46 protein-coding genes, 2 tRNA genes and 17 pseudogenes (2 of these 65 cut by a window edge) are annotated in these 57,671 nt (G+C 30.0%); 52 read left to right on the forward strand and 13 right to left on the reverse strand.

All coding sequences use genetic code 11. The features are described from left to right. From ACZ1HD_RS03605 to ACZ1HD_RS03645, 9 genes and pseudogenes are all read right to left on the reverse strand, one after another. Window positions 1–1,221 (reverse strand): annotated as a pseudogene (locus ACZ1HD_RS03605) (glutamate synthase subunit beta) (it extends 244 nt beyond the left edge of the window). A gap of 4 nt (window positions 1,222–1,225) precedes the next feature. After that, a complete protein-coding gene (locus ACZ1HD_RS03610; RefSeq protein ID WP_472688658.1) occupies window positions 1,226–2,389 on the reverse strand; it encodes a GltB/FmdC/FwdC-like GXGXG domain-containing protein in 1,164 nt (387 codons plus the stop codon). Further along, the gene (locus tag ACZ1HD_RS03615; RefSeq protein WP_472689269.1) at window positions 2,361–4,511 is read right to left on the reverse strand and encodes a glutamate synthase-related protein; all 2,151 of its coding nucleotides are present in this window, start codon (window positions 4,509–4,511) and stop codon (window positions 2,361–2,363) included. The genes ACZ1HD_RS03610 and ACZ1HD_RS03615 overlap by 29 nt, the downstream gene beginning before the upstream one ends. Next, window positions 4,497–5,737, reverse strand: a pseudogene (locus ACZ1HD_RS03620) (glutamate synthase subunit alpha); the annotation flags it as partial. The pseudogene ACZ1HD_RS03620 and the gene ACZ1HD_RS03615, both read right to left, overlap by 15 nt. Before the next feature lie 215 nt (window positions 5,738–5,952). Further along, window positions 5,953–7,192 (reverse strand): annotated as a pseudogene (locus ACZ1HD_RS03625) (ammonium transporter). 20 nt (window positions 7,193–7,212) lie between these two features. Beyond that, the gene (locus tag ACZ1HD_RS03630) at window positions 7,213–7,551 is read right to left on the reverse strand and encodes a P-II family nitrogen regulator (RefSeq protein WP_340934945.1); all 339 of its coding nucleotides are present in this window, start codon (window positions 7,549–7,551) and stop codon (window positions 7,213–7,215) included. A gap of 112 nt (window positions 7,552–7,663) precedes the next feature. Continuing rightward, a pseudogene (locus tag ACZ1HD_RS03635) lies at window positions 7,664–8,957 on the reverse strand (ammonium transporter). A gap of 111 nt (window positions 8,958–9,068) precedes the next feature. Continuing rightward, window positions 9,069–9,509 (reverse strand): outer membrane beta-barrel protein, encoded by a 441-nt coding sequence (locus ACZ1HD_RS03640; RefSeq protein WP_472689270.1) that lies wholly within the window; start codon window positions 9,507–9,509, stop codon window positions 9,069–9,071. Then, entirely contained in the window at window positions 9,410–9,979 is a 570-nt protein-coding gene (locus tag ACZ1HD_RS03645) for an outer membrane beta-barrel protein (RefSeq protein ID WP_472688659.1), read from the reverse strand. The genes ACZ1HD_RS03640 and ACZ1HD_RS03645 overlap by 100 nt, the downstream gene beginning before the upstream one ends. 367 nt (window positions 9,980–10,346) lie before the next feature. Between ACZ1HD_RS03645 and ACZ1HD_RS03650 the strand changes: the two genes are divergently transcribed. Next, window positions 10,347–11,054 (forward strand): tRNA pseudouridine synthase A, encoded by a 708-nt coding sequence (locus ACZ1HD_RS03650; RefSeq protein WP_472688660.1) that lies wholly within the window; start codon window positions 10,347–10,349, stop codon window positions 11,052–11,054. A gap of 136 nt (window positions 11,055–11,190) precedes the next feature. Here the strand turns inward: ACZ1HD_RS03650 and ACZ1HD_RS03655 are convergent. Next, window positions 11,191–12,332 (reverse strand): annotated as a pseudogene (locus tag ACZ1HD_RS03655) (acyl-CoA dehydrogenase). Window positions 12,333–12,421: 89 nt separating this feature from the next. Here ACZ1HD_RS03655 and ACZ1HD_RS03660 point away from each other — a divergent pair. From ACZ1HD_RS03660 to ACZ1HD_RS03905, 50 genes and pseudogenes are all read left to right on the forward strand, one after another. Then, on the forward strand, window positions 12,422–13,519 hold the full coding sequence (locus ACZ1HD_RS03660; protein WP_472688661.1) for an anhydro-N-acetylmuramic acid kinase: 1,098 nt from the start codon (window positions 12,422–12,424) through the stop codon (window positions 13,517–13,519). Between the two features lie 145 nt (window positions 13,520–13,664). After that, window positions 13,665–14,896 (forward strand): annotated as a pseudogene (locus ACZ1HD_RS03665) (Glu/Leu/Phe/Val dehydrogenase dimerization domain-containing protein). Window positions 14,897–14,911: 15 nt separating this feature from the next. Continuing rightward, window positions 14,912–16,314 (forward strand): annotated as a pseudogene (gene nhaD / locus ACZ1HD_RS03670) (sodium:proton antiporter NhaD). Between the two features lie 139 nt (window positions 16,315–16,453). Then, on the forward strand, window positions 16,454–17,143 hold the full coding sequence (locus ACZ1HD_RS03675; protein ID WP_079738232.1) for a MotA/TolQ/ExbB proton channel family protein: 690 nt from the start codon (window positions 16,454–16,456) through the stop codon (window positions 17,141–17,143). Between the two features lies 1 nt (window position 17,144). Continuing rightward, window positions 17,145–17,536, forward strand: a pseudogene (locus ACZ1HD_RS03680) (ExbD/TolR family protein). Continuing rightward, window positions 17,537–18,361, forward strand: coding sequence for an energy transducer TonB (locus ACZ1HD_RS03685; protein ID WP_472688662.1), 825 nt, complete (start codon window positions 17,537–17,539; stop codon window positions 18,359–18,361). Window positions 18,362–18,417: 56 nt separating this feature from the next. Continuing rightward, a pseudogene (locus ACZ1HD_RS03690) lies at window positions 18,418–19,623 on the forward strand (bifunctional folylpolyglutamate synthase/dihydrofolate synthase). Window positions 19,624–19,681: 58 nt separating this feature from the next. Further along, a tRNA-Val gene (locus tag ACZ1HD_RS03695) sits at window positions 19,682–19,759 on the forward strand. Between the two features lie 120 nt (window positions 19,760–19,879). Then, window positions 19,880–19,957, forward strand: a tRNA-Val gene (locus ACZ1HD_RS03700). A 178-nt stretch (window positions 19,958–20,135) separates the two neighbouring features. After that, entirely contained in the window at window positions 20,136–21,050 is a 915-nt protein-coding gene (locus ACZ1HD_RS03705) for an NAD-dependent epimerase/dehydratase family protein (protein ID WP_472688663.1), read from the forward strand. Further along, window positions 21,051–22,334: a nucleotide sugar dehydrogenase gene (locus ACZ1HD_RS03710; RefSeq protein ID WP_472688664.1), complete on the forward strand. Its 1,284-nt coding sequence runs from the start codon at window positions 21,051–21,053 to the stop codon at window positions 22,332–22,334. Window positions 22,335–22,336: 2 nt separating this feature from the next. Further along, a complete protein-coding gene (locus tag ACZ1HD_RS03715) occupies window positions 22,337–23,272 on the forward strand; it encodes a Gfo/Idh/MocA family protein (RefSeq protein WP_472688665.1) in 936 nt (311 codons plus the stop codon). Window positions 23,273–23,305: 33 nt separating this feature from the next. Further along, the gene (locus ACZ1HD_RS03720) at window positions 23,306–23,731 is read left to right on the forward strand and encodes an adenylyltransferase/cytidyltransferase family protein (protein WP_472688666.1); all 426 of its coding nucleotides are present in this window, start codon (window positions 23,306–23,308) and stop codon (window positions 23,729–23,731) included. Between the two features lie 4 nt (window positions 23,732–23,735). After that, window positions 23,736–24,167, forward strand: a complete 432-nt coding sequence (locus ACZ1HD_RS03725; protein WP_079738240.1) for an adenylyltransferase/cytidyltransferase family protein — start codon at window positions 23,736–23,738, stop codon at window positions 24,165–24,167. Window positions 24,168–24,170: 3 nt separating this feature from the next. Further along, window positions 24,171–25,491 (forward strand): annotated as a pseudogene (locus tag ACZ1HD_RS03730) (UDP-glucose dehydrogenase family protein). 6 nt (window positions 25,492–25,497) lie between these two features. After that, a pseudogene (locus tag ACZ1HD_RS03735) lies at window positions 25,498–26,457 on the forward strand (GDP-L-fucose synthase family protein). 4 nt (window positions 26,458–26,461) lie between these two features. Continuing rightward, a pseudogene (gene gmd / locus ACZ1HD_RS03740) lies at window positions 26,462–27,590 on the forward strand (GDP-mannose 4,6-dehydratase). Between the two features lie 55 nt (window positions 27,591–27,645). Then, window positions 27,646–28,693 (forward strand): annotated as a pseudogene (gene rfbB, locus ACZ1HD_RS03745) (dTDP-glucose 4,6-dehydratase). Then, window positions 28,690–29,559, forward strand: coding sequence for a glucose-1-phosphate thymidylyltransferase RfbA (gene rfbA / locus ACZ1HD_RS03750; RefSeq protein ID WP_472688667.1), 870 nt, complete (start codon window positions 28,690–28,692; stop codon window positions 29,557–29,559). The pseudogene rfbB and the gene rfbA overlap by 4 nt, the downstream one beginning before the upstream one ends. Before the next feature lie 134 nt (window positions 29,560–29,693). Then, window positions 29,694–30,439 (forward strand): annotated as a pseudogene (locus ACZ1HD_RS03755) (lipopolysaccharide biosynthesis protein). 247 nt (window positions 30,440–30,686) lie between these two features. Beyond that, window positions 30,687–30,995 (forward strand): hypothetical protein, encoded by a 309-nt coding sequence (locus ACZ1HD_RS03760; protein ID WP_472688668.1) that lies wholly within the window; start codon window positions 30,687–30,689, stop codon window positions 30,993–30,995. Continuing rightward, a pseudogene (locus ACZ1HD_RS03765) lies at window positions 30,992–32,073 on the forward strand (DegT/DnrJ/EryC1/StrS family aminotransferase). The gene ACZ1HD_RS03760 and the pseudogene ACZ1HD_RS03765 overlap by 4 nt, the downstream one beginning before the upstream one ends. Before the next feature lie 15 nt (window positions 32,074–32,088). Continuing rightward, a complete protein-coding gene (locus tag ACZ1HD_RS03770) occupies window positions 32,089–32,610 on the forward strand; it encodes a hypothetical protein (protein WP_472688669.1) in 522 nt (173 codons plus the stop codon). After that, on the forward strand, window positions 32,589–33,392 hold the full coding sequence (locus ACZ1HD_RS03775) for a polysaccharide pyruvyl transferase family protein (protein WP_472688670.1): 804 nt from the start codon (window positions 32,589–32,591) through the stop codon (window positions 33,390–33,392). The genes ACZ1HD_RS03770 and ACZ1HD_RS03775 overlap by 22 nt, the downstream gene beginning before the upstream one ends. A gap of 18 nt (window positions 33,393–33,410) precedes the next feature. Continuing rightward, a complete protein-coding gene (locus ACZ1HD_RS03780; RefSeq protein ID WP_472688671.1) occupies window positions 33,411–33,875 on the forward strand; it encodes a GNAT family N-acetyltransferase in 465 nt (154 codons plus the stop codon). A 36-nt stretch (window positions 33,876–33,911) separates the two neighbouring features. After that, window positions 33,912–34,646 carry an ATP-grasp domain-containing protein gene (locus ACZ1HD_RS03785; RefSeq protein ID WP_472688672.1) on the forward strand — a complete coding sequence of 245 codons (735 nt, stop codon included), beginning with the start codon at window positions 33,912–33,914 and terminating at the stop codon, window positions 34,644–34,646. Window positions 34,647–34,669: 23 nt separating this feature from the next. Further along, on the forward strand, window positions 34,670–35,113 hold the full coding sequence (locus ACZ1HD_RS03790) for a hypothetical protein (RefSeq protein WP_472688673.1): 444 nt from the start codon (window positions 34,670–34,672) through the stop codon (window positions 35,111–35,113). 38 nt (window positions 35,114–35,151) lie between these two features. Then, a complete protein-coding gene (locus tag ACZ1HD_RS03795) occupies window positions 35,152–36,252 on the forward strand; it encodes a glycosyltransferase (RefSeq protein ID WP_472688674.1) in 1,101 nt (366 codons plus the stop codon). Window positions 36,253–36,373: 121 nt separating this feature from the next. Then, complete coding sequence (locus ACZ1HD_RS03800) at window positions 36,374–36,931, forward strand: hypothetical protein (RefSeq protein ID WP_472688675.1); 558 nt, start codon at window positions 36,374–36,376, stop codon at window positions 36,929–36,931. Next, window positions 36,904–37,449, forward strand: a complete 546-nt coding sequence (locus tag ACZ1HD_RS03805; RefSeq protein ID WP_472689271.1) for an oligosaccharide repeat unit polymerase — start codon at window positions 36,904–36,906, stop codon at window positions 37,447–37,449. The genes ACZ1HD_RS03800 and ACZ1HD_RS03805 overlap by 28 nt, the downstream gene beginning before the upstream one ends. Before the next feature lie 126 nt (window positions 37,450–37,575). Continuing rightward, window positions 37,576–38,478, forward strand: a complete 903-nt coding sequence (locus ACZ1HD_RS03810; protein ID WP_472688676.1) for a glycosyltransferase family 2 protein — start codon at window positions 37,576–37,578, stop codon at window positions 38,476–38,478. Window positions 38,479–38,643: 165 nt separating this feature from the next. Further along, the gene (locus tag ACZ1HD_RS03815; protein WP_472688677.1) at window positions 38,644–39,855 is read left to right on the forward strand and encodes a glycoside hydrolase family 88 protein; all 1,212 of its coding nucleotides are present in this window, start codon (window positions 38,644–38,646) and stop codon (window positions 39,853–39,855) included. After that, window positions 39,852–40,751 carry an NAD(P)-dependent oxidoreductase gene (locus ACZ1HD_RS03820; protein WP_472688678.1) on the forward strand — a complete coding sequence of 300 codons (900 nt, stop codon included), beginning with the start codon at window positions 39,852–39,854 and terminating at the stop codon, window positions 40,749–40,751. The genes ACZ1HD_RS03815 and ACZ1HD_RS03820 overlap by 4 nt, the downstream gene beginning before the upstream one ends. Before the next feature lie 10 nt (window positions 40,752–40,761). Continuing rightward, window positions 40,762–40,905, forward strand: a complete 144-nt coding sequence (locus ACZ1HD_RS03825; protein ID WP_472688679.1) for a hypothetical protein — start codon at window positions 40,762–40,764, stop codon at window positions 40,903–40,905. 46 nt (window positions 40,906–40,951) lie between these two features. Then, window positions 40,952–41,425 (forward strand): Gfo/Idh/MocA family protein, encoded by a 474-nt coding sequence (locus tag ACZ1HD_RS03830; protein WP_472689272.1) that lies wholly within the window; start codon window positions 40,952–40,954, stop codon window positions 41,423–41,425. An 11-nt stretch (window positions 41,426–41,436) separates the two neighbouring features. Next, the gene (locus ACZ1HD_RS03835; protein WP_472688680.1) at window positions 41,437–41,913 is read left to right on the forward strand and encodes a hypothetical protein; all 477 of its coding nucleotides are present in this window, start codon (window positions 41,437–41,439) and stop codon (window positions 41,911–41,913) included. A gap of 20 nt (window positions 41,914–41,933) precedes the next feature. Next, on the forward strand, window positions 41,934–42,953 hold the full coding sequence (locus tag ACZ1HD_RS03840) for a hypothetical protein (protein ID WP_472688681.1): 1,020 nt from the start codon (window positions 41,934–41,936) through the stop codon (window positions 42,951–42,953). Window positions 42,954–42,985: 32 nt separating this feature from the next. Continuing rightward, complete coding sequence (locus ACZ1HD_RS03845; protein ID WP_472688682.1) at window positions 42,986–43,444, forward strand: hypothetical protein; 459 nt, start codon at window positions 42,986–42,988, stop codon at window positions 43,442–43,444. Window positions 43,445–43,729: 285 nt separating this feature from the next. Then, on the forward strand, window positions 43,730–44,083 hold the full coding sequence (locus ACZ1HD_RS03850) for a serine O-acetyltransferase (RefSeq protein ID WP_472688683.1): 354 nt from the start codon (window positions 43,730–43,732) through the stop codon (window positions 44,081–44,083). A gap of 705 nt (window positions 44,084–44,788) precedes the next feature. Continuing rightward, window positions 44,789–45,049, forward strand: a complete 261-nt coding sequence (locus tag ACZ1HD_RS03855; RefSeq protein ID WP_472689273.1) for a glycosyltransferase — start codon at window positions 44,789–44,791, stop codon at window positions 45,047–45,049. 128 nt (window positions 45,050–45,177) lie between these two features. Beyond that, window positions 45,178–45,924, forward strand: coding sequence for a glycosyltransferase family 2 protein (locus ACZ1HD_RS03860; RefSeq protein ID WP_472688684.1), 747 nt, complete (start codon window positions 45,178–45,180; stop codon window positions 45,922–45,924). Between the two features lie 133 nt (window positions 45,925–46,057). Then, window positions 46,058–46,633: an MraY family glycosyltransferase gene (locus ACZ1HD_RS03865; RefSeq protein WP_472688685.1), complete on the forward strand. Its 576-nt coding sequence runs from the start codon at window positions 46,058–46,060 to the stop codon at window positions 46,631–46,633. A 23-nt stretch (window positions 46,634–46,656) separates the two neighbouring features. Continuing rightward, entirely contained in the window at window positions 46,657–46,953 is a 297-nt protein-coding gene (locus ACZ1HD_RS03870; RefSeq protein WP_472688686.1) for a hypothetical protein, read from the forward strand. A gap of 66 nt (window positions 46,954–47,019) precedes the next feature. Next, complete coding sequence (locus ACZ1HD_RS03875) at window positions 47,020–47,157, forward strand: hypothetical protein (RefSeq protein ID WP_472688687.1); 138 nt, start codon at window positions 47,020–47,022, stop codon at window positions 47,155–47,157. Window positions 47,158–47,186: 29 nt separating this feature from the next. Next, window positions 47,187–47,843, forward strand: a pseudogene (locus ACZ1HD_RS03880) (DegT/DnrJ/EryC1/StrS family aminotransferase); the annotation flags it as partial. A gap of 101 nt (window positions 47,844–47,944) precedes the next feature. After that, window positions 47,945–48,124, forward strand: a complete 180-nt coding sequence (locus ACZ1HD_RS03885; protein ID WP_472689274.1) for a DegT/DnrJ/EryC1/StrS family aminotransferase — start codon at window positions 47,945–47,947, stop codon at window positions 48,122–48,124. Window positions 48,125–48,244: 120 nt separating this feature from the next. Then, a complete protein-coding gene (locus ACZ1HD_RS03890; RefSeq protein WP_472688688.1) occupies window positions 48,245–49,030 on the forward strand; it encodes a nucleoside-diphosphate sugar epimerase/dehydratase in 786 nt (261 codons plus the stop codon). Window positions 49,031–49,068: 38 nt separating this feature from the next. After that, complete coding sequence (locus ACZ1HD_RS03895; RefSeq protein WP_472689275.1) at window positions 49,069–50,043, forward strand: UDP-N-acetylglucosamine 4,6-dehydratase family protein; 975 nt, start codon at window positions 49,069–49,071, stop codon at window positions 50,041–50,043. Between the two features lie 37 nt (window positions 50,044–50,080). Next, window positions 50,081–50,848 (forward strand): polysaccharide biosynthesis/export family protein, encoded by a 768-nt coding sequence (locus ACZ1HD_RS03900; RefSeq protein ID WP_472688689.1) that lies wholly within the window; start codon window positions 50,081–50,083, stop codon window positions 50,846–50,848. A 230-nt stretch (window positions 50,849–51,078) separates the two neighbouring features. After that, the gene (locus tag ACZ1HD_RS03905; RefSeq protein ID WP_472688690.1) at window positions 51,079–53,256 is read left to right on the forward strand and encodes a GumC family protein; all 2,178 of its coding nucleotides are present in this window, start codon (window positions 51,079–51,081) and stop codon (window positions 53,254–53,256) included. Window positions 53,257–53,344: 88 nt separating this feature from the next. Here the strand turns inward: ACZ1HD_RS03905 and ACZ1HD_RS03910 are convergent, their stop codons facing one another. Then, entirely contained in the window at window positions 53,345–54,046 is a 702-nt protein-coding gene (locus ACZ1HD_RS03910) for a tyrosine-protein phosphatase (protein WP_472688691.1), read from the reverse strand. A 122-nt stretch (window positions 54,047–54,168) separates the two neighbouring features. Here ACZ1HD_RS03910 and ACZ1HD_RS03915 point away from each other — a divergent pair, with 122 nt between their 5' ends. Continuing rightward, window positions 54,169–55,023, forward strand: coding sequence for an N-acetylglucosamine kinase (locus ACZ1HD_RS03915; protein ID WP_472688692.1), 855 nt, complete (start codon window positions 54,169–54,171; stop codon window positions 55,021–55,023). Here the strand turns inward: ACZ1HD_RS03915 and ACZ1HD_RS03920 are convergent. Beyond that, window positions 55,013–56,269, reverse strand: coding sequence for a UDP-N-acetylmuramoyl-tripeptide--D-alanyl-D-alanine ligase (locus ACZ1HD_RS03920; RefSeq protein WP_472688693.1), 1,257 nt, complete (start codon window positions 56,267–56,269; stop codon window positions 55,013–55,015). The genes ACZ1HD_RS03915 and ACZ1HD_RS03920 overlap by 11 nt on opposite strands. A 68-nt stretch (window positions 56,270–56,337) precedes the next feature. Beyond that, window positions 56,338–57,671, reverse strand: a pseudogene (gldJ, locus tag ACZ1HD_RS03925) (gliding motility lipoprotein GldJ) (it continues 345 nt past the right edge of the window).

The raw sequence follows: 57,671 nt of genomic DNA on the forward strand, positions 1-57,671 counted from the left end.
TCTGGACCTGTAAAACCAAGTGCTAATAAAGCCAATTCACATGGCCAAGTTTTTTCTGTTCCCGATACTTCTATAAGTTGCGGTCTTTGTCCTGGAATCATTTTCCATTCAACATTTACGGTTTTTAAAGCTATTAACTTGCCATTTTCATCTTTTACAAATTCTTTTGTATTTATCAACCAATTACGTTCTACACCTTCTTGATGAGACGAAGAAGTTTTTAATTGTAAAGGCCAAAATGGCCAAGGTGTTTTTGGAGATCTATGACCTGGAGGTTTAGGCATTATTTCAAAATTAACAACAGATTTTGCTCCTTGACGATTTGATGTCCCAATACAATCTGAACCTGTATCTCCACCACCAATAACAATAACATTTTTATCTGTTGCTAAAACTTGATTTTTTACTTCTTTACCAAATACAACTTTTGTTTGTTGAGTTAAAAAATCCATTGCTTGTACTACACCATCAGCATCTATACCTGGAGTTGGTAAACTTCTTCTTTCTGTTGCACCACCACATAAAACAATGCTATCAAAACTTTTTAATTCTGATATTTCATAATTAACACCAACATTTACATTTGTTTTAAATATGATTCCTTCCGCTTCTAAAATTTTAATTCTTCTATCAATAATTCCTTTTTCCATCTTGAAATTAGGAATACCATATCTTAATAAACCTCCAACTTCGTCATCTCTCTCAAAAACAGTTACAGAATGACCAGCTCTATTTAATTGTTGTGCAGCGGCTAAACCTGCAGGACCGAGAACCTATAACTGCTACACTTTTCCCAGTACGCTTTTTTGGTGGTTGTGGCTTTATCCATCCTTCTTTAAAAGCTCTTTCAACAATATTTTTTTCTATATTTTCAATTGAAATTGGATCTTCTATAATTCCTAATACACAAGCTTTTTCACATGGTGCTGGACATAATCGACCAGTAAATTCAGGGAAATTGTTTGTTGAATGCAAAATCCAAGATGCTTTTTTCCATTCGCCTTGGTGTACCATATGGTTAAAGTCTCGAATTAAATTACCTAACGGGCAACCACTATGACAGAAAGGTATACCACAATCCATACATCGAGAACCTTGTTTAGTAATTTCTTCTTCAGATAAAGGAACTGTAAATTCTTTATAGTTTTTTATACGATCTTTAACAGATGTATATTTTTCATCTTGTCTTTCAAATTCTTTAAATCCTGTTACTTTTCCCATGACATTATGCTATTGTTAATTCTTCAAACATTGGTTCTTCTGTTTCTAAACGTTCTAAGGCACGCTTATATTCAGTAGGCATTACTTTTACAAAGTTTTGTAAGCTATTATTCCAATCGGCTAATAAATCTGAACCTTTTTTACTGTTCGTATACAGAACATGTTTTTCTAAAAGTGATTTTAATCCTGAGACATCATCATTAGAAAGTGTTTCAAATTCTATTGTTTCTGTATTACAAAGTCCGTTTATAAATTTTTTCTGTGGATCATATACATAAGCAATACCACCGCTCATTCCTGCAGCAAAATTTCGACCTGTTTTACCAAGTACAACAACTTTACCACCGGTCATGTATTCACAACAATGATCTCCTACACCTTCTACAACTGCTGTAGCACTGCAATTTCGTACGGCAAACCTTTCACCTGCAATTCCATTTATGTATGCTTGTCCTGCAACAGCACCAAACATACAAACGTTACCTACTATGATATTGTTTTCTGCTAAAAAGTCTGCTTTTTCTGGTTTTTTAATTATTAATTTTGCTCCTGATAATCCTTTACCTAGATAATCATTTGTATTACCATCTAAGGTAAACGTTAAACCATGAGCACCAAATGCCCCAAAACTTTGTCCTGCTGAACCTGTAAAGTTTATATTAAGTGTATCTTCTGGCAAACCTAAATGACCGTAAATTTTAGATATTTCGTTACTAACAATTGCCCCTACTGTTCTATTTGTATTTTTTATAGGATAAAATAGATTCATTTTTTCTTTTCTATAAAGTGCTCTATGAGAATCTTTAAGAATTGTAAAATCTAAAACATTGTCTAAATTATGATCTTGTTTTTCAGTATTTTTTACAACCATACTTTTATAAGCAGAAGGTCTATGTAAAATGCTTGATAAATCTAACCCTTTAGCTTTGTAATGCTTAATAGCTTTATTTGCGTTAATTTTGTGTGTTTTTCCAACCATTTCAGCTAGCGTTCTAAAACCTAACTGAGCCATGATTCCTCTTAATTCTTCTGCGATATAATAAAAGAAGTTAATAACATGCTCTGGTGTTCCTTTAAAGTTTTTTCTTAGTTCTTTGTCTTGCGTAGCAATACCAACAGGGCATGTGTTAAGATGACATTTACGCATCATTATACAACCGAGATGCAACTAAAGGTGCTGTAGCAAACCCAAATTCTTCTGCACCTAGTAATGCCGCAATGGCAACATCTCTACCAGTTTTTAATTGTCCGTCGCATTCAACAACAATTCTACTTCTTAAATCATTTAAAACAAGTGTTTGTTGTGCTTCTGCTAAACCTAGTTCCCATGGTAAACCTGCATGTTTAAGTGATGTAAGTGGTGATGCACCTGTACCACCATCGTAACCGGAAATCAAAACGACATCTGCTTTTGCTTTTGCAACACCCGCAGCAATAGTACCTACACCTACTTCTGAAACTAATTTTACATTAATTCTTGCTTCACGATTTGCATTTTTTAAATCGAATATTAACTGTGCTAAATCTTCAATTGAATAAATATCGTGATGTGGTGGTGGAGAAATCAATCCAACAAAAGGAGTTGAATTTCTTGCTGATGCAATCCATGGTAAAACTTTTTCACCTGGTAATTGACCACCTTCACCTGGTTTAGCACCTTGTGCCATTTTAATTTGTATCTCTTTAGCATTGGTTAAATAATGAGATGTTACCCCAAATCTACCGAGATGCAACTTGTTTGATAGCAGAATTTCTACTATCACCATTAATATCTTTTTGAAAACGCTTTCTGTCTTCACCACCTTCACCGAATTAGACTTACCACCAATTCTATTCATGGCAATAGCTAAATTTTCATGAGCTTCTCTAGAAATTGATCCGTAGGACATTGCACCTGTTTTAAAACGTTTTACAATTTCTGTCCAAGGTTCGACTTCTTCTAAAGGAATTGGGTCTAAGTTGTCAAATTCAAACAAACCTCTAATTGTCATTAAACTTTCAGACTGCTCATTTATCGCGTTTGAATAAACATTATAACTAGCTTGATCACTTAATCTAACTGCTTGCTGAAGTTTAGAAACTGTTGTTGGATTAAATAAATGTCTCTCTCCGTTTCTTCTCCATCGATAATCACCTCCAACATTTAAACCTAAATTTTTATCAATTTGATTATCTGGATATGCTTGTTTGTATCGTTGATCTATTTCTTTTTCGATTTCATATAACCCAATTCCTTCAATTCTAGAAGCTGTATATGGAAAATATTTTTCTACGAATTGAGAATTAAAACCAACAATTTCAAAAATTTGTGAACCTCTATAAGAATGTAATGTAGAAATTCCAATTTTGTTCATCACTTTTAAAATCCCTTTTCCGATGGCTTTATTAAAGTTGTCTACAGCTTTTTGCTCATCCATACCGGTTATAAAACCTTCTTTAACTTGCATTCTAATAATTTCGTTAACCATATATGGGTTCACTGCACTTGCTCCATAACCAAATAATGTAGCAAAATGATGTGGTTCTCTAGGTTCTGCAGATTCAATAATTATATCGAAATAAGATCTTTTTCTTAAACGATTTAATTGATGATTTACATAAGAACAAGCTAATAAAGCTGGTATTGGGGCAAATTCTTGATTTACACCTCTATCTGATAAAATTATAATATTACTTTTATTATCTAAAGCTTTTTCTACTTGCTTAACAATATTATCTAAAGCGTCTTCTAAACCATTTAAACCTTGGGCTTTTGAATATAAAATTTGAATTGTTTCAGCTTTAAAACTTTCAATTTCTATTGATCTAATTTTTTCTAAATCGGCATTAGAAATCACAGGATTTTGTATTCTTAATTTTCTACATTGTCTTTCTGTGATGCTAAAAATATTTCTATCTTTTCCTAAATTTAGACTAATATCTGTTACAATATTTTCTCTAATTCCGTCTAAAGGCGGATTTGTAACTTGTGCAAATAATTGCTTAAAATAATTTGATATTAATTGAGGTCTGTCTGATAAAACAGCTAAAGGAGTATCTATTCCCATAGAACCTAAAGCTTCTTTACCAACAATTGCCATTGGTGTAATTACTTCTTGAATATCTTCGAAAGTGTAATTAAATAAACGTTGACGTGTTTTTATATCAATTGTTTCAATTGGGCAAGTTTCGTTTGTATAAGGAACATCCTTTAAATGTAAACGAGTTTTATCTAACCATTCTTGGTACGGTCTTTCAGAAACAATTTTACTTTTTATTTCTTTATCTTGAATTATTCTACCTTCGTTCATGTCTACTAAAAACATTTTACCAGGTTCTAATCTACCGTGTTCTTTTATATCTTCTGGTGCAACATCTACAACACCAATTTCTGATGACATTATTAATTTACCGCTCTTAGTAACTGTATATCTAGATGGTCTTAAACCATTTCTGTCTAATAAAGCACCAATATAATCACCGTCTGTAAATGGTACAGAAGCTGGTCCATCCCAAGGTTCCATAATACAACCATTATATTCGTAAAAAGCTTTTCGCTCTTTAGACATTGTGGCATGTTTTTCCCATGCTTCCGTATCATCATCATCATAATTTCCGGTAATGATCTACCTGTATGCGTTAATAATTCTACCACCATATCCATAGATGCAGAATCTGATTTACCTGGTAAAATTATTGGAAAAAGTTTATCTATTTGCGGGCCGAAAACATCACTTTTCATGATTTCTTCACGTACACGCATTCTACTTACATTTCCTCTTAAAGTATTTATCTCTCCGTTTTGACACATGTGTCTAAATGGCTGAGCAAGTTCCCAAGTTGGCATTGTATTTGTAGAAAAACGTTGGTGTACTAAGGCTAATCTGGTAACTAAATCTATTTCTTGTAAGTCTTTATAATAAGGCCCAATATCTTCGGGCATAATTATACCTTTATATATTATAGTCGTTATAGATAAACTTGGTACATAAAAATAATTACTTTCAGAAATTTTAGATTTTCGAATTGTATGTTCTGCAATTTTTCTTGCAGCGTATAATTTCGCTTTAAATGTAGCTTCGTCAACATCTTCTGTTTTACCAATAAATAGTTGTTCTATGTTTGGTTCTGATGCCAATGCAATTTCACCTAATTGAGATGAATCTACAGGAACTTCTCGCCAACCTAAAACAGAAAGACCTTGATTAAAAATTTCGGTTTCAAAAGTTTTTTTACAATAATTATATTGATTTGATACTTTTGGAAGAAACACCATACCAACAGCATATTCTCTTTGGTTAGGTAACGGAAAATTACAAACTCTGTTAAAGTAATCGTGCGGAATATCTATTAATAAACCTGCTCCGTCACCTGTTTTTCCATCGGAACTAACACCACCTCTATGTTCTAGTTTTACTAGGATTTCTAGTGCGTCGTGTATGATTTGATTTGTTCTTTGACCATTTAAATTACAGATAAAACCAGCACCGCAATTTTCATGTTCAAACTCTGGTAAGTATAACCCTTGTTTCTCCATATCGTATTCAATTATATTGGCTAATTTATATTTTTTATTAAGAAAAAATTAACTTTTTAGCGGTTTTAATATAATTTTTATGATGAAAACAAAAAAACGATATAAATAATTTAATAATAATAATTAAAGCTTTTTATATTGTGAAATCGTTAAAAAACGAAAAAACCCGCAATTTTTTTAAAATTGCAGGTAAAAAATTGTGTATTTTTTAAAGGTTAATGTTCGTTTAATCTAAAATCTGGATATGCATCCATACCGTGTTCATGAGCATCTAAACCTTCTAATTCTTCTTTTTCATCAACTCTTATTCCCATTGTTTTCTTTAAAGTGAAAATAATTATAAAAGAAGTTATTAAGCAAAAAACAGCATAAGATCCTATTCCTATTAATTGACTAACAAATTGAGATCCGCTAGCTAAATCTCCAAAGATTCCAACAGCAAGAGTTCCCCAAATTCCGCAAATTAAATGAACAGCTATTGCACCCACCGGATCATCTAATTTTAATTTGTCAATTAAACTAACAGCAAATACAATAAATACACCTGCTATTGCACCAATATAAATTGCATCCATAGGAGACATTACATCTGCACCAGCAGTGATTGCAACTAAACCTCCTAAAATTCCGTTAAGAAACATCGTTAAATCTAAATTTTTAAAAAGAATTGTAGAAGTGATTGCAGAAATAACACCACCAGCCGTTGCAGCTAAACATGTAGTTACAAGTGTTAAAGAAGTTAAACCTGGATCTGCAGATAAAACCGAGCCACCATTAAAACCAAACCAACCTAACCAAAGTATTAAAACACCAGCTGTAGCAATAGGAATGTTATGACCTGGTATTGCTTGAATTTTTCCATTTTTGAATTTTCCTATTCTCGGCTCCTAAAAGACAAACTGCTACTAAAGCAGCCCAACCACCAACAGAGTGAACTAAAGTAGAACCTGCAAAATCATAAAAAGGAGTGTCTAGTTGGTCTAAAAAACCGCCTCCCCATTTCCAAGAACCTGCAATTGGGTAAACAAAGCCAACATACAATATTGTAAATATCATAAAAGGTAAAATTTTCATTCTTTCTGCTACAGCACCGTAAACTATTGTAGTTGCAGTTGCTGCGAACATTCCTTGAAACAAAAAGTCTGTCCAATATGTATAACCTTCGTTATATGTTAAATCTAAAACACCATCTTTTAGAGGTGCAGAAATACCAAATATAAAATCGCCTAAATATCCGGATGAATTTGCAGCCCATGTTGGGTACATTAAATTGAAGCCTACTAAAGCATACAGTAATAGACCTACTGTAATGATAAATATATTTTTAAATAAGATGTTTATAGTATTCTTTTGTCTTGTTAATCCAATTTCTAGAAATGCAAAACCTAAGTGCATAAAGAAAACTAGTGCTGTACAGATCATCATCCATACATTATTTATTGTTAATAATTCCATGATATAAAAAATGTTCTTTTTTAGTTTAGTGTTTTTCCTCCTTTTTCTCCTGTTCTTATTCTGTAGGCTTCATTTATGTCGCTTACAAAAACTTTTCCATCACCAACATCACCTGTAGATGCAGCTTCAATTATAGTTTTAATTGTTATTTCTTCAAATTCATTATTTACTACTATAGATAAATATCTTCTTTGAATATCGCTTGTGCTATAACTTACACCTCTGTAAACATGTCCTTCTTTTTCGTTACCTAAACCGGTAACATCCCAATAAGAGAAAAAATTAACACCAACATCATGCAATGCTTCTTTTACTGCGCTAAATTTTGATTTTCTAATAATTGCTTCTATTTTTTTCATTTTAAATATTTAGTTAATTGTTCTTAAAAATGTTTTTTCGTAGAAAAATCACACAACCCTAAAGTTGTGTGATTTTATATATAATTGATTTAAAATTTTATGTAGATAACTGCTATTTATCTTCGTCAAAATCTCTAACTCTTTTACCTGGGTAAGCAATAGAACCATGTTCTGAAATATCTAAACCTTCAATTTCTACTTCTTTAGATACTCTTAATCCCATTGTAGCTTTTAATATTGCTAAAACAATAAAAGATAAGACGGTTGCCCAAGCTGCATAAGCTAAAACTCCGACAGCTTGTACTCCTAATTGCGAAGCACCGCCACCATTAAATAATCCAATTGCAGTATCGCCGTCTACACCCCAAAGACCTATAACTAAAGTTCCCCAAGCACCAGCAACACCGTGTACAGAAGCTGCACCAATTGCATCATCAATTTTTAATTTCTTTTCTATAAATTCAATTGAAAATACTACAATGATACCTCCAATAAGTCCTGCTAATACAGCACCACCTGCAGTCATGTTTCCACATCCGGCAGTAATACTAACTAAACCAGCTAAAGAACCATTAAGAGTTTGTGCTAAATTTGGTTTTCCATACCAGATCCAAGTTGTAACTAAAGCACCAAGACCACCTGCTGCTGCTGATAAATTTGTGATTAATACAACGTTAGAAGCACCAACTGCATCTGCGCCACCCCAAGCTAATTGAGATCCACCGTTAAAACCAAACCAACCAAACCAAAGGATAAATACACCTAAAGTTGCTAAAACTTGATTGTGACCAGGAATAGGTAAAACCTTTCCGTTAACATATTTTCCTATTCTAGGACCTACCATAAATGCAGCTACTAAAGCAGCCCAACCACCTACAGAGTGTACAATTGACGAACCAGCAAAGTCTATAAAGCCCATTTCTGTTAACCAACCGCTACCTTGCCATTGCCATCCACCGAGATATTGGATAGATAACTGCTGTCATTATAAGAGAGAAAATGATATATGTAGAATATTTTGTTCTACCTGCTATTGCACCGTAAACGATTGTAGCTGTAGTTGCAGCAAACATTGTTTGAAAGAATAAATCTGCTCCTTCACCTTGAAATAAGCCACTCTGCAAAAACCATCCGTTAGATGTATCTCCGTACATTAAAGAGTAACCTACTAACCTGAAAGTTAAAGAACCCACACAAATGTCTAATAGATTTTTCATTGCGATATTTACCGCATTTTTAGATCTTGTCATTCCAGATTCTACTAATGTAAAACCAGCTTGCATTAAGAATACTAAAATACCAGCAATTAGCATCCAAAGCATTCCCATATCTCCATTAATCTGTTCAACAGCTTGCGCCACTTCTGATACAGGAGTATCTTGTAATAATGTTAAAAATAAACTCATTTTTATATAATTTTTGGTTAATTAATTCTTAGAAAGAGTAAACTGCTGCTAGTGTAGCTCCTGTTACACTTTTCCCAAAAGGAACAACACCATCATCAGAAGTGTCATATCTTACTTCGGAATTATTGTTAAGCTACCTGTTAAAGAATAGTTACCAGATAAAGTAAAAGCAGATACGCTACTGTCTACATCTGCTGTAGTAGTTGTAAAAAATTCTGGTCTAAATCCTAAAGAGAACTTATCTGAAAAAGTGTTTTGTAAGTAAAAAGCAACACCTTTATAGCTATAATCTGCATCATCAGAATTTGAGTATGCTGCATTTATTCCTAAAAAGAAAGATTCTGAAACATCAAACCCACCTGTATAGTCTAAGTATAAAACATCTGTAGTTCCAAAACCATCAGCACCATAAGCTAAGTTAAAATACTGTCCTTTATATCCTGTTTGAAAACCTAATTGATAATCGTTACCAATGTTTGCACCGAAGTAATACCATGAGGATTTGTTACAGCAAACATAAAAGATAAGTCTTCTGATGCTGCATAGTCTAATTTAAAACCAGTATGAGAAAAAGGACCTGCGTTAAATAAATAAGATACAGAGTAGTTAAAGTTTCCTGCTGGAGAGATAACTTCATAACCATAGAAAGTATTAAACTGACCTAAAGTTAAAGTTACTTTATCTGAAGCATTGTAATATGCATATAGTTGGTTGATAGCACCTTCATATGCATTTGCTGCTTTTGCTCTTGGCCCGTAAGCTAAATCTGCAACAACCCCAGCTTTTCCTTTTTCATATGAAAAAATTGTATTTACCATACCTAATCCAAAACCATTTGCAGAAGCTGCAGGATCGTCACTTGAATATAAAATACCTAAAGAGCCAGGAGAATTGCTTTTAAGATTACTTGTATGATATACGTCTACAGTTCCACTTAATGTAAATGTTCCTTTGTCTTCGTTTTCTTGTGCTGTTACTACTAAACTAGAAATGAATAGTAATGATAGAATAATTTTTTTCATAATGAGTGTTCTTTAGTTGTGTTAATTTTTTGTTAATGAACTCGGGTCAAATGTATATATTAAATTTAAATTAACAAGGGGTGTTAATTTTCAAAACGATGTATTTTGAGTGTATACCCTCAAAAAAAGGGGGTTATATTGAGATAACTATATTTTTTTGTTTTTGAAAGGTGTAAAATGTTAGGTTCGTAAAAAAGTGAACTATAATTTTGAGATATTCATAAAAATGCATGTTTTGTAAAAAAATGTAATTTATGTACTTTTGCACCTATGAAATATTCATTTTCTTACCTAATTTGTTTAGAATTCTTAGGGTTTAGGTTTTCTCGGTTGGCAAAAGCAAAAAAATGCAAAAACTTTGCATGATATGGTCGATAAATCTTTGTCTTTTGTTTTTGAAGACTTTGATTTTAAGACAATTGGGGTAGGGAGAACAGACGCTAAAGTTTCTGCTAACACCTATTATTTACAGCTTTTTAGAAATTCTGAAATTGATGAATTAATCTTTTTAAAATCTTTAAATTCTAATTTTTCGCCGGATTTTAGAGCTGTTTCTGTAAAAAAAGTGTCAACAAGCTTTAATGTTATCAATGCTCCTAAGATTAAAGAGTATCATTATTATTTTTCTTTTGGTGATAAAAACCATCCTTTTGCGGCTCCTTTTATGATTAATATTGATTTTAATCTGGATATTGATTCGATGAAAAAAGCAGCTAAATTGTTTAAAGGTGAGCATTATTTTCATAAATACTGTACAAAACCAAGTGAGCATACAGTGTTTAAACGAGTTATAGATGGTTGTGAAATAGTTGAAAATGATATTTTGACTGCAAGTTTTTTTCCGGAAGTTTCTTATGTGTTAAAAGTTAGGGGTAAAGGTTTTTTAAGATATCAAATTAGGTTGATGATGGCTACTTTGTTTGAGGTAGGTAAAGGAAATTTAGATTTAAATTTTATTGAAAAATCTTTAAAAGAAGATAACGATAGAATGTTTATGAGAAATATTGCGCCTTCTTCCTGGTTTGCAATTACATGCTTTGGATTTAGAACTTTAGTTGGCAAAAAGGTGCAATAGCGATAGAAACGGCATCCTTTTTTTGAAGAATGAAAAAAAGATATAGTGGATAGCGCGTTTTTTTGTTTTAAAAAATTGCCATAAAAAAATCCACCTTTAAAAAGATGGATTTTTAAATACTTATATAATAAGGTGATTATCCTTTGATAACGCCTCTAGAAATTACAATTTTCTGAATTTCTGAAGTTCCTTCGTAAATCTGAGTAATTTTAGCATCTCTCATTAAACGTTCTACGTGGTATTCTTTAACAAAACCATTTCCTCCGTGAATTTGAACTGCTTCTACAGTTTGTTCCATAGCAACTTTAGATGCGTATAACTTGGCCATTGCACTAGACATGTCGTAATTGTTGCCTTGGTCTTTATCCCAAGCAGCTTTCATAACTAACATTCTTGCTGCTTCGATTTCTGTGTACATATCTGCTAATTTAAAAGCAATTGCTTGGTGGTTGCAAATTTCTGTACCAAAAGCTTTACGTTCTTTCGAGTATTTTAAAGCCAATTCGTATGCACCAGATGCAATACCTAAAGCCTGTGCAGCAATACCGATTCTACCTCCGAAAGTGTTTTCATAGCAAACTTAAATCCGAAGCCATCTTCACCAATTCTATTTTCTTTAGGTACTTTTACATCGTTAAATTGTAATGTATGTGTGTCGCTACCGCGGATACCTAATTTGTCTTCTTTTGGTCCTACGTGAAAACCTTCTGTTCCTTTTTCAACAATAAAAGCGTTGATTCCTCTGTGCCCTTTAGAACGATCTGTTTGCGCTATAACTAAGTATACATCTGCACGACCACCACTAGTAATCCAGTTTTTTGTACCATTAATTACATAGTGATCTCCTTTATCTTCTGCAGTTGTTGCTTGTGAAGTTGCGTCTGACCCTGCTTCTGGTTCACTTAAACAAAATGCACCAACAAATTCTCCAGTAGCTAATTTTGTTAAATATTTTTGTTTTTGTTCTTCAGATGCGTAAGCTTCTAATCCGTAGCATACTAAAGAGTTGTTTACAGATACGATAACAGATGCAGATGCGTCTATTTTAGAAAGTTCTTCCATAATTAATACATAAGAAGTTGCGTCCATACCGCTTCCTCCGTATTTAGGATCTACCATAATTCCCATAAAACCTAAATCTCCCATTTTCTTAACTAATTCGTTAGGAAACTCTTGTTTATTGTCTCTTTCGATAACTCCAGGTAATAATTCTGTTTGTGCAAAATCTCTTGCAGCATCACGAATCATGATGTGTTCTTCTGTTAAACTAAAATCCATTTTATATTTTTATTATTTTCGTAAAATTCGACTTCAAAGATATCGATTTCGTAACATATTTTCAATAGACATTTGTTAATTTTACAAATATGAATAATAATTACTTTTTTGCCTTGGGTTTAATGTCCGGTACATCTTTGGATGGCGTAGATATTGTTTATGTGAAATTTAAGAGAAATGACTATTCGTTTTTTGAAATTTTACAAGCCGAAACCATTCCGTATTCTATAGAATGGAAACAACAATTGCAAAACGCTATTCATTTTTCTTCGGATGAGTTAAAAAAGTTAGACATATCTTATGGTAAGTATTTGGCGTCGTTAATAAATAATTTCGTTTTTAATTATAAAATTGAAGAACTAGCATTTGTAGCATCGCATGGTCACACAATTTTACACGAACCAGATAAAGGAATTACATTACAAATAGGTTATGGAAATGAAATTGCTAAACTAACTAAGCAAAAAGTTGTTTGCGATTTTAGAACACAAGATGTTAAATTAGGCGGTCAAGGTGCGCCGTTAGTGCCAATAGGAGACGAGTTGTTGTTTTCTAATATTGATTATTGTCTTAACCTTGGTGGATTTTCTAATGTTTCGTATCATAATAAAGGTAGTAGAATCGCTTTTGATATTTGCCCGGTAAATATTGTTTTAAATTTATATGCCAATAAGTTAGGGTTAGAATATGATGCATCCGGAGAAATTGCATCTAAAGGAACGATTAATAAAGTACTATTAGAAAAGTTAAATCAATTAGAGTTTTATCAGAAAAATCCGCCTAAATCTTTGGGTTTAGAATGGGTGCAACAACAAATATTGCCATTAATTGATAGTTTAGAAAAAGATGTGCCAAATGTTTTAAGAACTTTTGTAGAGCATGTAGCAATGCAAATATCGAGTGTTTTAGAAGATTCTAAATCGGTTCTAATAACAGGTGGCGGTGTGTTTAATGTTTTCTTAATAGATAGAATTAAATGTTACACTAATGTTAAAATTGTTAAAGCTTCTAATAACTTAATTAACTATAAAGAAGCTTTAATTTTTGCTTTCTTAGGTGTGTTAAAAATTGATAATCAGGTAAATTGCTTAAAAAGTGTTACTGGTGCTAGTCAAAATCATTCATGCTGGGGTTGTTTTTTTACCTTAGTTTTTGATTTAAAAAGTTTTAACAATTGTTTTTTTTAGATTAAGTTTGTAGAAGTCTGTAAAATGATATAATAATTCAATAAAAAATTTTAAAAATGAATCAACTTTAGCTTCTCTAGGTAAAATATGTCGGTAAAAATGCATGAAAATTTAGAAAATAAGTTGAAACTCAATACAAAATAAAATGAAAGAATTATTAAAAAAATACGAAAACAAGCAGCCGAAATAGTTTTTCACTGGAAAGATCAAGAAACAGATGCAGAAGGATGGACTGTAATTAACTCTCTAAGAGGAGGTGCAGCCGGCGGAGGTACTGAATGCGAAAAGGTTTAGATAAAAACGAAGTATTGTCTTTAGCTAAAACTATGGAGGTTAAATTTACTGTATCTCGGACCAGCAATTGGTGGTGCAAAATCTGGAATTAATTTCGATCCGAACGATCCTAGAAAAAGAGAAGTTTTAGAAAGATGGTACAAAGCAGTAACACCTTTACTTAAACATTATTATGGTACTGGTGGAGACTTAAATGTAGATGCAGATAAAGATGTAATTCCGATTACAGAAGATTGTGGAGTTTGGCATCCGCAAGAAGGTATTTTTAATGGTCATTTTAAACCTACCGAAGCAGATAAAATTAATAGAATTGGTCAATTACGTTTAGGTGTAATTAAAGTTATAGAAAACAAATATTTTTCTCCAGATTTATCAAGAAAATATACAGTTGCAGATATGTTAACTGGTTATGGTGTTGCAGAAGCAGTAAAGCATTACTATAATATTTACGGTGGCAACATCGAGGGTAAAAGAGCTATCGTGCAAGGTTTCGGAAACGTAGGTTCTGCTGCAGCTTATTATTTAACTCAATTAGGAGCCAAAGTAGTAGGAATTATAGATAGAGATGGTGGTTTAATTAACGAGAATGGTTTTACTATGGATGAAATGACAGATTTGTTTTTATCTAAGGATGGAAATAAACTGGTTTCAGAAAACATGATACCATTTGATGAAATTAACAGTAAAATTTGGAGTTTACCAGCAGAAATTTTTATTCCTGCAGCTGCTTCAAGATTGGTTTCTAAAGATCAAGTTCAGCAAATGATAGATACTGGTTTAGAAGTAATTTCTCCGGGTGCAAATGTTCCGTTTGCAGATAAAGAAATTTTCTTCGGTCCAATAATGGAATACACAGATAATCATTTAAGTTTGTTGCCGGACTTTATCTCTAATTGTGGTATTGCAAGAGTTTTTGCTTATTTAATGGAGTCTAAAGTGCCATTACCAATGCAAGACAAAGCTATTTTTGATGATACATCAGAAGTTATTAAAAAAGCATTGCAAAAAACATTTAAAAAGAGTGCGTCTAAAACAAAAATATGTTCAACAGCATTTGAAATAGCGTTAAAACAATTGATATAAATTAAATAAGAGAATATGGAATCAGTAATTATTATAGTGTTTGTAATGGGGTATCTAGCCATTACTTTAGAACATAATTTAAAATTAGATAAATTGATACCAGCCTTAATTATGATGGCGGTATGTTGGGCTTTGGTTGCCTTAGGTGTAGATAATTTTTCTAATTGGTTTGATTCTGCAAATCATGGTTTGGTAGATGGTTTTGCATCTATGGCGCATGATGATAAGTTACATTTAGTAGAAGAAACATTATTACATCACTTAGGTAAAACTGCAGAAATCTTAGTTTTCTTATTGGGTGCTATGACAATTGTAGAGATTATCGATTATTTTGATGGTTTTTCTACAATTAAAGGATATGTTAACTTTAAGAGTAAGAAAAAATTACTTTGGATGTTTGCAGTGTTAGCATTTATTTTATCAGCAATTATAGATAACTTAACTGCAACGATTGTATTAATATCGATACTTCAAAAAATTGTTAAAACAAGAGAAGATAGAATTTGGTTTGCAGGTTTAATTATTATTGCTGCAAATGCTGGTGGAGCTTTTTCTCCGATTGGAGACGTTACAACAACAATGCTTTGGATTGGTGATAAAGTAAGTACAGGTATGTTATTTACATACTTATTTATACCGTCTTTATTATGTATGGTTGTACCAACATTTATAGCTACATTTTTACCAGCTTTTAAAGGTGAAATTGATTTTGATGAAAACGAAGTTGAGCAGCCAAAAAGTAGACATAGTGCAAGAATGCTATATTTAGGTTTAGGTGCAATTTTATTTGTACCAGTATTTAAAACAGTTACACATTTACCTCCTTATGTAGGTATGATGCTTTCTTTAGCAATTGTAGCAACTTTTGCAGAGATTTATAGTAACTCTAAATTCTCTATTTCTACAGTAGAAGGAGAACAAGCAGAAGAGCATGAAAGTGGAGCGCATCACAGTCCGGTTCATCATTCGTTGTCAAAAATTGAAATGCCAAGTATTTTATTTTTCTTAGGTATTTTAATGGCTGTTGCAGCGTTAGAATCTTTAGGTATTTTATTTAATTTCGCAGACAGTTTAAAACAAGGGATTCCGTTAATAGGAACAGAGTTAAGCGGAACAGGAGTTTCTGATTTAGTTGTAATTTTATTAGGAATTGGTTCTGCAATTATTGATAATGTACCATTAGTAGCAGCAAGTTTAGGAATGTTTTCTGAAGGTTTAGATGATCCATTATGGCACTTTATTGCATTTTCTGCTGGTACAGGAGGAAGTATGTTAATCATTGGTTCTGCTGCAGGTGTTGTTGCAATGGGAATGGAAAAAATTGATTTTTTCGGTATATCAAAAAAATATCTTGGTTAGCTTTTATAGGTTTTTTAATAGGATCTATATCATTTGTAGTATTAAGAATGTTTGTATAATCAATAGCAAAATATTTATCAAATGCCATTTTGTTATTTACAAAATGGCATTTTTTATATCTCATAAAAAGCTTTTTGTTTAAAAGCAATTTTACAAGAGAAAACTCGTTAGTACTTAAGAACTTTAAAAGAAAACAAAATGGTAACATTTTTTCAAGAAAATAAAGAATTGTTAGAAGAAACAGTTTCCGAAGAAAAAACACTTTCTATCTATAATTTAATTATGGATGGAGGTATTGGAGGTCAAATAATAATAGCAATCCTATTTATTTTATTAGCTGTAGGATTGTACATTTATTTTGAAAGGTTTTTTGCTATAAAGGCAGCTTCTAAAGTAGATAAGAATTTTATGGATCAGATTAAAGATTATGTGTCAAACGGTAAGTTAGACGCTGCTAAGTCTTTGTGTGATAGTAAAAATACACCAACTGCAAGATTAATTAAAAAAGGAATTACTAGAATAGGAAAGCCTTTAGAAGATATTAATACAGCAATAGAAACCGCAGGTAAGTTAGAAGTGTATCAACTAGAAAAAAATGTGAGTGTGCTTGCAACTATTGCGGGTGCTGCACCAATGATTGGTTTTTTAGGAACCGTAATAGGTATGATTGTAGCTATTCATGAAATTGCAAATGCTGGCGGACAAATAGATATAAAAATGCTTTCTGATGGACTTTATACCGCAATGACTACAACTGTGGCTGGTTTAATTGTAGGTATTATTGCGTATATAACTTACAATCATTTAGTAGTAAGAACAGATAAAGTAGTATATCAAATGGAAGCTAAATCTGTAGAGTTTTTAGATTTATTAAACGAACCTGTTTAGTATGAATTTAAGAGGTAGAAATAAAGTAGATCCGTCTTTCAATATGTCTTCAATGACAGATATTGTTTTTTATTACTGATATTTTTTATGCTAACTTCTACGCTAGTAACAGTTAGTGCTATAGATGTTATTTTACCAAAAGCAGGTGGTAAAACAGAAAATAGTAAATCAGTTGCTGTTACAATTACCAATAATTCATTATTTTATATTAATAAATCTAAAGTCACTTCTTCGGATTTAGAAAGTGAAATTTTAAAAGAAGTTGGCACGGATAAAAAGAAAACGATTGTTATAAGAGGTGATCAAGATGTTCCTTATAAAAATGTGATGAAAGTAATTGATATTGCGAATAAGAATAAATTAAAAATGATTTTAGCTGTTAAAGGTAAATAAATGGCAATTTTAGATACAGGACATAAACGTAAATCAGCACTAATTACAGCAACAATTCTGATTTTATTAATCTTCGGAATTTATAATTATGGAATGCAGTATTTAGATCCGCCAGAAGAATATGGTCTTGCTATTAATTTTGGAGATTCTAATGTAGGAAACGGAGAGCCAGTTGTTAAATCAAAAAAAATAGCACCTAAAACAATTGAGAAAGAAGAGGTTGTTGAAGAGGTAGAAGAAAAAATTAAAGAAATTGTAAAAGAAGAAGTAATCACACAAGAAACAACCAAGGAAGTGCCAGTTGTTGAAAAAGTGAAAGAACTAAAAAAACAACCTGCTAAAGAAGAAGTGAAAAAAGTTGTTGAAAAGAAAAAGCCTAAACCAAAACCATCAAAAGAAAATCAAGATGCGTTAAACAAGTTGTTAAATGGTAATGATATGTCCGGAGAACCTAAAGGAGAAGGTGATGATAAGGTTGAAGGTGTTAAAGGGAATGAAGGAGGTGATGATAAATCCTCTAAATACTATGGTAATAAAGGTGTTGGTTCCGGCGGAAACTACAATCTTGCAGGTAGAAAAGCATTGTCTAAACCAATCAATCAACCAGATTGTAACGAAGAGGGTATCGTGGTTGTTAAGATTAGAGTAAATAAAAATGGTAAAGTAATTTACGCTAAAGCTGGTGAAAAAGGAACAACAAACAGTAAGCCTTGTTTAGCGAAACCTGCAGAAGCAGCCGCTCTTAAAACAACATGGAACCCTGATAGTGATGCGCCAGCAGTTCAAACAGGTACAATTATTTATAAATTCTCTTTATCTAAATAATCACTTACATTTGCCTTAAAAAAGTTACTTTTTTATAAAAGTATTATTTCATTAAAATGACCTACAAAGAAACTTTAGATTGGATGTTTTCGCAATTACCGATGTATCAAAAGCAAGGTAAAACAGCGTTTAAAAAAGACTTAACCAATATTTTAGCATTATCAGAAAAGCTAAATTTTCCGAGAGAAAAAATTAAAACAATTCATGTTGGAGGTACTAACGGAAAAGGTTCTACAAGCCATATGTTGGCGTCAATTTTACAAGAAGCTGGATATAAGGTTGGCCTGTATACGTCGCCCCACTTAAAAAATTTTACAGAACGAATTAAAATTAACGGAGAAGAAATTCCGAACAAAACGTTACCTCTTTTATTAATAAGAATAAAGCCTTTCTAGAAAAACAACAACTTTCTTTTTTTGAAATGACTGTGGGTTTGGCTTTTGAATATTTTTCAACAGAAAAAGTTGATATAGCAATTATTGAAGTTGGTTTGGGTGGTAGATTAGATTCTACAAATATAATTACACCGAAGTTTCTGTAATTACGAATATTGGATTAGACCATACACAGTTTTTAGGAGAAACTTTACCGAAATTGCTTTCGAAAAATCCGGAATTATAAAAAAAGGAGTTCCGGTTGTAATTGGTGAAGAGCAAGAAGAGGTTAAACAGGTTTTTATAAACAAAGCCTTAAGAGAAAGTGCTTTAATTGAGTTTGCATCAGGTTTCGAAGAGATATTTAAAACCGATTTGTTAGGGGATTATCAGAAGAAAAATGTTAAAACTGCAGTTAGAGCAATTAAAAAACTAGAAGGTTTCAAGGTAACAGAAGAGAATATCAAAAAAGGATTATTAAACGTAGTAAAAAATACAAGTTTAAAAGGAAGGTGGCAGATTTTGCAAAATTCTCCTAAAGTTATTTGTGATACCGCTCATAATAAAGAGGGATTAAGTATAGTTTTAAATCAGTTAAAAAACCGGAGATTTGTAAATTTACATATTGTTTTAGGCGTTGTTTCTGATAAAAAGTTAGATGAGGTTTTACCTTTGTTTCCTAAAGATGCTAATTATTATTTCTGTAAACCGGATATTCCAAGAGGATTGCCTGCGGCTATTCTAGAAGAAAAAGCAAAAGAATTTAAGTTATTCGGAAAAACTTTTCTCTCGGTCAAAAAGGCGTTTGATAAAGCTATAAGTGTTGCTAATCAAGATGATATAGTTTATGTAGGAGGAAGTACTTTTGTAGTTGCTGAAATAATTTAAAGAAAGTTTGTTTTTTATTTGGTAGGTTTAAAATCTATCTTATATTTGCATCCGCTTAGGGCAATTAGCTCAGTTGGTTCAGAGCACCTCGTTTACACCGAGGGGGTCGGGGGTTCGAATCCCTCATTGCCCACCAAGTAAATCCTACTAGAAATAGTAGGATTTTTTTATTGAAATTGTTTGATTAAAATAATTATTTATTTTTAAGAAAAAATTTCTCTAGATTAAAAAAACATTATATATTTGCATCCGCTTAGGGCAATTAGCTCAGTTGGTTCAGAGCACCTCGTTTACACCGAGGGGGTCGGGGGTTCGAATCCCTCATTGCCCACCAAGTAAAATCCTTCACAATTTGTGAGGGATTTTTTAGTTTAAATAAATCTAAAATCTCACAAGTGGTTCTTTTTTATTACATTTGTTTTCTTGAGAAAAGGTAAAAAGAGCACAATGGATATAGATTTATCAGGAAAAAAATACTTGTTACAGGAGGAGCCGGATTTATAGGTTCTAATTTGTGTGAAGTATTACTGGCTAAAGAAAATGCTGTAGTTTGCTTAGATAATTTTTCAACAGGAAAAAGTGAAAATATTCTGTCTTTTTTAGAGAATCCTAACTTTACTTTAATTGAAGGTGATATAAGAAATATTGAAACTTGTTTAAAAGCAAGTTTCAATGTAGATTTTGTATTGCATCAAGCAGCATTAGGTTCTGTGCCTAGGTCTATTAAAGATCCAGTTACTTCAAACGAGGTTAATGTTGGTGGGTTTTTAAATATGTTAGTGGCGGCTAAAGAAAATAAAGTAAAAAGGTTTGTTTATGCTGCAAGTTCATCAACTTATGGTGACTCAGATTCATTGCCAAAAGTAGAATCTGTAATAGGAAAACCTTTATCGCCTTATGCAATTACTAAATATGTCAATGAGCTTTATGCAGATGTTTTTAGCAAAACATACGGGATAGAAACCATTGGTTTAAGGTATTTTAATGTCTTCGGAAAAAGACAAGATGCTAATGGTGCTTATGCGGCTGTTATTCCTAAATTTATTAATCAGTTACTTAAATTAGAATCGCCAACTATTAACGGAGATGGTTTGCATTCTAGAGACTTTACGTATATTGATAATATAATTCAGATTAATTTATTGAGTTTAGTTGCCAATAAAAACGCTATAAATACTGTTTACAATGCAGCTTTCGGAGATCGAAATTCATTAAATGATTTAGTTAGTTATTTAAAAGAGTACTTATCAGAATATAATTCAGAAATAAAAAATATTGATGTAATTCATGGTCCTAATAGGTTAGGAGATATTCCGCATTCTCATGCAGAAATCAAGAAAGCCAAAGAATTTTTAAATTACAATCCTAAATATTCTTTAAAAGAAGGGTTAAAAGAATCTATAAAATGGTACGCAGAAAATTTATAAATGAGTAAAATTAAAATTACAATAATCGGTTTAGGGTATGTTGGTTTGCCATTGGCTAGACTTTTTGCTACAAAATATGCTGTAGTTGGTTTTGATATCAACGAAAATAGAGTTGCTGATTTAAAGACAGGTGTCGATTCTACTTTAGAAATAGAAGAAGATGTTTTAAAAGAGGTTTTAGTTGATGATAATAATCACGAAAAAGGATTGTTTTTCACAACGTCTAAAGAAGATATTAAAGATAGTAATTACTATATAGTTACAGTTCCAACTCCCGTAGATAAAAATAACAGACCTGTTTTAACTCCTTTAATAAAAGCAAGTGAACTTATTGGAAATGTTCTTAAGAAAGATGATATCGTTATATATGAATCAACTGTGTATCCTGGTGCAACTGAAGAAGATTGTATTCCAGTTTTAGAAAATATTTCCGGTTTAGAATTTAATAAAGATTTTTTTGCAGGTTATTCGCCGGAAAGAATAAATCCAGGAGATAAAAAACATACTGTCGATAAAATATTAAAAGTAACATCGGGCTCTAATAAAGAAACCGGTATTAAAGTTGATAAATTATACAATTCTGTAATTACGGCAGGAACCCATTTGGCATCATCAATTAAGGTTGCAGAAGCTGCAAAAGTTATCGAAAACTCTCAAAGAGATATTAATATTGCTTTTGTAAATGAGTTGGCGAAAATTTTTAATTTAATGGATATTAATACACAAGATGTTTTAGCCGCTGCTGGTACAAAATGGAATTTTTTACCATTTAAACCAGGTTTGGTTGGCGGACATTGTATTGGTGTTGATCCATATTACTTAGCGCAAAAAGCCCAAGAGTTTGGGTATCATCCAGAAATTATTCTTTCTGGTAGAAGAGTGAATGATAGTATGGGGAAATATGTTGCTTCTGAAGTTGCGAAACTAATGATAAAAGAAGGTGTAGAGGTTAAAGATGCAGCTGTATTGGTGTTGGGTATTACTTTTAAAGAAAATTGTCCTGATGTTAGAAATACAAAAGCAGTTGATGTTGTAAATGAGTTGGTTGATTTTGGAACAAATGTTACAATTTTCGATCCATGTGCAGATCCTGCTCAAGTTAAAAAAGAATACAATTTAGAGTCTCAAACTACGTTACCAAATAAAAAGTTTGATGCCATTGTGTTGACGGTTTCTCATGAAGAATATAAAACGATGAATTTAAATTCTTTAAAAAATGAGAAAGCTGTAGTATACGATGTTAAGAATTTTTTCGATTCAAAAGTAGTAGATAAATCATTATAAGAATGAAAAACTTTGCATTAATAGGTGCCGCAGGTTACATTGCACCAAGACATTTAAAAGCGATAAAGGATACTAATAATAATTTAGTTGCTGCTTTAGATAAATTTGATTCTGTTGGTGTAATGGATAGCTTTTTTCCGAATGCAGATTTTTTTGTTGAATTCGAGAGATTTGACAGGCATATAGAGAAGTTAAAGAGAAATCAAAATACAAATTTAGATTACGTAAGTATTTGTACTCCTAATTATTTACATGATTCTCACATAAGAATGGCGTTAAGAAGAGGTGCAGACGCTATTTGCGAAAAGCCAATTGTATTAAATCCTTGGAATATTGATGCTTTAGCGGCAATTGAAAAAGAGTCTCAAGGTAAAATAAATACCATTCTTCAGTTAAGATTGCATGAATCTATTATTCAATTGAAAAATAAAGTAGATTTAGCAAATAAAAAAGGGAAGTACGATATTGATTTAACATATATTACTTCGAGAGGTAAATGGTATGATATTTCGTGGAAAGGTGATGAGGCTAAATCGGGCGGAATAGCAACTAATATAGGTGTTCATTTTTATGATATGTTGTCTTGGATTTTTGGAAAAGTTCAAAATAATGTTGTTCATTTAAGAGAAAAAAATAAAGCTGCCGGTTTTTTAGAGTTTGAAAATGCAAGAGTGCGTTGGTTTTTATCTATCGACGAAAATGATTTGCCAAAAGAGGTTAAAGAGAAATTACAACGAACATATAGATCTATAACTATTGATAATGAAGAGCTAGAGTTTAGTAAGGGTTTTACAGAATTGCATACCAAAAGTTATCAAAAGATTTTATTAAATGAAGGTTTTGGGTTGGATGAGGTAAAAAACTCTATAGAAATCGTTCATGATATCAGAAATAAAGCTATATTACAAACAGGTGAAAAACACCCCTTTGTAAAGTAAATAATTAATCTATATTTGCATTAAAATTTAAATATGAAGAAAAAAGCAATCATCGTATCTGGTTACTTTAACCCGATTCATAAAGGACATTTAGAGTATTTTAATAACGCTAAAAATTTAGCAGACGAATTATTTGTAATTGTTAACAGCGATTTACAAAGAGTGTTAAAAGGTTCTAAAGAATTTCAAAAGGAAGAAGAACGGTTATTCATAGTTCAGAATATAAAAGCTGTTGATAAAGCATTTATATCTATAGATAAAGATAGAACGGTGTGTGCTTCAATTAAACATCTTCATGATACTTACGGAGACGAATATCAATTAGGTTTTGCAAATGGTGGAGATCAAAATAATAACTCTATTCCAGAGGTACCGACTTGCAAAGAATTAGGTATTGATTTAATTGATGGTTTAGGAGATAAAATACAATCATCTTCTTGGTTGTTAAATAAAAAATAAGGAAATGAAAATAGGGATAACTTTTAGTGCTTTTGATTTGTTTCATGCAGGTCATGTTAAGATGTTAGAAGACGCAAAGCGAGAGTGTGATTATCTAATTTGTGGTTTGCAAACTGATCCAACTTTGGATCGACCAGAAAAAAATAGACCAGTACAATCTGTAGTAGAAAGGTATATTCAGTTGAAAGGATGTAAATATGTAGATGAGATTGTTCCTTATGCAACAGAACAAGATTTAGAAGATATTTTAAGATCATTTAAAATTGATGTTCGTATTATTGGTGATGAGTATGCAAGTAAGATGTTTACAGGTAGACAATATTGCGAAGAAAAAGGTATAGAACTATATTTCAATAAAAGAGAGCACCGTTTTTCTAGTAGCGGATTGCGTAAAGAGGTGCAAGAAAAAGAAAATTTAAAAGTTAAGGACAAGTAGTTTATGAATATAGCTGTTATAGGCTCTGGTTATGTGGGTTTAGTCTCTGGGACTTGTTTTGCAGAAATGGGGAACAAGGTGACTTGTGTTGATATTGATCAAAATAAAATACATAAATTAGAACAAGGGATTATTCCTATTTTTGAACCAGGTTTGGAGCAAATGGTTTTAAAAAATGTAAAAAATAATAATTTGTTTTTTACAACGCAATTAGGTGAAGCAATTAGCGATGCCGAAATTGTGTTTATTGCTGTTGGTACGCCAATGGGTGATGATGGTTCTGCAGATTTGCAATACGTTTTAGCGGTTGCTAAATCTATTGGAGAAACAATGAGTAAAAGATTAATTGTTGTTGATAAATCTACAGTTCCTATTGGTACAGCAGATAAAGTGAAAGCAACAATTCAATCTGAATTAGATAAACGAGGAGAAAGTGTTGAGTTTCATGTCGTATCAAATCCAGAGTTTTTAAAAGAAGGAGCGGCTATTAATGATTTTATGAAACCCGATAGAGTGGTGATTGGTGCAGATTCCGATTATGCTTTTGATAAAATGAAGCAATTGTATTCACCTTTTTTAGGACTCACGATCGCTTTATCACTATGGATATTCGTTCTGCGGAAATGACAAAATATGCTGCAAACACAATGTTAGCAACAAAAATTTCATTTATGAATGAGATTGCGAATATTTGTGAAAGAGTTGGTGCAGATGCTAACAAAGTAAGAATTGGTATTGGTTCAGATAAAAGAATTGGGTATAGTTTTATATATCCTGGTGCTGGTTATGGAGGATCTTGTTTTCCTAAGGATGTTAAAGCTCTTAAGAAGATTGCCGAAGAAAATGGTTATAAAGCAAACTTGATTGAATCTGTTGAGAACGTTAATGATGCTCAAAAATTAGTAATTGCTAATAAAATAGTAAAACGTTTTGGAGAAGACTTAACAGGATTTACTTTTGGTTTATGGGGATTAGCTTTTAAGCCAGGAACTGATGATATGAGAGAAGCTCCGGCTATTTATATCGTTAAAGAATTAGAAAAAGAGGAGCAAAAGTAAACGCTTACGATCCAAAAGCAATCGAAGAGTCTAAAGAGTTTTACTTAAAAGATGCAAAAAATATAAAATATTGTAATTCTAAATATGAAGTTTTACAAGGTGCTGATGCTTTAATTTTGTTAACAGAGTGGAAGGAGTTTAGGTCTCCTGATTTTGAAGAGATTAAAACACAATTGAAATTACCAATTATTTTTGATGGTAGAAATCAATATAATGCATTTAATTTAGAAGATAACGGATTTGAATATTTTCAAATTGGTAAATAGTTTGTAATGAATAAACATACAAAAATTTATATTGCTGGTCATCGAGGAATGGTAGGATCTGCTGTTTGGAGAGCTTTAGAGAAAAAAGGTTACACAAATTTGATAGGTAAAACTAGCAAAGAATTAGATTTAAAAAATCAAGCAGAGGTTCTTAAGTTTCTCGAGGCAGAAAAACCAGAGGCTATAATCGATGCAGCTGCAAGAGTTGGCGGAATTTTAGCAAACAATGATTTTCCTTATCAATTTCTAATGGAAAATATGCAAATTCAAAATAATTTAATTGATAGTGCACTAAAATCCGGTATCAATAAATTTATTTTTTTAGGAAGTTCTTGTATCTATCCGAAGTTGGCTCCTCAGCCACTTAAAGAGGAGTATTTGCTGACGGACTCGTTAGAACCAACTAACGAATGGTATGCAGTAGCAAAAATAACAGGTGTAAAAGCGTGTCAAGCAATCAGAAAACAATTTAATAAAGATTTTGTAAGCTTAATGCCGACAAATCTATATGGCTATTTTGATAATTTTGATTTGAAAACATCACATGTTTTACCTGCAATGTTACGAAAGTTTCATGAAGCTAAAATTAATGGGAATTCAGATGTGACGTTATGGGGCAGTGGAACACCAATGAGAGAATTTTTATTTGTAGATGATATGGCAGAAGCAGTAGTATATGCTTTAGAGAACAAGTTGCCGAATACTTGTATAATGTTGGTTCTGGTAAAGACATTACAATAAAAGTATTGGCAGAAACAATTCAAAAAGTTACAGGTCATGAAGGTGGTATTGTATGGGATTCCCAAAAACCGAGATGGAACACCAAGAAAATTAATGGATGTTTCAAAAATGAAAAATATCGGTTGGGAATACTCAACAGAACTACAGGAAGGAATTGAGAAAACCTATAAATGGTTTTTAAACAATATAGAAAATATAAAAGAGGTTAAATTAGAAGCCAATTAAATATATGAAAGTAGCGTTAATTACAGGTATAACAGGTCAAGATGGATCTTATCTAGCAGAACTATTATTAGAGAAAGGATACATGGTACATGGTATTAAAAGAAGAGCTTCACTTTTTAATACAGATAGAATAGACCATTTATATCAAGATCCTCATGATCCTGATCAGAGGTTAAAATTACATTACGGTGATTTAACTGATTCTATGAATTTAACTAGAATTATACAAGAATGTCAACCCGATGAAATTTATAATCTAGGTGCAATGTCGCATGTAAAAGTGTCATTTGATATGCCAGAATATGTTGGTAATGTTGATGGCCTTGGTACTTTAAGGATTTTAGAGGCTGTAAGAATTCTTGGTTTAGAAAAGAAAACAAGAATATATCAGGCTTCAACATCAGAACTTTTTGGTGGATTACCAGTAAAATAAAAATGAAAGAGGTTTTTATGACGAAAACTCCCCTTTATATCCTCGTTCACCGTATGGTGTTGCAAAAATTTATGGTTTTTGGATTACAAAAAATTACCGTGAAGCATACAATATTTTTGCTTGTAACGGACTTTTGTTTAATCATGAATCTCCTAGAAGAGGTGAAACTTTTGTGACAAGAAAAATTACACGTGCTGTTGCTAAAATTGCTTTAGGCTTACAAGAAAAAGTGTATTTAGGAAACTTAGAAGCAAAACGTGATTGGGGACACGCAAAAGATTACGTAAGAATGATGTGGATGATTTTACAAGCAGATCAACCAGAAGATTGGGTAATTGCAACTGGTGTTACTACAACTGTTCGTGATTTTGTAAGAATGGCCTTTAGTGAAGTAGGTATTGAGTTAGAATTTAAAGGAGAAGGTGTAGAAGAAAAAGCTTTTGTTACAGCTTGTAATCATAAAGATTTTCAAGTAGAAATAGGCAAAGAAGTTTTATCTATTGACCCTACTTATTTTAGACCTACAGAAGTAGATTTATTATTAGGAGACCCTACAAAAGCCAAAGAAAAATTAGGTTGGGTGCCGTAACACGATTTGGCTTCGTTAGTAAAAGATATGATGCAAGGAGACGTTGCATTAATGAAAAAGGATGTTGATTTGTTAAAAGCAGGTCATGAGATTTTAAAGCAGGTAGAGTAAATTATATTTTTTAAACACAATTCTTTATTTGATAATTAATAAATAAACAGAAAAAATGAAAAAGATATTAATTACAGGAGGTGCAGGTTTTATAGGCTCTCATGTTGTTAGGTTGTTGGTTAACAAATATTCGCAATACCATATTTTTAACTTGGATAAATTAACATATGCTGGAAATTTGGAAAATTTATCTGATGTAGATGATGCTGTAAATTATACTTTTATAAAAGGAGATATAACGGATGAAGAGTTTGTGGATAGTTTGTTTAAAAAATACAAATTCGATTCTGTAATTCATTTAGCGGCAGAATCACATGTAGATAGGTCTATCTCAGATCCTTTAGCTTTTGCTAAAACAAATATTTTAGGAACTATGGTGCTATTAAATTCTTTTAAGAGTTTATGGCAAAATAAATGGGGAGGTAAATTATTTTACCATGTAAGCACGGATGAAGTTTATGGAACTCTTGGGGAAACAGGCCTGTTTACAGAAACTACAGCATATGACCCCAATTCACCTTACTCAGCCTCAAAAGCAAGTTCCGATCATTTTGTGAGAGCTTATGGAGAAACATTTGGTTTGCCATATGTGATTTCAAATTGCTCTAATAACTATGGAGCAAATCAGTTTCCGAGAGAAATTAATCCCTCTATTTATAAATAATATATTAAATAATAAATCATTGCCAGTATATGGTGATGGTAAATATACAAGAGATTGGTTATACGTTGTAGACCACGCAATCGCTATAGATATAATTTTTCACAAAGCTAAACTAGGAGAAACCTATAATATTGGAGGTTTTAATGAATGGCAGAATATAGATCTGATTAGGTTATTGTGTGAACAGATTGATGAAAAACTCAACCGAAAAGAGGGACAAAGTGAAAAATTAATTACTTATGTAAAAGATAGACCTGGTCATGATTTAAGATATGCTATAGACGCTAGTAAGATAAATAAAGAATTAGGTTGGAGTCCTAGTGTAACTTTTGAGGAGGGACTTTCAAAAACTATTGATTGGTATTTGGATAATGAAGAATGGATGCAGAATATAATGAACGGTGATTATTTGAATTATTACAAAAAACAAAATATATGAAAGGTATTATTTTAGCAGGAGGTTCGGGTACTCGTTTACATCCATTGACAATAGGGGTTAGTAAGCAGTTACTGCCAATATATGATAAGCCTATGATATATTATCCTTTGTCAGTATTGATGTTGGCAGGAATAAAAGAGATTTTAATAATTTCAACACCGCATGACTTACCAAACTTTAAAAAACTATTAGGAGACGGGTCACATTTAGGTATTAAACTTAGCTATAAAGAGCAACCTAGTCCAGATGGTTTAGCTCAAGCTTTTATTCTCGGTGAGAAGTTTATAGCTAACGATGATGTTTGCCTCGTGTTGGGAGACAATATTTTTTATGGCGCTGGTTTACAAAAATTATTAATTGAAGCAGTTCAAACTGTAAAAAAAGAGAATAAGGCTGTTGTTTTTGGTAATTATGTAAACGATCCAGAAAGGTATGGTGTTGCTGAATTTGATGCTAAAAAAAATGTAATTAGTATTGAAGAAAAACCCAAAGAACCAAAGTCTAATTACGCAGTTGTAGGTTTGTATCTATACCCGAATTCGGTTGTTGAAATTGCTAAAAATGTAAAACCGTCTGAACGAGGAGAACTAGAGATTACTACTTTAAATCAATTTTATCTTAATGAAGATAATTTAAAACTTCAAATTTTAAGTAGAGGTTTTGCTTGGTTAGATACAGGGACGCATGAAGCTTTAACTGAAGCAACTGAATTTGTAAAGGCTGTTGAAAAAAGAACAGGATTAAAAATAGCATGCTTGGAAGAAATAGCAATTAATTATAGATGGATTTCCAAAGAAAAGATTGCAAAAGAAATACAAAATCTTAAAGGGGAATATTATGAGTATCTAAAAAAAATCACAAAATAAGTGACTTTAAAAAAGCAAACGTTTTCTCGAGTTTTATGGACATTTATGGATACCTTTTTAGTTAAGGGAATTATGTTCATTGCTATGATTTTATTAGCAAGATGGATTGGGCCGAAGATTTTGGACTTATTGGAATGATTGCTGTTTTTGTAGCTATAGGAAGATCACTTACGGATAGTGGAATGACTAACTCTTTGATTCGTTCAAAAGAACCGGATCAGTCAGATTTTTCTACAGTTTTTATTGTAAACATTGTTATGAGTATATTGGTTTATACTATTGTATTTCTTGCAGCCCCGTTTATTGCAGATTTTTTTGGACATGAAATTTTAATTAATATCATTAAAATTTATTGTTTACTTTTTTAATCATTGCATTTTCAGCCGTTCAACTTGCTATTTTAACAAAAAGAATGGAGTTTAAAAAAATAACCAAAATAAATTTCCCAAGTACTATAATAGGAGTTGCGTTAGGACTTTATTTAGGGTATAATGAATTTGGAGTATGGAGTGTTGTTTGGATGTATCTTAGTACAGAACTAATAAGAAGCGTTTTATTATGGTTTTTTTCAGATTGGAAGCCTAAGTTTGTTTTTTCTAAATCAAAATTTAATTTTCATTTTAAATTTGGTTATAAATTAGTGCTTTCAGGACTTTTGGATACTATTTTTAAGAACATTTATAACATTTTAATAGGGAAATATTTTTCTGCACAAACGCTTGGATTTTATGAAAGATCTAAACAGTTTAGTGAATACCCTTCAGCTACATTAACTGGTGTTATAAGTAAAGTAACTTATCCAATGCTATCTCAAATTCAAGAAGATCCAAAACGTTTAGAAACTATTTATCGTAAATTAATACGAGTTTCTTTTTTATAATTGCACCATTAATGCTAGGATTAGCAGCGATAGCAAAACCTCTTTTTTTGATTTTATTAGGGGATGAGTGGCTACCTGCAGTTCTTTTTTTCAGATTTTAACTTTAGCCATGATGCTTTACCCTATACATGCATTTAATTTAAATATACTCCAGGTTTATGGAAGAAGTGATTTATTTCTGAAATTAGAAATTATAAAAAAAATAGTCATTACAGTTACTGTTTTTTTTGCTTTCCAGTTTGGTATTATGGGATTAGTATGGTCTAGTGTTTTTACTTCTTTTACTGGTCTTGGTATTAATATGTTTTATTCAAGTAAATTAATAGATTATCCTGTTTTTAAACAAATCAAAGATTTAAGTATAACCTTAATTATTGCAATTTTTGTTGCTTTTTTAATGTATAAAACAACTACTTTATTACCTAACGTATTAAACATAGTGCAAATAATATTAGCTTCTTTAGTTGGGATTATTGTATATATAGGAATAAACTATTTGGTAAAAACAAGTCCACTACACCAAGCAATACCGCTTTTAAAAAACAGAAACTTATGATACCTATAACAAAACCTTTTTTACCACCACAAGAAGAATATCAACATTATTTAGATGGTATTTGGAAACGTCAGTGGTTAACTAATATGGGGCCTTTGGCCAGCGAATTAGAAATAAAGTTGAAAGATTATTTATCTGTGAATCATTTGTTATTTGTTACAAATGGTACAGTAGCTTTACAGATGGCAATCAAAGCTTTAGGTTTACAGGGAGAAATAATTACAACTCCTTTTTCATTTGTAGCTACAACAAGTAGTATTGTATGGGAGGGATGTAAACCCGTTTTTGTTGATATAGATAAGAAGTCATTAAATATTGATGTAACAAAAATTGAATCTGCAATAACTGAAAAGACTTCTGCTATTTTGGCAACTCATGTATATGGTAATCCGTGTGATGTTTTAGCAATTGACAAAATAGCTAATAAGCATAATTTAAAGGTTATTTATGATGGAGCACATGCTTTTGGTGTGAAAGTAAATGATAAATCTATTTTTGAATATGGTGATATAAGCACATGTAGTTTACATGCGACTAAATTATACCATTCTATTGAAGGTGGCTTATTAGTTACAAAAGATTCTACTTTATTAAAATCCTTAATTTATATGAGAAATTTTGGTTTTTCAGGAAAAGAAACTTTTGCAGAATTAGGAATAAATGGAAAAAATTCAGAATACCATGCAGCTATGGGATTAGTGAATTTAAACTATATTAAAACAATTCATAGTAAAAGAAAAGAATTAACGGAATTGTATAATTTAGAGTTAAAAGAGGTAGAAGCAACAAGACCTCATTGGTTTAAGGATTCTACAATAAATTATTCATATTATCCTTTAGTTTTTCATTCTGAGAGCTTAATGTTGAGATGTATGAAGAGATTGCAGTCTAATGAGGTATTTACAAGAAGGTATTTTTATCCCTCTTTAGCAAGTTCTCTACCCTATATTGATAAACAAGCTTTTGGTGTTACAGATGAAATTGCTAGCAAAGTATTATGTTTGCCCTCTATTATGATTTAACTATTGAAGAGGTAAAATTGATATGTAGAATAATTTTAAATGAACAAAATAAATAAATAAATAAATAGAATATGAAAATATTAGTAATTGGGCAATGTACATTACATTGGGGAAGAATGGAATTTGGAAATATAGGAAATTTTTATATTATGGAACCTTTTTTTAGATTACTACATGAGGTGTTTCCTAATTCATACATACAAACAACCTTTCAAATGTCTGAGGGTTTCTGTGAAAGAGAAAATATTAATTGTGTGCCAATGGAACTTTATTATGCTTGGGATAACGATTTAGATTTGGCAAAAAAAGAACTTTTAATCTCAGAAAATTATTTAAAATCTAACTCATTAACAGAAACAACCCCTTATATTGAATTAGTTAAGAGTATGGATTTGGTTATTGATTTTAGTGGAGATATTTGGGGGGATAATGCCGACTTCTTGGGAGATGATAGATTTTATGTAGGTTTAGTAAAGGATCGAGTTGCTCAAATATTTGCAAAAAAAACAGCAATGATAGCAGGTTCTCCTGGACCATTTAGCGAAGGTAAAACCTTCAATTTGCTAAAGAAGTGTTTGAGAATTTTGATATAGTTACGAATAGAGAGAGTATTAGTAAAGGGTTATTAGAAAGTTACGGCTTTAATACTTCAAATACTCATAGCCTAACGTGTCCAGCTTTTCGTTTTGAACCTGCATTAGTTGATAAGATTAAAGGTTTTGATAAAATTGATAAAATTCTTTCTAACGAACGTAAAAGCATAGGTTTTCTAATTTGTGGTTGGAACTTTACTGAAGGGCCTTTTGATAAATGGCCACGCCCAGATAGCGATTATGAAGTGTTTGCAGAAGTTATAGAAAAGTTTAGTAATGAAGTTGATGCCGATATTTATTTAATGTCACATTCAAACGGTTTTCCTTTACCTCCTGCTGAATTTAAACTTATTCATGGAAGAGATTACCCTATAATGCAACAACTTCAGAGAGTGATAGACAAAAGAGGAAAAGCAAGAAACGTATATTTGCTTGAAGAAGTATATGACGCATGGGAGTCTAAAGCAATATTAGGTCAGTTTGATATGGTTATTAGTGGAAGAGTTCATGCAGCTGTTGGAGCAATGAGCCAAAGCGTACCAACTGTAGTTTTAGATTATGGGCATGAACCTAAGGCACATAAATTACGTGGTTTTACAGAGTCAGCGGGTCAATTAAAGTATTTAGCTCAGCCTGATATATTAAATGATGTTTATAGTAAGGTTATCGAAGCTTGGGAAAATATGGACGAAATTAAATCTAATTTAAACGTTAATATTCCTTTAGTTAAAGAGAAAGGTAAAGAAAACTTTACACTTCTAAAAAGTTTATTTAACGAATAGTATTAGATAAATATTTGAATGAAGCTAAAAAACAACTTAAATTATGAAAATAGTTCTATAAAGCATTCAATAAATGTATCGAATTATATAGATATTCGTAGCCATTTAGAGAGGTGTAATCACTTATTTAAACCTGTTTTAAGTAGTTACATAAATATTGATGAATACTCTATGAAACTATTTGAGCAATCTATAAGGTATGAAATTTTTTATGATTTAGATTTAATAGGTTTGGTAGCTATATATCATAATTCTAATTTAGGGTTCATATCAAATTTTAGTTTAGAACAAAACTTTATAGGAAAAGGTTTATCTAATGATTTAATGTTAGCTTGTCTAAGCGATTCGATAAATAAAAAACTAGAGTCTATAAGACTTGAAGTATTTAAAGAAAATACAAGAGCAGTTAAATTTTACACTAAACATGGTTTTATAATTGAAAAAGAAAATTACAAGGTCTTTACTTTAGTTAAAATTCTTTAAATGTAAAAAGTTGATATACACCTAAAAATAAAGTAAATGAATAAGAAAAAGTTATTACTCTTGGGAGGGTTAAAATATTTAATTCCTGTTATTGAAAAAGCAAAGAATTTAGGTTATTATGTTATTACTTGTGATTACTTGCCTAATAATATAGCTCATAAGTATTCTGATGAATATCATAACATTAGTATTCTAGATAAAGATTCGGTACTTTCTTTAGCTAGGAAGCTTAATATAGATGGCATTATGTCTTTTGCTGTTGATCCTGGTGTTCTTACTGCAGCTTATGTATGTGATAAAATGGGACTTCCAACTGCTGGACCATACAAATCAATAAAAATTTTACAAGACAAAGGTGTTTTTAGAGATTTCTTAAGAGATAATAATTTCAATGTACCTAATTCTAAAAGCTACAAAGATATTAACTTAGCTCTTAAAGAATTTGATTTTAATCTCCCAGTAATTGTTAAACCTGTTGATTCTGCAGGAAGCAAGGGTGTTACAAAAGTAAATACTAAGGCGGAATTAGAAGTAGCCATTCTAAATGCCGTTAAAGCATCTCCAACAAAAACCTTTATTATTGAAGACTATTTGGAGTGTAAAGGATTTGCTTCAGATACAGATTGTTTTTCTGTTAATGGATCTCTAGATTTTATAACATTTTCAAATCAAAGATTTGATCTAGAATCCCCTAATCCTTATGCTCCAGCTGGATTTACTTGGCCCTCTACAATGAGTGAAGAAAATCAAGATTTTTTAAAAAAGAATTAAAACGGTTAATAAACCTCTTAGAAATGGAATCTTCTATTTATAATATAGAAGTAAGATTAGCAACAAATGATAAACCATATATTATGGAGGTTTCACCTAGAGGAGGAGGTAATAGACTCTCTGAAATGATTGAGTTAGCTACAGGTGTTGATTTGATCACTCATAACATAAAATCGGCTATGGGAGAAAAAGTAGAAAGCTTAAAAGAACCTCAATATAAAACTAATTTAGGTCAATTAATTTTGCACAGTAATAAAGGAGGGGTTTTTAAAGAAGTACTTATTGATCCAAGTATTCAAAAAAACATTTTAGAAATTGATTTATGGATTAAGGCTAATGATAAGATTAACTCTTTTTCTTCAGCAAGTGATTCAATAGGTACAATTGTTTTAGAATTTTCAGAGAAAGAAAAGTTAGAAGATGTAATTAATAACTATTCAAATTATATTAACGTTGTCGTTGAATAATTTAAAATAAAACACCCTGGTTTTTAACCAAATATAAGATGATAGCATATTCTAAAAAAGAAAAACTTAATGAAAAGGAGGTTTTAGTCTCTATTTCTTGTCTTTCATTTAATCATGAATTATATATACGCCAATGCTTAGAGGGGTTTATAAATCAGAAAACCAACTTTGCATTTGAAGTACTAATTCATGATGATGCATCTACAGATAAAACAGCTGAAATTATTAAAGAGTATGAGGTTAAATATCCAGAAATAATTAAACCTATTTATCAGTCTCAAAACCAATATTCTAAAGGGGTAAAGGTGTCTTCGAAGTACAATTGGTCTCGCGCAAAAGGTAAGTACATTGCTATGTGCGAGGGGGATGATTATTGGACAGATTCTCTTAAACTTCAAAAACAGGTAGATTTTTTAGAAAAGAATGAAGATTATGGTTTAGTGCATACTAATTTTGATACTTATTATCAGGATTCAAATTATCTTCTTAAAAACACTCATACAGTTTACAATATAGAAATTAAAGATAATTGTACTCTTAACTATTGGAACTTGTTTGGTGAAGCAATGGCTACAATTAAAACTCTTACAGCTTGTTTTAGGTACGATTTAATAAAAGAATGGCAAACAGTTACTCCGGAGAATAAATGGTTAGTAGGAGATTTTCCAATGTATTTTTTTATGTCTTTAAAATCAAAAGTTGGATATTTTAATGAATCAACATCTGTATATAGAACGGTTCCTCAAGGGTCATTAAGTAATGTAGGTAATGATTTTAATAAGAAACTTAATATAAGAAAAACATATGTTGATATTAGGTTGTATTTTTTTGAAAAATACCAATTAGAAGAAAACAAATTCAAAAAAGCACTTGTTAGAGACTTTAATATCTTGTTTGATTTTACTATTCTTTTAGATAATAAAAGTGTTTTAAAAGAATATCTAGATAAATTTGGTACTATAAACAAACAAAAGCCATCAAATAAACTATATAAAATTTATTTAAAGTCTAATAGCCGAACATTACAAAGGAGTATTCAATATATAACAAAAATCAAATTATTTGGTTCTACATACATAAATAAACTTTTTAACCTAAAGTTTCTTATCTCAACTATTAAGAGAAAATTTTTACAATAAATAGATGTTTTTATCCGCAAGAATCAATTTTATTTCAATTTTATTACTGTTAGCCATGATAATTATATCGCCACCAGTAATGAATTATGTATTTTATTTACTTTTTGTATATTGTATAAATATGGGGATAAAAGAAAAATCACTTTTAAATCCTTATTATATATTTGCTGTTTCTCTAATTTCCTTAATAGTTTATGATCCTCAAATTAGTGATTTCTTAATTAATATTCCATTAGATATATATATATTAATATTATTAGGAACTTGTTCTTTTTTGTTGGGTATGATAGTAGTTGACAAAAAGCCCATGATTAAAAGAGTACAGCAAAAAACAAATAACAAAAGAGTAAATAAAAACCTATTTTGGGTGTTTTTAATTTTAGGATTAATTCCTCATATTATTGGATTTTTAAAGGTGGGTATCCCTATATTGAATCAAAACAACGTAAGTGAATTGCGAGATAACTATTTACCCGCTGGCTTAAGTTACTTTATTTTTTTCTTACCAATAACCATTACCATTGCCTTTGCAAATAAAAATAAAAAGTTAATTCTTCTGTCAATATTTCTTAATGGTTTTATTAGTATTGTAAGAGTTTCAAAATTTGATATACTTGTATTTTCTATTTTTTTATTATTCTCATATTTAAAATATGGAGAAAAAAATCTACTTCACTAAAAAAAATTTTATTTTTTACTGCCCTTATTTTTGTAGTTCCTTTTATTTTTGATTGGTTTTATAATTTAAGAAATCAAACGGATACAGGAAATAACTCTTTTTTGTTATCTAATGCATCAATTTCAGACTCTCTTTCGAATGCGATATCCTTACCTTATCTATACCTAACCACAGCATGGTCTAATTTAACTCAAACAATTTTAACTGTAACAGATTTTAATTATGGGGCTTATACATTTCATCCATTCATATCTGCCTTACAATTAGATAATTTTATTAATTATACATCTAAAAAAGTGATTTATGAGTACCCGTTTAATACATTTGCTTTTCTAACTGATTATTATATGGATTTTGGTATTGTAGGTATGATTACAATACCGTTCTTAGTTGGTTATATCGTTTTTTATTCTTATAAGAAATCTGTAATGTCAGTCAATCCAATAAAAGATGGGCAATTTATTATCTTGGCAATACCAACTTTGATGCTTTTTTTAGTAATCATTTTACTAGTGTAGGATATCCTTTTATTGTTTATATATTGTATGGTATTATTGGTTTTTTGTTTAGATTTAGAATTTAAGTTAAATATTAAAGTTGTAAATCAATAAAATTTTAGAGATAAATTAAAAAGTTAGACTTCTATGATAAAAGTATCAGTTATTATAACCACATATGGCAACCCTGTTTTTTTAGAGAAATGTATAGAAAGTGTTTTTAATCAATCATTAAAAGACATAGAACTAATTATTGTAGATGACAATGATTCCGATACGGAGGCTAGATTTTTAACAGAAAAAATTGTTGATAATTTTATAAAATCTAAAAGAAATATTTCTTATTTAAAGCATAAGTTTAATAAAAATGGTGCTGCAGCAAGAAATACAGGTATTGCAGTAGCATCAGGAAAGTATATTTCATTTTTAGACAGTGATGATGAATATCACGTCGATAGATTGTATAAATGTTATGAAGTTATGGAAATGAGTGATGAAACTGTAGCGGGTGTTTATACCGGGTGTGAGTTCAAGAGAAATGAAAAAACATATCATATCCTTAAAAATGTTTTAGAAGGTAATTTTTTGAAGGAAACATTAGCATGCACGTTTAAGTTTTCTACTGGTTCAAATATTTTTGTACGTAAGTCTGTAGTCAATGAACTCAATGGCTTTGATGTACAGTTTTTAAGGCATCAAGATTATGAGTTTTTGGTTAGACTTTTTCAAAAATATTCATTAAAAGCAATTCCAGAGGTTTTAGTTATCAAGAAAAATGAAAACTCTAATTTACCAGATGTTTATAAAATTATAGATATAAAAGAACTTTATTTGCTCAAATATGGATCTATTATTAAAAGTCTTAAATATGAAGATCAAAATTATATTTATCATAGTCATTATGTTTTTATAGCAGAAAATGCACTTAAAACAAAACAAACAAGGATATCTAATAATTATTATTCAAAAGCTAAACAGTTTGGTTCTTTGTCTATGCGGAGTAAATTTAAGAGGATAGTATTTAAAACATTAAATTTCATTAAAAGATGATGAGAGATAGCTTCTATAAATTTTATTGTAAAGTTCATAAAATAACAAAACAAATATTACAAGGAAAGAGTAAAGTTCAATTCCGTATGATTAATATTAAAAATGATATATACATTAATCAAGAAGAAATTGAAATTAATGGTTCATATATAAATGATATAGAAATTGATACACCTTCTAATATTAGTAAAAAATCTTTTTCCGTTAGAGAATATAGTTGCTATTGGTAGCAATCTTCATTTAAAAGATACCTACGTAAAAAATAATAAAGTTAGTTTATCTCTTGGTGTCAATATCACAGAAGCTAAAATTACTTGGGAATCTTTTTTAAATTCATCGATTATTCCAATGGGATATAAATTTGAAGGTCTTCATTATACGGGTTATATTGCTGATGATATTAACGAATGGTGTTTGCCTAGTTGGATCTGGACTAACGCAGCCCTTGTAAGAATGTATTGTAATATAGGTGAAATTAAAAAGGCTACACACATTGGAGATTTACTTTTAAAACAGCAGTTAGAATGTGGTGGTTGGATTGTTCGTAATGATTATAAATCAGAAGGTGCAGTACCAACATTAGCACCAAATGATTCTGCTTATATTGCAAATAACGCATTCATTGAATTGTATAAAGTAACGAGAAGTGAGATTTATATAGATGCAGCAAAAAAATGTGCAGATTGGATTATTGAAACAGCAAGACCAGATGGTTTGGTTTGGTTCAGGTTTGATATGAAAAGTAAAGAATGGTCTAAGGATTATATTATAGTTGACACCGGATTTACTGCAGGGTTGTTTGCTAATTTGTTTGATATTACTCAAGATATAAAATATAAGACATTTTTAGAAAAATTTGTAAGCCAATTTGTTAATTTGTTTTTTAGTCTTTCTAATAAAGGTTTTGCAACAAGTTTAAATAAACAGAATAAGCAAATTGGGGGTGTGTTTGCAAGGGGGCAAGCATGGGCATTAGAGGGCTTAATACCTGCGTATAAAGTGCTAAGAAAAGATCAAATTAAACAAGTTATAGACCTAACAATTAGCAATCTTCTACAAAAACAATTACAAAACGGTGGATGGGCATATAATTTTTCTAAACCATTTTTAGGTGAAGATTGTAAGGGGGTCGCTGTAATTGCTAAAAGTTTAATGGAATGGAACTTAATTGAACAGAATAACGAGGTTGTTATAAGTGCTAAAAAAGCATTAGAATGGTGTGGTAAACGTACAGCGAATAAAGGAGAATGTAAAGGTGGTATTTTCTCTTTTTGTATGGAAGGGGCAGTAGTACATAATTTTTACACTAAAACAGCTTTTGTTTATAGCTCTGCTTATGCAATTGAAGTTTATGATATGCTAAAAGCTATAAGATGAAAATAATTATAATAACAGTTTCAATAGATGACGGTAAAAAATTAAAAGATGCTTTAAAGTTATTGAATAATGATTTTTCATCTGTAAAAAATTATACAAAAAAAGATATTTTATCTAATCCTAGTAAATTTAAAGATACATCTTATATTTTTTCAACGTGGTTTATGCCAGTTTTTTCGCAAAAAGAATTGAAAGAGTTTCTTCCAAATTTAAAAGCTGTTTTTTATGCCGCAGGTACCGTTAAATATTTTGCAGAACCTTTTATTAATAGTGGTGTTAGAGTTTTTTCATCAGCAATAGCCAATGCCATACCTGTTGCAGAATTTGTGACAGCTCAAATTCTATTGGCAAATAAAGGTTATTTTCAAGCACAAAAAGAATATAAAAAACCGTTTTGGAGGTTTAGCTTTAGTAAAGCGCGTAATTTTTCGCTTAATAAGAAAGGTAACTATAATGCTAAGGTAGGTATTATTGGTTGTGGTGCAATTGGTGCAAAGGTTGTAGAATTTTTGAAACCATATAATCTTAAAATTTATGTATATGATCCTTTTATTTCTGATAAAAGAATATCCGAATTAGGAGTAAATCGTACAGAATTAATAGATGTTTTTAAGAATTGTGATGTTATCACTAATCATTTGCCAGATATTGTAGAAACTAAAGGTATTATTAATTGGGAGTTACTTTATCATTTGAATAAAAATGCAACACTAATTAATACAGGTAGGGGTGCACAAATAATTGAAAAGGATCTTGCAAGAGCTTTGCGTAAAAAACCAAATGCGTGTGCTCTTTTAGATGTTACAAATAAAGAACCTATTAGACCTTGGTCTAAACTTTTGAGATTGAAAAATGTATTTATTACACCGCATATTGCAGGAAGTTTGTCTCGGTGAAAATGATAGAATGGTAAAATACATGGTTACAGCATATTTAAATACCGTAAATGGCCTTACAGATATTTGTGAAGTTTCTATAAAAAAATACAGAATCAAACTTAAAGTGATGTTAAAAAGAATTACATTTTATATTAAAAAAGTTAATAGCTAATGGTTTTCTTGTTATTAAGAAAAACCCTGGTGCTATAAAATGGGGTATAATTGGTTTGGGTAATATGGCAGAAGTAATTTCAAGTACTATTGATGGTAATAACGATGCCATAGTATATAGTGTGGCATCTAGATCTTTAGAAAAAGCAAAATCTTTTGCTGCTAGGCACGGAAAGTGCAAAGCATATGGTAGTTATAATGAAATGTTAAAAGATCCTGATAATAATTTGGATATTGTATACGTAGCTACACCTGTTATGCACCATTATAAGATTGTTAAACAATGCTTGCAAGCGGGTAAAAATGTTTTATGCGAAAAACCTATAACTTACAATTCACTAGAGTTTAAAGAACTAGTAGAAATTGCCAAAGAAAATAATTGTTTTTTGATGGAAGGTATGTGGATGAAATGCTTACCTACATTTAAAAAAGCACATAAATGGATAAAAGAAGATAAAATTGGTGAAATTGAGTTGGTTAAAGCAGATTTTTATAAAAAAGAACTTATAAGACCGAATTAAGTATTTTTAATGTGAATGAAGGTGGTGGGGTTTTAACAGATTATGGAGTTTATGCCGTATCATTTATGACCACTTTTCTTAAAGGTATTCCAGCATCTATGCAGTTTTCTAATCGAATTTCGTCTTTTGGAATAGATTCTGACTGGCAAATATCAGCTCAAAAAGAAAAAAAGAAGGCTTTTATTAATATTTCTTCTAATTTTTCTTCTGAAAGTAAAGCTGCCATTATTGGTGAAAAAGGATCTATAGAATGGAGTTCTCAATTTAATAGAACTAATAAAATTACTTTATTTAATTCTAAAGGTAATAAAATTGAAGAGTGTGTTTATAAGTATAAATATCAGGGTTTTGAATATGAGATAGAAGAGGTTACACGTTGTTTAAAGAATAAGAATAAGCAGAGTCTACTTGTACCTTTAAAAGATTCATTAGATACGATTCTAGTAATCGATCAATTAAAAATTGACCATCAAAATAAGAACTTATAGATGATGAAAAAATTGAGGAATTGGTAAATTTAACACTTAAAACTTGTGAAAACTGGATTAAGGTTGATCAAAATGGTTTACTACGTTTTATAGATCCAATAGATAAAGAAGAAATTTCTGCACATTATGGTGCTACACATACAGCTGCTGCTTTTATTGTTTTAGGTAATTTAAGAGGTGATTTAATTTTATTAGAAAAAGGAAAATCTTTGTTAATAAGTGTTATTAAAAGATGGGATACTAGTAAACTACTTCCTAGTTTTCATGCTGATTTTAATAATTTTGCGCTATGTGTCGCTTTTGATACATTAAAAGATATTGATTCTGAATTATGCAATCAAATTAAAAAGAAAGTAAGTTCAACTTCTGATAGTAAACATGATACAGTTAATTGGTTGCCAATGCGCTGGTATGTAAATATAAAAAGATATGAATGGACTAAAGAAGAGAAGTATAAAAATATAAGTGAAGCGTGTAGAATTAAAATAAAACAAGCAACAAATAAAGATGGTGGTATTGAAGATATATTGCCTAAAGGAAAAAGTTTTAATTTGCAATACGATTTAGCTACAGTTGCTGTATTACAATATATGAATTGTAGAGGGCTAGAAATAGATCTTTCTAAAGAAATGGGTTTTCTATTAAATTCTGTTGCTCCTGATGGTGATATTAATTATCAAGGTAGAGGAACTAATCAGATTTTTGCTTGGGGTATGTGGCTATATTTGTTATCTTCTTCGCAAGATGAGGTAGAGACTAATAAAGCTATTTCTTTTCTAAGTAATAAAGTTACTATTATGTTAGAAAATAATAACTTAATGCTTAATAATAGCAAAGGTGAAGAAAAACACTTATGGTGGGATTATCATTACAGCTCCGTATATACTGCTCACTTTTTATTTTGGATGGTTTTATCTTTAGTAGATTTTCAGAAGAAAGCGATTAAAACGAAAAACAGTGAATCAAAGGATTCGGAATTATTATTTATAAAACGCCCGATTATTTTATTTCAACTTTTAATGGGCGAAAAAAATATATAGCTGAAACTGGCCCAATTATTTCTGCATTTTGGATGAAGAAATACGGAATGATAAATAAAGGAACATTTGGCCCTTGGTTAGGAACGTTTGGAAACAAAAATACTTATGGAGATGTTGTTTTAAGAAATTATATTGGTTTGCTTAAAATTGAACATAATAAAAATTGGACTAAAAATAGGATTATTAATAAGTTAATGCCTAACATTAAATCTATCAATTATATCAAAAAAACTCCAATTGTATCAAGTTTTAACATCGAAGAAGAAGAAAACGTAATTATAATTAAATTTGATAATTATAGAAGAGAGAAAGTGGTGTTTAACTTCCCCATATTAGATTCTGTTACTGATAGTCCAGAAATTTGTTTGCTTGCAGATGGAGAACCAACTATGGTTGTTTGTAACAATAAAATTAAAACTCAATATGGGTGGTGTAGTATTTACCAAAGTAAAATGTCAAGAGCCAAAGAGTGGGTTTTAAAAATTAATTAAATAACTTTAAGTTATCCTTTGTTTTAAATAAAAAAAATGAAAAAAATTATATCATATATTAGTTTAATATACTTATTCCCTCATTTAATTATTTATTTTTATAAGAGAGAAATAATTAATTTAGATATTATAAAGTCTAGTGAAAATTATGGTTTTGAGATCTCAGGTGTTAAAGGGTTATTGTTTTTATTGACGCATGATAAGTCATTTAGGGCTTTATACTATCACAGGATAGGCAAAATTAGGTATCTAATAAGTTTTTTAGCTCCAACTTTTAATTCACTTATGGTTAATTCTTATATGCCAATTGGTAAAGGCGCACTATTTGTACATTCATTTTCAACAATTATAAACGCAAAATCTATAGGAAGTAATTTTAGAATAACTCATGCTTGTACAGTGGGTAATTCTAATAAGCCTAATTCAATTGAAGGTAATATTACAGATAAACCAGTTATAGGGAATAATGTAACAATACATACAGGTTCAATTATTTTTGGAGATATTACTATTGGAGATAATGTTTTGATAGGAGCTGGAACTGTTGTCTATAAAGATATTCCAAGTAATTCAACAGTTGTTGGTAATCCTGCCTTTATAAAAATGTTAAATGGTAAAAAAGTAAATATTAAGCTTTAAAAGTAAATAATGAATAAAAAGAGTAAAGTTTTGTTTTTTGGTCCTTACCCTGAACCTCACACAGGTCAATCAATTTCATTTAAACAAGTTTTTAAAGCATTTGATTCAAAAAAATTTTATTTAACACAACAAAATATAAACACAACAAAATTTTAAATTCTTTATACTGTTTGGCATACTTGCCTATAGTGTTTCTTTTTTATAAGTTTGATCGAATTTATTTTACCTGTACTAGAAGTAAACTTGGTTTTATTAAAGATTTTGAGTTATTAATTTTAGCTAGACTATATAATATTAGAGTAGTTAATCATTTGCATGGTGCAGATTTTAAAAAATTTTATCAAAATTACGGTTTTTTAAAAAACATAATTAATTGGAGTTATGGTTACATTGATACAAATATAGTTTTATTACAATCAATGAAAGATCAATTTAGTGAGCTTAAAATTTCAAAAATTGAGGTGGTATCGAATTCTTATTCTTCTAATTTTAATAACTACATTGTAGATTTTTCTTTGAAAAAAAAACAAATTGTTTACTTGTCTAATCTTATTTATTCTAAAGGTATTTTTGTTTTTTAGAATCAGTTGAAGTCTTATTAAAAAAAGATAAGGACTTGATTGTGAAAATTGCAGGAATACCAATGGGTGATGAGTTTATGAATTCTAAAAAAGTGGAAAAAGAGTTTAATAGAATGTCAAAAAAATAAAAAATTTATATCCTGAGAGATTTTTTTATTTAGGCATAGTAAAAGGACAAAAGAAGGAAAAGTTGTTTAAAGAAAGTTCAATCTTCATATTACCAACTTTTTATAAAACAGAGGCCTTTCCTTTAACAATAATAGAAGCAATGTATTTTGGAAACGCTATTATTACCACTGATCACAATTATTTGTCAGATGTTGTTAAGCCAAATAACGGTTTTTTAATAGAAAAAAATCGTCAAAAGAAGTTGTTGAAAAGGTGACTTATTTATTTAAAAATGAAGATAAATTAAAAAATATTCAAGAGTTTAATAATAAAGAGTCTGTGTTGAAATATAGCCCAGAATCATTTAATACTAAAGTTGTCGAGATAATAAAAAATATATAAAAAATGAAAATTTCAATAATCACAGTTTGTTATAATAGTGTTAATACTATAGAGACGACTATAAAATCAGTTATTGGCCAAACTTATGACAATATTGAATATATAATTGTTGATGGTGGATCTAATGACGGTACTTTAGATTTAATAAATAAACATAAAAATTATATAGATAAATTCATATCAGAACCGGATAAAGGTATCTTTGATGCAATGAATAAAGGTGTTCAAATGGCAACAGGTGATGTTGTAGGGTTGATAAATTCGGATGACTTATTTAATAGTGAAATGGCACTTGAAAAAATAATGAATATTTTTAACTCAAATAAGAACTTAGAATCGTTGTATGCTGACTTATATTATGTCTCTCAAACAGATACTAAAAAAATTATTAGGAAGTGGGTTACAGGTGATATAAAATCATTTAAAAGTGGTTGGCACCCTGCACACCCAACTTTTTATGTCAAAAAAGAAGTATACGATAATTATGGTTTGTACAATATTGAATTAAAATTAGCAGCCGATTTTGAAATAATGCTTCGTTTTTTAGAGCGTTATAAAATTTCTACTTTTTATTTACAAGAACCGTTAGTAAGAATGCGTTTAGGTGGTGCGTCAAATAATAGTTTTAAAGGTTTATTTGTTCAAAATGTAGAATGTATAAAAGCTTTTAGACTAAATAGTATAAGGGTAAATATGATTCTTTATCCAATAAAAAGACTTATTCCTAAATTACTTCAATATAAAAAATAAAGAAGTTAATTTAAGTTCTTTGAATAAATTTAATATTCGCAAAATAAAGAACTGTATTTTATACCAAATATTATAGGTAATTAATTTTTTTACATTAAATAATAGAAAAAACGATAGCATCATTCTAAAATTTATGAAAATCTACGTACTTGTTACTTTACTTTTAGCAGTATTATCTTATGTATACTTAAAATTAGCAATTAAATTTAAGATAATTGATAAACCAAATCAAAGAAGTTCACATACAAAAATAACAGTTAGAGGAGGCGGAATCATCTTTCCTATAGCCATTTTATTGTTTTTTATTTTAAATGATTATCAATATCCTTATTTTGTTTTAGGTGTTTTTTTGATTTCTGTCATTAGTTTTTTGGATGATATTTATACATTAAGTTCTAAAATCAGATTTCCTTTTCAGTTTTTAGGTGTTTTTTTAATTTTATATCAAGTTGATTATCCTTTCTCTCCATTTTATTTGTATGCTGTATTCTTAATTTTAGGAATAGGAGCTGTAAATATGTTTAATTTTATGGATGGTATTAATGGTATAACGGGTTTATATTCACTAGCAGTATTATCTGGTTTATTTATGATTAATAATACTGAAAATATTGTGGATAATGACCTATTAATATTCCCAGCAATATCATTGATAATTTTTGGCTTTTATAATTTTAGAAGAAAAGCACTTTTTTTGCAGGGGATATAGGCAGTATTGCAATAGGTTTATTTATGTATTTTGTGGGTTTTTTACTGGCAATAAAATTATCATCACCGTTAATCTTATTACTTATTATAGTGTACGGAGCCGATGCAGGAAATACTTTACTCTACCGTAAAATTTTTACAAAAGAAAGTGTTTTTGATCCGCACAGACATCATGTTTATCAGAAGTTAGTTGATGTATATAAAATTTCTCACTTAAAAGTAGCTAGTATTTATGCTATATTGCAATTGGTTGTAAATTTTATAATTTTTAAAACATACAGGTTAGAATTGTCTTCTCAGTTTATTGTTTTTTTACATTGATATTTATTTTTACATTAAGTTATATATTGTTATTTAGAAAAATAAAAAGAGACTTAGTTTTTAAAAATGAGTAAAAGAATAGCGCTTTCGGATAGTAATATTTCTGTGAATTTACCAACAGAAATAAATACAACCAATTATGATGTTATTACTAATTTCGAAGGTAAACTTGAAAAATATCTTGGAGAAAAAAACATGTTGTAGCTCTAAATTACGGGACTTCTGCTATTCATTTGGCCTTAATATTAAGCGGAGTAACAGAAGGAGATGAGGTTTTATGTCAGTCTTTTACCTATGTTGCTACGGCCAATCCTATTTTGTATCAAAAAGCAAAGCCAATTTTTATTGATAGTGAGTTAGATACTTGGAACATTTGCCCGATGTACTTAGAGCAAGCCATTCTAGATAGAATAGCCAAGGGGAAAAAGCCTAAAGCAATTATTATCGTTCATCTGTATGGTATGCCATGTAAGATTGAAGAAATTGTGGCTATTGCAAAAAAGTATCAAATAATTTTAATTGAAGATGCTGCGGAAGCGTTAGGTTCAACTTATAAAGAACAAAAGTGTGGGACTTTTGGGGATTTTAGTATCTTTTCTTTTAATAACAATAAAATAGTATCATCATTTGGAGGAGGCGCACTAGTATGTAATTCGATAGAAGAAAAAGAAGAAGCTATTTTTTTGGCAACTCAAGCTAAAGATAAATCAGAATACTATTCACACTCGAGGTTAGGTTTTAACTATAGAATGAGTATTGTTTCCGCCCTTATTGGTGTTGAAGAATTAAGTTATTTAAATGATTATGTAAGTGCAAGAATTGCTAATCATCAAAATTATGAAAGTCTTTTAGACGGTGTTAAAGGTGTTTCATTATTTAAAGAAAATGATGATTTTATGAAGTCAAATCATTGGTTGAGTTGTATTTTGATTGATTCTAAGGCTCGGAATTTACTAATAAGAGTTTACGAAATCAGTTCGAAAAAGACAATATCGAATCAAGACCGCTATGGAAACCTTTACATTTACAACCAATTTTTAAAAATGATACTTTTTACGGTGGTAATGTTGCAAATAACTTATTTCAAAAAGGCTTATGTTTGCCTTCTAGTGCCCATTTAACAAAAAACGATTTTAACCGAATATCAAATTCAATTCAGAAATTTTTGTAAATTCGTTTTTTATATCCCAAAAAATAATGATAAGAAATTTTTTTAAAAGCGTTAAATAAATATGCCTCGAAATGGGTTGTTTTTGCGATAGATATTCTTCTTATTTGTTTATCCTTTATTTTGGCTTATTCTATAAGGCTTGACATAAGTTTTGATTTTGATATAAATAAAGTTATTCCACAACTAACAATTGTCGTTATAATTTCAGCATTAAGCTTTTTAATTATAGGCTCTTATAAAGGGGTTATTAGACATACAGGTACAAAGGATGTTTTTAACGTTTTTATAGGTGTTACCATTTTAAGTCTAAGTTTAAGTTTTATTGTTGTATTTAATCAACTGTTTAAGATTTATCCATCTTTTACAATTCCGAATTCTATTATTTTAATACATTATTTAGTTTCTGTTTTTGTACTTATTATTAGTAGATATGTGTTTAAAGCATTTTACGAAATTATATCTACAGAACTAGATACCATTACAAACGCTTTAATTTATGGTGCCGGTGATTCCGGAATTATAACTTACGGTGCTCTAAACAGAGAAAGAAAAGGAAGTTATCAAATTTTAGGTTTTATTGATGATGATAAAAATAAAGTAAATAAAAAAATTGATAGGATTCGTGTTTATGATATATCAATGATTGATCAAAAATTTATCGATAAACATGATATAACGGAAGTTATTATTTCGATACAGAAAATTAAACCTAGTAGGTTGCTGGAGATAACGGACAGTTTAATAAAGTTAAATGTAGAAGTTAAAATTGTACCGCCTTTAACTAAATGGATTGGTGGAGATTTACAAGCAAATCAAATTAAGCAAGTAAATATTGAAGATTTATTAGATAGAGAACAAATTTTAATTGACAATCCTATCGTCGGAGAGAAGTTGAAGGAAAGGTAATTTTAGTTTCAGGCGCTGCAGGTTCTATAGGAAGTGAAATTTCTAGACAATTAAGCCTTTATAATTGTAAATTGATTGTTTTAATTGATCAAGCTGAATCACCTTTGTATGATTTACAACAAGAATTGATTCAGAAAGGTGTTACAAACTTTGTTGCTATTGTTTCTGATGTAAGAGATAAATTTAAAATTTCAAGAATTTTTAAAAAATACAAACCTCAAAGAATTTTTCATGCAGCTGCATATAAACATGTACCTTTAATGGAAAAATCTCCTTATGAAGCAATAAAGGTGAATGTTTTAGGAACAAAAAATTTAGCAGATTTAGCTATTGAAAATAAAATAGAGCGATTTGTTATGGTTTCTACTGATAAAGCTGTAAACCCGACAAACGTAATGGGCGCATCTAAAAGAATAGCCGAATTATATGTAAGTTGTGTTAGTAAAAAGTCTAAAAAAACCAAATTTACAATTACTAGATTCGGTAATGTATTAGGTTCTAACGGTTCTGTAATTCCTCTATTTAAAAGGCAAATTGAAGCAGGAGGTCCTTTAACGGTTACTCACAAAGAAATTACAAGGTATTTTATGACGATTCCTGAAGCGTGTAGTTTGGTTTTAGAAGCTGGTACCATGGGGAAAGGAGGAGAGATTTATATCTTTGATATGGGGAAATCTGTAAAGATTTTTGAAATAGCAAAAAGAATGATTTATTTATCCGGATTAAAATATCCAGAAGATATTGATATAAAAATTACTGGTTTAAGACCAGGTGAAAAATTATATGAAGAGTTATTGGCAAATGGAGAAAATACGATTAAGACCTACCATGAAAAAATTATGATTGCGAAGACTCAAAAAATAGATACAAAAGAGATCAAACCAAAAATTGAAGAATTAACAACTACTTTTAGTGATTTAAATAATAGCGATTTAGTAGCTGTCATGAAAGATTTAGTACGAGAATATGTTTCTAATAATTCTGAATTTGAAAAATTAGATAATGTTAGTTAGTATTTGATTTTTATATTATTTTTGAAAAAAATTATACATGAATAAGATTAAATTTATTTTTATACTTTATTTAATAATTACTGCATCAGCATGTGTTTCCAATAAAGATATTGCCTATTTTCAATTTGATGAAATTGACCAAAGTAAGGTGAGTAATAAGTTTCAAACAATTTTTAAACGAGATGACTTGTTACAAATTACAATTTCTTCTGATGATTTGGAAGCAACTAAGCCTTTCAATTTGCCAGTAGCATCTTTTGGCACCTCAAATTCTGCCATTGGACAAGCAAGACAACAAGCTTATTTGATTGATAGTAAAGGAGAAATTGATTTCCCTGTCTTGGGTAAGTTGAAATTAGGTGGACTTACAAGAGAAGAAGCCCTTGAGTTATTTAAAAATAAATTAGATCCAGATTATATCAAAAATCCAACTATCAATATACGTATTTCAAATTTTAAAATTTCTGTATATGGAGATGTAAAAAAACCAGGTACATATACAATCCCAAATGAACGTGTAAGCATCTTAGACGCTATAGGTTTAGCAGGTGATTTAAATATTTACGGTAATAGAAAAAATGTGATGGTGATTAGAGAAGAAAATAATCAAAAAAACAAGTATTTTGTAGACCTTACTTCCAATAAAACTTTGACTTCGCCAGTTTATTATCTTCAGCAAAACGATGCAGTTTATGTGGAGCATAATTATGCGAGAATTCAATCCGCTTCTTCTAATACAAATACGAGTTTATTTATATCAGTTACAGGTTTAATAATAACAATTGTATCTATTTTAACAAGGTAAAAAATGCAAGTACACAAAGATAGTAATTCATTAAACTTTGATGAATCGACTGAAACAATTAATATTAGAGAAGAGATTGAAAAATATATCTATCATTGGAAATGGTTTGTGCTAGGTGTTTTTGTTTCATTCATTTTGGCATTTTTATATTTAAGATATAGTACGCAGAATATAGTGCTTCTGCATCAATCTTAATAAAAGACAATCAAAAATCAGGTATATCTAAAGAGTTGGAAGCTTTTAAAGATATGGGAATTGTTGGTGGAAGTTCTGCCAATAATACAGATAATGAAATTGAAATTTTAAAATCAAGAAAAATTATAGGAACTGTTGTTGATTCTTTAAATCTTACAACAATCTATTCTAGGGAAGGAAGAGTGAAAAGGTCTGAGATATATGGAGCTAGTAATCCTGTAAATCTTATATTGAAAAGTTATAATGAAGATTTTTTAAAACGTAGAAAAGATACTTCTTTTATGATAGGTTTTACTTCCAATGATGACTATGAATTAAAAAACCTTCAAGGAGGAATTATATCTAAACATCAATTTAATGAAAAAGTTTTTTCAGATTTAGGTGAATTTATTATTGAGAGACAAAAAACATCTAATGATGAACTAATCGAAATCCTTATAACAATTATAAGAAGGGATAAGATAATTGATAAATTTAAAAATGCTGTAAATATTTCTCCTGTTAATAAAAATGCGAGTGTATTAGATTTATCTATTACGTATCCAATTCAGGAAAAAGCTGAAGATTTTTTAGATGAATTGGTAAAGCAGTATAATTTAGATGCTATTTCTGATAAAAGTGAAGTGTCACAGAAAACCAAAGATTTTATCGATGATCGATTGGAGGCTATCGGAAGAGATTTAAGCGCGATACAAGACAAAGTTAAAGATTTTAAAACTGATAATAATATTACAGGTCTTTACGGTGAAGGAGAATTGGCTTTAGCCACAGCTAATGCAAATAATGAGAAATTAATTGCAATAAAAACAGAACTTGAAATAGCAAAAGGAGTTTACCAAAACATTAGAAAAAATTCTAGTAATAATGAAACCTTACCACAAAATTTAGGGTTTTCGGATGCTTCGATAGCTGAGTCAATTAAGCAATTTAATGATTTAGTTTTACTAAAAAATAGATTAAGTGTAAATGCAGGAAGTAAAAATCCGCAAATTATACAGTATAATAAAGAAATTGAAATCCTTAAAATTAATTTAAAACAAAGTATTTCAAATTTAATAACATCTTTAGAAACACAATACAATCAGATCAATAAAGAAGCCAATAAAGTAAATTATAAAGTTTCGACAATACCTTTGTTAGAAAGAGGTTATATCGATATTGAAAGAGAACAAGAGATTATATCTGGCTTATATTCTTATTTATTAAAGAAGAAGGAAGAAACTGCCATTTCTCTTGCAGTAACTGTCCCAAACGCTAAAATTATTGATGTTGCATATAGTTCAGGAGTTCCTGTATCTCCTAAAAGAAAAATAATTTATTTAGGGGCAATATTATTAGGTTTAATTATTCCTTTTATCATAATTTATTTAAGAAATCTTTTAGATACAAAGGTACATAGTAAAAAAGATATCGAAAGTGCATTAACAGTTCCTTTTTTAGGAGACATACCTAGATCAGAATCTAAAGAAAAAGTTATCGTTGGTAGCGATGCTCGTTCTAGTGGTTCCGAAGCTTTCCGTTTGGTTAGAACCAATTTAGATTTTATGTTAGCGAGTAAAAAAGGTTCTAAGAAATTTATATTTATTACTTCTACAACAAGTGGAGAAGGGAAGTCATTTATTTCGATAAACCTTTCTGCTACACTTGCATTGTCTGGTAAAAAAGTTCTATTAATTGGTATGGATTTAAGAGCGCCAAAGGTTACCGAATATTTAGGTTTAGAGAGTAAGAAAGGTGTAACAAATTATATTACAAGCAGCGATTTGACGCTAGACGAATTAAAGTTTCAAATTCCGCAGGCGCCAACATTAGATATTATTTCCTCCGGAGCAATACCTCCAAACCCTGCTGAATTATTAAGTGGTGATAATGTGAAGAATTTATTTGAAGAAATTGATACAGAACAAGATTATGATTATGTTGTAGTAGATACTGCACCTGTTAATTTAGTAACAGATACTTTGCTAATCTCTAAGTATGCAGATATGTTTTTATATATTGTTAGAGCAAATTATTTAGATAAACGTTTATTAGCGGTACCTCAAGAACTTTATAAAAATAAGCGTTTACCTAATATGTCTATAGTTTTAAATGACACAGACCCTAAGAGAAGTTATGGTTATGGTTACGGATATGGTGGGTATGGTTATGGTTATTTAGCAGAGGAAGAACAAGGTAAATCTTGGTTCGGAAAAATTTTTAACAGAAGTTAAAATTATTAATAAAAATACAAAAAAAGGAGCAATTTTAATAGCTCCTTTTTTTAGTTAAATACTTTACTATTGTTATCTAGTAAATGTTTTATTTTTTTAGATTTTTTTGAGTTCCAATCTTTTTTAGCAACTGCAAATGATTTTTATGATGTGTGTCAGAACCAACAAAGTCATAAAGGTTTTGCTTTAATAATTCGTTACTTATCTTTTGAACATTTTTACCATATTGCTCAGTTAGTGATAATAGATTTAACTGAAATAAACAACCCGCTTTTTTCAGCTTATGGTAGTTTTGTAAATCATTATGAAAAAAATTATATCTTTCTGGATGTGCCAAAACTGGTTTGTATCCTTTTAACTGAATGTCGAAAAGTACATCATATAAATTCATCGGAGCATTAAAATAAGACATCTCTACAAGAATATAATTTCCTTTCAAAGTCAAAATATCATTTGCTTTAAGCCGATCAATAAATTGCTCATCCATCATATACTCTGCAGCAGCATTAATTTTAATGTCACTATAGCCTTTATTGTTTAAAGCTATTCTTACTTCTTCTAATTTGCTTTTTATAGTTTCAGATGAATTGGGATATACGTCTCCTAAAACATGAGGTGTTGTTATAAAGTTTTTTATTCCATAAGAATACATTTTCAAAATTAATTCTACAGAGTTATCAATATTTTTAGCACCATCATCTATACCCGGAAGTAAATGAGAATGGATATCAACAAAATTATTTGTAAAGAAATCTGTTAAAGGAATTTCTTTCTTTTTAAAGAAAAACATAAAGGTTTTATTTTGTGCAAAAATACTAATTTATAATTTCTTTGAAACGAAAACGATTGAAGTTTTAATAGCTATTGCCAATTGATTGAAGTTATTATATATTTGATTAAAACAATAATATTATGATTTTAATTGCAGACGGAGGTTCTACAAAAGCAGATTGGATTGCTTTAAATACGAATAAAAAAGAAGAATTTAGAGTTCGAACTTTGGGATTGAACCCTGTAGTTGTAGAAGAGGAAGAGTTGCATAATAGAATTATTAATATGTTTCAGCTTATTAATATTAAAGAGGATGTAACAGAAATTCATTTTTATGGTGCAGGTTGTGGTACACCAAAACCTACTGCAGTATTAAAAAAAGTATTAGAAACTATTTTTGTAAATGCCAAAGTTTTTATTGCTGAAGATATGTTGGCTGCTGTTTATGCTGCTACGGGCAAAGAGCCAGCAATAGTATGTATTTTAGGAACCGGTTCTAATAGTTGTTATTTTGATGGTAAACACATGGAAATGGTTGTACCTTCCCTTGGATATATTTTGATGGATGAAGCAAGTGGTAATTATTTTGGAAAAAAACTGATTATAGATTATTACTACAAAAATATGCCTAAAAAAATAGCTTCAAAATTTGAAAATGAGTTTAATTTAGAAGCAGATTTTATAAAAAATAATATTTATAAAGAAGCGAATCCTAATATGTACTTGGCAACATTTGCTAAATTTATGTTCGATTTTAAAGATGAAAAATATATTAAGAGGTTGATCAAAAAAGGATTTCAAGAATTTTTTAAATATCGAATACTGCCTTACAACAAAGACGAATCAACAAAAATTTATTTTATAGGTTCTATTGCGCATTATTTTAGTGATATTTTAGAAAAAGTTGCAAGTAAATACAATCTTAAAATTACTGGTGTAATACAAAGACCTATAGATAACCTGTTAGAATATCATAAAGAAAATATTAATCTATAAAATTTAATATTCTTTCTAAACCCATTCCTCTAGATCCTTTAATTAATATTTTTTGATTTTCTAGAGGATTCTTTTTTATAAAATCTCCTAATTCTGAAAATGAAATTAATTTTTTATTTTTTGTTGTAGTTTTATAAAAATTTTCGCCTACATAAAATGTGTTTTCGAAGTTAAAACTATCAGCTAAATCGACTATGTATTGATGTTCTATTTCAGCAGAACTTCCTAACTCAAACATATCACCTAAGATAACAGTTTTAAATTTAGACTCTAATCTAGCAAAATTTTCTAAAGCAACTTTCATGCTCGAGGGATTTGCATTGTAGGCATCTAAAATGATATAATTACTTTCTTTATTGATTATTTGAGAACGATTGTTTGTTGGTGTGTATTTTTCGATTGCTGATTGTATATCTACATCTAAAACTTTAAAATAATTACCAATGGTAATTGCAACTGCAATATTATTATAATTATAAGATCCTATTAGATTGGTGGTAATTATGTTGCTGTTAAAAGATAATTTAACAAAAGGAGAGGCGTCAATTAATTTTATAGAACTATTAAAATGAATTGTATTACAATTATTAGTTTTTTGCACTTGAAGTTCGTCATCAGAATTAATAAAAGCAGTTTTATTATTCTTTATTAAATAATTATACAATTCACTCTTGCCTTTAATTACACCTTCTACACCACCAAAACCTTCTAAATGTGCTTTTCCAAAATTTGTGATATATCCATAGTCTGGATTCGCTATCGAGCATAGGAATTCAATTTCTTTTTGATGGTTTGCACCCATTTCTACAATTCCCATTTCCACATCCGGAGTAAAAGAAAGAAGTGTTAAGGGAACTCCTATGTGATTGTTTAGGTTCCCTTTTGTTGCTTTTGTATTGTATTTTTTAGATAAAACAACATTTATCAATTCTTTGGTAGTTGTTTTACCATTACTACCTGTAAGAGCTATAATTGTAGCTTTTAATTGCTTTCTGTGGTAGCGAGCTAAATCTTGTAACGTTTCTAAAACGTTCTTTACAAGAATTGTAGTTTTATTATTATGATATTCTTCTTCATCTATAATAGCGAAACTAGCACCTTTTTTTATGGCCTCTGATGCAAATTTATTTCCATTGAAATTATCTCCTTTTAAAGCAAAAAAAAGTGTGTTTTCTCTAATTTTTCTTGTATCTGTATCTACTAAGTAGTTTTTAGAGTAAAGCTTATAGATTTCTGTTATATTCATAAAATAAAGATATAAAAAAACCTCATTGTGAAGTCACAATGAGGTTTGTTTTTTAAAATATACGTGTATTATCTACTAGGATTTACGGCAGTACGTTTTTTATATGTCATTGGACCAAATTTGTCTGTAACACATCTAAAACCAATAAAGTTTGTTGCCATATATTACAGTAAATACCTTCTTTGAGCTGGATCTAACCAATACTCTCTATCCGCCCAAGAACCACCTTTATAAACTCTTGTTTGATCGCTAATTAGCGTTCTTCTTTTCTTGTCATCATTTATTAATACATCTCTACCGGATAAAGAGTCTCTAAATCTTGCAGGTTTTTTGGTGAATTATACATACTTGGTCTAGAAGCAAAACGATCTTCATCATCTTCATAAAATCTACTAGAGTTTAAATCACCATCATTAATATTTGCATTTTCTGCTCTAGAAAAATTAGTTCTAAAAGATGCATCATCTTTTGTAATTGGTACATATTTAATTGTTCCAGGTAGTTGCTTTGGTATAACGCTACCATTTGGTAAAGTATCATATTCTACAGCTACATCATTACCAACAATAACAACTTTTCCTTCTTGATTTATCATTTTTTTAGTAAATAAATTACCTCTAAAATAATTAAAATCATTTGCTTCGTTATCGATAATTGGTCTATAAACATCAGCAACCCATTCTGCTACATTACCGAGACATATCATATAATCCGAAGGCATTAGGAGGGTAAGATTTAATTCTAATAGGAATATCAGAACCATCAGAACTCCAACCAGGTAAACCACTATACTGTCCTTTACCTTGTTTAAAGTTAGCTAACTGGTCTCCTCTAAATCTTTTCTTTTGAGCTCTTGTGTATTTACCATTCCAAGCATATTTTTTCTTCCTCTAACAGTATTATATTCTCTGTTTTCTACAATCGCTTTTGCTGCAAATTCCCATTCTGCTTCTGTAGGTAATCTAAATTTTTGTTGAAGAACGCCGTCTGCTTGTGTTATTTTTCTACCTTGAAAATCATCTTGTCCTGGTCTAGGTTCTCCTCTACGTCTTACAACTCTGGTTCTTACACCTCTTTTATAGATTGTTGTATCTCCATCAAAAAGCCTATCAGAATCATTTAAAAATCTTTCTGTATCAAAAAAGTTTCTTGTAGAGTCAGATTCAAAAATATTTTTAATATGGCCTTTATCAATTAACTTTTTTAAGTTTACTGCGTTTGTTCTCCATTTACAGTATTCATTAGCTTGTAACCAAGTAACACCAACAACTGGGTAATCTGCATATGCTGGGTGTCTAAAATAGTTTTCTGTTAAAATATCGGTATTACCTAAACTTTTTCTCCATACTAAGGTGTCTGGTAAAGTAGAATTGTAAATGTGCTTGTATTTCTCTTCAGAAGG

This window comes from Polaribacter sp. HA6-7 (genome assembly GCF_055693625.1).

Excerpts from the sequence above, each read along its gene's own strand:
- ACZ1HD_RS03615 (WP_472689269.1), bottom strand. The coding sequence starts at position 4,511 with ATGAACGAAGGTAGAATAATTCAAGATAAAGAAATAAAAAGTAAAATT.
- ACZ1HD_RS03630 (WP_340934945.1), bottom strand. The coding sequence starts at position 7,551 with ATGAAAAAAATAGAAGCAATTATTAGAAAATCAAAATTTAGCGCAGTA.
- ACZ1HD_RS03645 (WP_472688659.1), bottom strand. The coding sequence starts at position 9,979 with ATGAAAAAAATTATTCTATCATTACTATTCATTTCTAGTTTAGTAGTA.
- ACZ1HD_RS03650 (WP_472688660.1), top strand. The coding sequence starts at position 10,347 with ATGGTCGATAAATCTTTGTCTTTTGTTTTTGAAGACTTTGATTTTAAG.
- ACZ1HD_RS03660 (WP_472688661.1), top strand. The coding sequence starts at position 12,422 with ATGAATAATAATTACTTTTTTGCCTTGGGTTTAATGTCCGGTACATCT.
- ACZ1HD_RS03675 (WP_079738232.1), top strand. The coding sequence starts at position 16,454 with ATGGTAACATTTTTTCAAGAAAATAAAGAATTGTTAGAAGAAACAGTT.
- ACZ1HD_RS03685 (WP_472688662.1), top strand. The coding sequence starts at position 17,537 with ATGGCAATTTTAGATACAGGACATAAACGTAAATCAGCACTAATTACA.
- ACZ1HD_RS03710 (WP_472688664.1), top strand. The coding sequence starts at position 21,051 with ATGAGTAAAATTAAAATTACAATAATCGGTTTAGGGTATGTTGGTTTG.
- ACZ1HD_RS03715 (WP_472688665.1), top strand. The coding sequence starts at position 22,337 with ATGAAAAACTTTGCATTAATAGGTGCCGCAGGTTACATTGCACCAAGA.
- ACZ1HD_RS03720 (WP_472688666.1), top strand. The coding sequence starts at position 23,306 with ATGAAGAAAAAAGCAATCATCGTATCTGGTTACTTTAACCCGATTCAT.
- ACZ1HD_RS03725 (WP_079738240.1), top strand. The coding sequence starts at position 23,736 with ATGAAAATAGGGATAACTTTTAGTGCTTTTGATTTGTTTCATGCAGGT.
- rfbA (WP_472688667.1), top strand. The coding sequence starts at position 28,690 with ATGAAAGGTATTATTTTAGCAGGAGGTTCGGGTACTCGTTTACATCCA.
- ACZ1HD_RS03760 (WP_472688668.1), top strand. The coding sequence starts at position 30,687 with ATGGGATTAGTATGGTCTAGTGTTTTTACTTCTTTTACTGGTCTTGGT.
- ACZ1HD_RS03770 (WP_472688669.1), top strand. The coding sequence starts at position 32,089 with ATGAAAATATTAGTAATTGGGCAATGTACATTACATTGGGGAAGAATG.
- ACZ1HD_RS03780 (WP_472688671.1), top strand. The coding sequence starts at position 33,411 with ATGAAGCTAAAAAACAACTTAAATTATGAAAATAGTTCTATAAAGCAT.
- ACZ1HD_RS03785 (WP_472688672.1), top strand. The coding sequence starts at position 33,912 with ATGAATAAGAAAAAGTTATTACTCTTGGGAGGGTTAAAATATTTAATT.
- ACZ1HD_RS03790 (WP_472688673.1), top strand. The coding sequence starts at position 34,670 with ATGGAATCTTCTATTTATAATATAGAAGTAAGATTAGCAACAAATGAT.
- ACZ1HD_RS03795 (WP_472688674.1), top strand. The coding sequence starts at position 35,152 with ATGATAGCATATTCTAAAAAAGAAAAACTTAATGAAAAGGAGGTTTTA.
- ACZ1HD_RS03800 (WP_472688675.1), top strand. The coding sequence starts at position 36,374 with ATGGGGATAAAAGAAAAATCACTTTTAAATCCTTATTATATATTTGCT.
- ACZ1HD_RS03810 (WP_472688676.1), top strand. The coding sequence starts at position 37,576 with ATGATAAAAGTATCAGTTATTATAACCACATATGGCAACCCTGTTTTT.
- ACZ1HD_RS03820 (WP_472688678.1), top strand. The coding sequence starts at position 39,852 with ATGAAAATAATTATAATAACAGTTTCAATAGATGACGGTAAAAAATTA.
- ACZ1HD_RS03825 (WP_472688679.1), top strand. The coding sequence starts at position 40,762 with ATGGTAAAATACATGGTTACAGCATATTTAAATACCGTAAATGGCCTT.
- ACZ1HD_RS03845 (WP_472688682.1), top strand. The coding sequence starts at position 42,986 with ATGAAGAAATACGGAATGATAAATAAAGGAACATTTGGCCCTTGGTTA.
- ACZ1HD_RS03850 (WP_472688683.1), top strand. The coding sequence starts at position 43,730 with ATGGTTAATTCTTATATGCCAATTGGTAAAGGCGCACTATTTGTACAT.
- ACZ1HD_RS03860 (WP_472688684.1), top strand. The coding sequence starts at position 45,178 with ATGAAAATTTCAATAATCACAGTTTGTTATAATAGTGTTAATACTATA.
- ACZ1HD_RS03865 (WP_472688685.1), top strand. The coding sequence starts at position 46,058 with ATGAAAATCTACGTACTTGTTACTTTACTTTTAGCAGTATTATCTTAT.
- ACZ1HD_RS03870 (WP_472688686.1), top strand. The coding sequence starts at position 46,657 with ATGTATTTTGTGGGTTTTTTACTGGCAATAAAATTATCATCACCGTTA.
- ACZ1HD_RS03875 (WP_472688687.1), top strand. The coding sequence starts at position 47,020 with ATGAGTAAAAGAATAGCGCTTTCGGATAGTAATATTTCTGTGAATTTA.
- ACZ1HD_RS03900 (WP_472688689.1), top strand. The coding sequence starts at position 50,081 with ATGAATAAGATTAAATTTATTTTTATACTTTATTTAATAATTACTGCA.
- ACZ1HD_RS03910 (WP_472688691.1), bottom strand. The coding sequence starts at position 54,046 with ATGTTTTTCTTTAAAAAGAAAGAAATTCCTTTAACAGATTTCTTTACA.
- ACZ1HD_RS03915 (WP_472688692.1), top strand. The coding sequence starts at position 54,169 with ATGATTTTAATTGCAGACGGAGGTTCTACAAAAGCAGATTGGATTGCT.
- ACZ1HD_RS03920 (WP_472688693.1), bottom strand. The coding sequence starts at position 56,269 with ATGAATATAACAGAAATCTATAAGCTTTACTCTAAAAACTACTTAGTA.